At 61.2% G+C, this 57,121-nt stretch carries 51 protein-coding genes (1 of these 51 cut by a window edge); 27 read left to right on the forward strand and 24 right to left on the reverse strand.

The features are described 5' to 3' along the window. The 6 genes from BUE15_RS10330 to BUE15_RS10355 all read left to right on the forward strand — a co-directional run. On the forward strand, positions 1–521 hold a 521-nt coding region (locus BUE15_RS10330), incomplete at its 5' end, for an IS982 family transposase (RefSeq protein WP_139252216.1). A 184-nt stretch (positions 522–705) separates the two neighbouring features. Then, positions 706–2,793: a BatA domain-containing protein gene (locus BUE15_RS10335; RefSeq protein WP_073284205.1), complete on the forward strand. Its 2,088-nt coding sequence runs from the start codon at positions 706–708 to the stop codon at positions 2,791–2,793. A gap of 45 nt (positions 2,794–2,838) precedes the next feature. Beyond that, positions 2,839–3,363 (forward strand): DUF4199 domain-containing protein, encoded by a 525-nt coding sequence (locus BUE15_RS10340; RefSeq protein ID WP_170865235.1) that lies wholly within the window; start codon positions 2,839–2,841, stop codon positions 3,361–3,363. 48 nt (positions 3,364–3,411) lie between these two features. Continuing rightward, positions 3,412–3,936, forward strand: a complete 525-nt coding sequence (locus tag BUE15_RS10345) for a DUF4199 domain-containing protein (protein WP_073284212.1) — start codon at positions 3,412–3,414, stop codon at positions 3,934–3,936. After that, positions 3,929–4,909, forward strand: a complete 981-nt coding sequence (locus tag BUE15_RS10350; RefSeq protein WP_244535934.1) for a glycosyltransferase family 2 protein — start codon at positions 3,929–3,931, stop codon at positions 4,907–4,909. Before BUE15_RS10345 ends, BUE15_RS10350 begins: the two co-directional genes overlap by 8 nt. Positions 4,910–4,975: 66 nt before the next feature. After that, the gene (locus BUE15_RS10355; RefSeq protein WP_073284218.1) at positions 4,976–6,106 is read left to right on the forward strand and encodes a glycosyltransferase; all 1,131 of its coding nucleotides are present in this window, start codon (positions 4,976–4,978) and stop codon (positions 6,104–6,106) included. Between the two features lie 84 nt (positions 6,107–6,190). Here BUE15_RS10355 and BUE15_RS10360 read toward each other — a convergent pair whose 3' ends face one another. Then, complete coding sequence (locus BUE15_RS10360; protein WP_073284221.1) at positions 6,191–7,288, reverse strand: glycosyltransferase family 9 protein; 1,098 nt, start codon at positions 7,286–7,288, stop codon at positions 6,191–6,193. A 516-nt stretch (positions 7,289–7,804) separates the two neighbouring features. Further along, the gene (purB, locus tag BUE15_RS10365) at positions 7,805–9,169 is read right to left on the reverse strand and encodes an adenylosuccinate lyase (RefSeq protein WP_073284224.1); all 1,365 of its coding nucleotides are present in this window, start codon (positions 9,167–9,169) and stop codon (positions 7,805–7,807) included. Positions 9,170–9,333: 164 nt separating this feature from the next. On the opposite strand from purB, the gene BUE15_RS10370 reads away from it, so the two are divergent. Next, positions 9,334–11,484 (forward strand): transglycosylase domain-containing protein, encoded by a 2,151-nt coding sequence (locus BUE15_RS10370; protein WP_073284228.1) that lies wholly within the window; start codon positions 9,334–9,336, stop codon positions 11,482–11,484. Between the two features lie 81 nt (positions 11,485–11,565). On the opposite strand, the gene BUE15_RS10375 is transcribed toward BUE15_RS10370, so the two are convergent. The 3 genes from BUE15_RS10375 to hemG all read right to left on the reverse strand — a co-directional run bounded on the left by BUE15_RS10375 (position 11,566) and on the right by hemG (position 14,799). Then, entirely contained in the window at positions 11,566–12,501 is a 936-nt protein-coding gene (locus BUE15_RS10375; protein ID WP_073284581.1) for a TerC family protein, read from the reverse strand. A gap of 60 nt (positions 12,502–12,561) precedes the next feature. Beyond that, complete coding sequence (locus BUE15_RS10380) at positions 12,562–13,350, reverse strand: polyprenol monophosphomannose synthase (protein ID WP_073284231.1); 789 nt, start codon at positions 13,348–13,350, stop codon at positions 12,562–12,564. 117 nt (positions 13,351–13,467) lie between these two features. Further along, positions 13,468–14,799, reverse strand: coding sequence for a protoporphyrinogen oxidase (gene hemG, locus BUE15_RS10385; protein WP_073284234.1), 1,332 nt, complete (start codon positions 14,797–14,799; stop codon positions 13,468–13,470). 134 nt (positions 14,800–14,933) lie between these two features. Between hemG and BUE15_RS10390 the strand changes: the two genes are divergently transcribed. After that, positions 14,934–15,446: a D-glycero-alpha-D-manno-heptose-1,7-bisphosphate 7-phosphatase gene (locus BUE15_RS10390; RefSeq protein ID WP_073284237.1), complete on the forward strand. Its 513-nt coding sequence runs from the start codon at positions 14,934–14,936 to the stop codon at positions 15,444–15,446. Between the two features lie 428 nt (positions 15,447–15,874). Here the strand turns inward: BUE15_RS10390 and BUE15_RS21945 are convergent, their stop codons facing one another. Next, positions 15,875–16,030 (reverse strand): hypothetical protein, encoded by a 156-nt coding sequence (locus BUE15_RS21945; protein ID WP_170865236.1) that lies wholly within the window; start codon positions 16,028–16,030, stop codon positions 15,875–15,877. A 99-nt stretch (positions 16,031–16,129) separates the two neighbouring features. Then, positions 16,130–17,554, reverse strand: a complete 1,425-nt coding sequence (locus BUE15_RS10395; RefSeq protein WP_073284240.1) for a type III PLP-dependent enzyme domain-containing protein — start codon at positions 17,552–17,554, stop codon at positions 16,130–16,132. Between the two features lie 289 nt (positions 17,555–17,843). Here BUE15_RS10395 and rocF point away from each other — a divergent pair, with 289 nt between their 5' ends. The 3 genes from rocF (at position 17,844) to BUE15_RS10410 (ending at position 21,679) form a co-directional block, all read left to right on the forward strand. After that, the gene (rocF, locus tag BUE15_RS10400) at positions 17,844–18,818 is read left to right on the forward strand and encodes an arginase (RefSeq protein WP_073284243.1); all 975 of its coding nucleotides are present in this window, start codon (positions 17,844–17,846) and stop codon (positions 18,816–18,818) included. A 393-nt stretch (positions 18,819–19,211) separates the two neighbouring features. Continuing rightward, positions 19,212–21,005 carry an arginine--tRNA ligase gene (gene argS / locus BUE15_RS10405; RefSeq protein ID WP_073284246.1) on the forward strand — a complete coding sequence of 598 codons (1,794 nt, stop codon included), beginning with the start codon at positions 19,212–19,214 and terminating at the stop codon, positions 21,003–21,005. A gap of 92 nt (positions 21,006–21,097) precedes the next feature. Next, a complete protein-coding gene (locus BUE15_RS10410; protein WP_073284249.1) occupies positions 21,098–21,679 on the forward strand; it encodes an LOG family protein in 582 nt (193 codons plus the stop codon). Positions 21,680–21,757: 78 nt separating this feature from the next. Here BUE15_RS10410 and BUE15_RS10415 read toward each other — a convergent pair whose 3' ends face one another. Next, the gene (locus BUE15_RS10415; protein ID WP_073284252.1) at positions 21,758–22,843 is read right to left on the reverse strand and encodes a 3-oxoacyl-ACP synthase III family protein; all 1,086 of its coding nucleotides are present in this window, start codon (positions 22,841–22,843) and stop codon (positions 21,758–21,760) included. Between the two features lie 219 nt (positions 22,844–23,062). Between BUE15_RS10415 and BUE15_RS10420 the strand changes: the two genes are divergently transcribed. The 4 genes from BUE15_RS10420 (at position 23,063) to BUE15_RS10435 (ending at position 26,012) form a co-directional block, all read left to right on the forward strand. Then, positions 23,063–23,647, forward strand: coding sequence for a glutathione peroxidase (locus BUE15_RS10420; RefSeq protein WP_073284256.1), 585 nt, complete (start codon positions 23,063–23,065; stop codon positions 23,645–23,647). Between the two features lie 126 nt (positions 23,648–23,773). Further along, the gene (locus BUE15_RS10425) at positions 23,774–24,436 is read left to right on the forward strand and encodes an HAD family hydrolase (protein ID WP_073284583.1); all 663 of its coding nucleotides are present in this window, start codon (positions 23,774–23,776) and stop codon (positions 24,434–24,436) included. Positions 24,437–24,508: 72 nt separating this feature from the next. Next, on the forward strand, positions 24,509–25,444 hold the full coding sequence (locus BUE15_RS10430) for a 1,4-dihydroxy-2-naphthoate polyprenyltransferase (protein ID WP_073284259.1): 936 nt from the start codon (positions 24,509–24,511) through the stop codon (positions 25,442–25,444). 10 nt (positions 25,445–25,454) lie between these two features. After that, positions 25,455–26,012: an RNA 2'-phosphotransferase gene (locus BUE15_RS10435; protein WP_073284262.1), complete on the forward strand. Its 558-nt coding sequence runs from the start codon at positions 25,455–25,457 to the stop codon at positions 26,010–26,012. Positions 26,013–26,016: 4 nt separating this feature from the next. Here BUE15_RS10435 and BUE15_RS10440 read toward each other — a convergent pair whose 3' ends face one another. From BUE15_RS10440 to BUE15_RS10450, 3 genes are all read right to left on the reverse strand, one after another. Next, entirely contained in the window at positions 26,017–29,613 is a 3,597-nt protein-coding gene (locus BUE15_RS10440; protein ID WP_073284265.1) for a PAS domain S-box protein, read from the reverse strand. Positions 29,614–29,820: 207 nt separating this feature from the next. Beyond that, positions 29,821–31,461, reverse strand: coding sequence for a DEAD/DEAH box helicase (locus tag BUE15_RS10445; protein WP_073284586.1), 1,641 nt, complete (start codon positions 31,459–31,461; stop codon positions 29,821–29,823). Positions 31,462–31,727: 266 nt separating this feature from the next. Continuing rightward, positions 31,728–32,804, reverse strand: coding sequence for a fatty acid desaturase family protein (locus BUE15_RS10450; protein ID WP_073284268.1), 1,077 nt, complete (start codon positions 32,802–32,804; stop codon positions 31,728–31,730). Between the two features lie 374 nt (positions 32,805–33,178). Here BUE15_RS10450 and BUE15_RS10455 point away from each other — a divergent pair, with 374 nt between their 5' ends. Then, complete coding sequence (locus BUE15_RS10455) at positions 33,179–33,430, forward strand: hypothetical protein (protein ID WP_073284271.1); 252 nt, start codon at positions 33,179–33,181, stop codon at positions 33,428–33,430. Positions 33,431–33,494: 64 nt separating this feature from the next. On the opposite strand, the gene BUE15_RS10460 is transcribed toward BUE15_RS10455, so the two are convergent. Then, positions 33,495–34,508 carry a Gfo/Idh/MocA family oxidoreductase gene (locus BUE15_RS10460; protein ID WP_073284274.1) on the reverse strand — a complete coding sequence of 338 codons (1,014 nt, stop codon included), beginning with the start codon at positions 34,506–34,508 and terminating at the stop codon, positions 33,495–33,497. A 133-nt stretch (positions 34,509–34,641) separates the two neighbouring features. Between BUE15_RS10460 and BUE15_RS10465 the strand changes: the two genes are divergently transcribed. The 3 genes from BUE15_RS10465 (at position 34,642) to BUE15_RS10475 (ending at position 37,591) form a co-directional block, all read left to right on the forward strand. After that, positions 34,642–35,376, forward strand: a complete 735-nt coding sequence (locus tag BUE15_RS10465; RefSeq protein WP_073284276.1) for a class I SAM-dependent methyltransferase — start codon at positions 34,642–34,644, stop codon at positions 35,374–35,376. 58 nt (positions 35,377–35,434) lie between these two features. Further along, a complete protein-coding gene (locus BUE15_RS10470) occupies positions 35,435–36,571 on the forward strand; it encodes a CaiB/BaiF CoA transferase family protein (protein ID WP_073284279.1) in 1,137 nt (378 codons plus the stop codon). 165 nt (positions 36,572–36,736) lie between these two features. Next, the gene (locus BUE15_RS10475; protein WP_073284282.1) at positions 36,737–37,591 is read left to right on the forward strand and encodes a hypothetical protein; all 855 of its coding nucleotides are present in this window, start codon (positions 36,737–36,739) and stop codon (positions 37,589–37,591) included. 120 nt (positions 37,592–37,711) lie between these two features. On the opposite strand, the gene trpS is transcribed toward BUE15_RS10475, so the two are convergent. The 5 genes from trpS to BUE15_RS10500 all read right to left on the reverse strand — a co-directional run bounded on the left by trpS (position 37,712) and on the right by BUE15_RS10500 (position 41,896). Next, entirely contained in the window at positions 37,712–38,689 is a 978-nt protein-coding gene (gene trpS / locus BUE15_RS10480; protein WP_073284286.1) for a tryptophan--tRNA ligase, read from the reverse strand. Positions 38,690–38,779: 90 nt separating this feature from the next. Beyond that, complete coding sequence (locus tag BUE15_RS10485) at positions 38,780–39,517, reverse strand: queuosine precursor transporter (RefSeq protein WP_073284589.1); 738 nt, start codon at positions 39,515–39,517, stop codon at positions 38,780–38,782. Positions 39,518–39,528: 11 nt separating this feature from the next. Then, complete coding sequence (locus BUE15_RS10490) at positions 39,529–40,440, reverse strand: ribonuclease Z (protein WP_073284289.1); 912 nt, start codon at positions 40,438–40,440, stop codon at positions 39,529–39,531. 134 nt (positions 40,441–40,574) lie between these two features. Beyond that, positions 40,575–40,949 carry an STAS domain-containing protein gene (locus BUE15_RS10495; RefSeq protein ID WP_044002696.1) on the reverse strand — a complete coding sequence of 125 codons (375 nt, stop codon included), beginning with the start codon at positions 40,947–40,949 and terminating at the stop codon, positions 40,575–40,577. Positions 40,950–41,050: 101 nt separating this feature from the next. Continuing rightward, complete coding sequence (locus tag BUE15_RS10500; protein ID WP_073284291.1) at positions 41,051–41,896, reverse strand: DUF4198 domain-containing protein; 846 nt, start codon at positions 41,894–41,896, stop codon at positions 41,051–41,053. Positions 41,897–42,064: 168 nt separating this feature from the next. Between BUE15_RS10500 and BUE15_RS10505 the strand changes: the two genes are divergently transcribed. Next, positions 42,065–43,063 (forward strand): fasciclin domain-containing protein, encoded by a 999-nt coding sequence (locus BUE15_RS10505; RefSeq protein WP_244535935.1) that lies wholly within the window; start codon positions 42,065–42,067, stop codon positions 43,061–43,063. 98 nt (positions 43,064–43,161) lie between these two features. Here the strand turns inward: BUE15_RS10505 and BUE15_RS10510 are convergent, their stop codons facing one another. Beyond that, positions 43,162–45,000: a glycosyltransferase gene (locus tag BUE15_RS10510; protein WP_073284297.1), complete on the reverse strand. Its 1,839-nt coding sequence runs from the start codon at positions 44,998–45,000 to the stop codon at positions 43,162–43,164. Positions 45,001–45,145: 145 nt separating this feature from the next. Next, entirely contained in the window at positions 45,146–46,969 is a 1,824-nt protein-coding gene (locus BUE15_RS10515) for an alpha-amylase family glycosyl hydrolase (protein ID WP_073284300.1), read from the reverse strand. A 187-nt stretch (positions 46,970–47,156) separates the two neighbouring features. On the opposite strand from BUE15_RS10515, the gene BUE15_RS10520 reads away from it, so the two are divergent. Further along, entirely contained in the window at positions 47,157–47,558 is a 402-nt protein-coding gene (locus BUE15_RS10520) for a DUF6960 family protein (protein ID WP_139252219.1), read from the forward strand. A 136-nt stretch (positions 47,559–47,694) separates the two neighbouring features. Here BUE15_RS10520 and BUE15_RS10525 read toward each other — a convergent pair whose 3' ends face one another. Beyond that, a complete protein-coding gene (locus BUE15_RS10525) occupies positions 47,695–49,044 on the reverse strand; it encodes a YfcC family protein (protein WP_073284306.1) in 1,350 nt (449 codons plus the stop codon). A gap of 226 nt (positions 49,045–49,270) precedes the next feature. Between BUE15_RS10525 and BUE15_RS10530 the strand changes: the two genes are divergently transcribed. Then, positions 49,271–49,531 (forward strand): hypothetical protein, encoded by a 261-nt coding sequence (locus BUE15_RS10530; RefSeq protein ID WP_139252220.1) that lies wholly within the window; start codon positions 49,271–49,273, stop codon positions 49,529–49,531. Positions 49,532–49,588: 57 nt separating this feature from the next. Then, on the forward strand, positions 49,589–51,133 hold the full coding sequence (locus BUE15_RS10535; RefSeq protein ID WP_073284312.1) for a glycosyltransferase family 39 protein: 1,545 nt from the start codon (positions 49,589–49,591) through the stop codon (positions 51,131–51,133). A gap of 61 nt (positions 51,134–51,194) precedes the next feature. Here BUE15_RS10535 and BUE15_RS10540 read toward each other — a convergent pair whose 3' ends face one another. From BUE15_RS10540 to BUE15_RS10550, 3 genes are all read right to left on the reverse strand, one after another. Beyond that, entirely contained in the window at positions 51,195–51,551 is a 357-nt protein-coding gene (locus tag BUE15_RS10540; RefSeq protein ID WP_073284315.1) for a hypothetical protein, read from the reverse strand. Positions 51,552–51,595: 44 nt separating this feature from the next. Beyond that, on the reverse strand, positions 51,596–52,897 hold the full coding sequence (locus BUE15_RS10545) for a PAS domain-containing protein (protein ID WP_073284318.1): 1,302 nt from the start codon (positions 52,895–52,897) through the stop codon (positions 51,596–51,598). 271 nt (positions 52,898–53,168) lie between these two features. Beyond that, on the reverse strand, positions 53,169–53,618 hold the full coding sequence (locus BUE15_RS10550; protein ID WP_073284320.1) for a GNAT family N-acetyltransferase: 450 nt from the start codon (positions 53,616–53,618) through the stop codon (positions 53,169–53,171). Between the two features lie 142 nt (positions 53,619–53,760). Here BUE15_RS10550 and BUE15_RS10555 point away from each other — a divergent pair, with 142 nt between their 5' ends. Then, a complete protein-coding gene (locus BUE15_RS10555) occupies positions 53,761–54,741 on the forward strand; it encodes an aldo/keto reductase (protein WP_073284323.1) in 981 nt (326 codons plus the stop codon). A gap of 12 nt (positions 54,742–54,753) precedes the next feature. Here BUE15_RS10555 and BUE15_RS10560 read toward each other — a convergent pair whose 3' ends face one another. Beyond that, positions 54,754–55,617: an EamA family transporter gene (locus tag BUE15_RS10560; RefSeq protein ID WP_073284326.1), complete on the reverse strand. Its 864-nt coding sequence runs from the start codon at positions 55,615–55,617 to the stop codon at positions 54,754–54,756. A gap of 200 nt (positions 55,618–55,817) precedes the next feature. On the opposite strand from BUE15_RS10560, the gene BUE15_RS10565 reads away from it, so the two are divergent. From BUE15_RS10565 to BUE15_RS10575, 3 genes are all read left to right on the forward strand, one after another. Continuing rightward, positions 55,818–56,255: a DUF4136 domain-containing protein gene (locus BUE15_RS10565; RefSeq protein WP_073284329.1), complete on the forward strand. Its 438-nt coding sequence runs from the start codon at positions 55,818–55,820 to the stop codon at positions 56,253–56,255. A gap of 216 nt (positions 56,256–56,471) precedes the next feature. After that, positions 56,472–56,735, forward strand: coding sequence for a hypothetical protein (locus tag BUE15_RS10570; protein ID WP_073284332.1), 264 nt, complete (start codon positions 56,472–56,474; stop codon positions 56,733–56,735). A 229-nt stretch (positions 56,736–56,964) separates the two neighbouring features. Next, positions 56,965–57,121 carry the start of a glycoside hydrolase family 43 protein gene (locus BUE15_RS10575; RefSeq protein WP_244535936.1) on the forward strand. Its footprint extends 971 nt past the window's final position, so only the first 157 of its 1,128 coding nucleotides appear in the window; its start codon is at positions 56,965–56,967; the stop codon falls past the right edge of the window.

A 57,121-nucleotide genomic window follows, 5' to 3' on the forward strand; every position in this document is an offset into this window, starting at 1 on the left:
ACGTGCTCGACTCGTTTCCGGTGGCCGTGTGCCACAACACGCGCATTCCGCGCTGCAAGCTCTTGACGGGCAAGGCCTACCACGGCCGCTGCGCCAGCAAGCGCGGTTGGTTTTACGGCCTGAAAGTGCAGGTGGTGGCTACCAGCGACGGCATTCCCGTCGAGTTCCACATCCACGCCGGGGCCGAGTCGGAGCAAACCGGCCAGCGCGGGCTGCCGTTGGACCTGCCCATCGGTAGCGTCCTGTACACCCATGCCGGCTACACGGACTACGTGGCCGAGGACCTCTTCCACGAGGCCAGCGGCAGCCAGCAGGTCACGGCTCGCCGCACCAACAGCACACGCCCGCTGCACCCGGCGCAAACCTTTCTGCTCCAGTATTTCCGCAAAGGCATCGAAACCTGTTTCAGCCAACTCACGGCCCGCTTTCCCAAGCAGATTCATGCCGTGACAGCCGCCGGATTTGCCCTCAAAATTGCCCTCTTCGTTTTCGCCCACACCCTCCACCAAGCCGGCCTATAGCCCGCAACTTGGGTTTGCTAATTAAGATTATATATAAGTGTTGTTACCTAATTTACGTCATGCATATTCTATGCTTTTGAATCTATAGTAACGAAGTAAGGCCTATCTATTAATCAGGAGTCCTGAATATGAGCTGTAGTTGAGAAGATACGATTGATGGGGAGCGTCCTTATTCGGGCTGCTTATGTCTATCTTCATGCTTCAATGCTTCCTCATGTCCTTAACTCACCCTTGGTTTCTACTTGGTCTGCTTGCGTTAGCTATTCCTATAGCTATCCATCTATTTGAACTGCGGCGGCCTAAGCGCGTGGTCTTTACTAATGTTGAGTTTATCAAGGAAGTCAGGCTAGTTACTGCTCGCCAGCGTAAACTCAAGCATCTGTGGATTTTGCTGGCCCGACTAAGCTTCGTTTTGTTTCTGGTCATGATGTTTGTGCAGCCTTATATAGCTGCTCCAATACAGGATAGTAAGCAACGTGTAGTGGGTGTGGTGGTCGATTCTTCCCCTAGCATGCAGGCTGGCGCGAGTGAAGCAGACAACTATTTCGATCAAGCAGTAGAGCAAGCCAGGAATCTGCCGAATGCTTATTCAGCAGGTGGGCAGTTCATGTTTGCTCAAGATCAACTTCAGCCATTGAACTCGGCAGCTTATCGGGAGTCGTTGGATAAGCTGCGGGTTTCCGGGCAGAGCGCTAGCCTTACTAACTTGATCAACCGTGCCGGAGCTAGTGTGGGGGCTCAGAAGGCAGGGGAGATATTTGTCTTTTCGGACTTTCAGAGAAATGCGTTTACCGTTCAGAGCTTGGAAAAGCTGGACTCAACGCAACAAGTGTTTCTAGTCCCGGTAGGTGGAGCAAATTCGCGCAATGCTTTTGTGGATAGTGTCTGGCTTGATGACGCATTTGTGCGCAGCAACACCGATATAACGGTTCATGTGCGTCTACGCAATGGCGGAAAAGAGCCAGTAGAAAATTGCCAGGTGAAACTGTTCGTTGGCCAGCAGCAAGCTACGGCCTTCACGGTGACGGTGCCGGCGAAAGAGCCAATTGCTGTGACTGCGCGCGTGCGCATAACCTCAGCTGCCCCTGCCTACTGTAGAGTGGAGTTGGAGGACTATCCGGTTACGTTCGACAACGCTTATTATTTCTCGCTGCAGCCCTCTCCCAAAGTGCGCGTACTGGATATAGCCGGGCCGCAAGTGCCGCCGACGCAGCAACTATACTCCAACGAACCACTGTTCAGCTACAGCCGCACAACTGCCGGTAGCCTGAGCTATCAGTCAATTGAGGGAGCCAGCCTGGTACTGGTGCAAGGGCAGAGTCAACTAACTGCCAGCCTGCGCGAGAGTCTGCAACGAGTGGTGCAGCGTGGTGGTTCGGTCGCAATTGTGCCTACCAGTAATGTGCAGGGGCGCGCTTCCTACGATTTGCTTTTCCGAGAGCTTGGCGTTGGGCCAGTGCAATGGGAGGATGCGGCCAGCGCGCCGGTGTTACGCTCCGTGGCCACACCTGAGCGGCGCAACCCCTTCTTTCGGGATGTATTTAGTGCGCAAAGCCGCCAGCCGGTGATGCCTAAGGCGGCGCCGGTGTTGCGCTGGTCACGGTCGGGTAGCGAAATTCTGCGGCTGCAGGACGGTGACGGGTTTCTGGGGGCATTTACCAGCGGCAACGGAACAGTCTACTTGTTTTCGACTCCGTTTGATGAGGCGCGTACCGATTTTATGCAGCACGCTTTGTTTGTGCCGGTGATGTACCGGCTGGCAATGCAGAGCTTCCAGCGTGAGCAGCAGCCGGCGTATCGGCTCAACCAAGGAACCGTTGTGGTACCGGTAGATGCCGTTCCGGGCCAGGGTGAGCAGGTATTCAAGCTCATTAAAGACAGCCTGACCTACATTCCCAGTCAGCGGCTACAGGCCGGTACGCTCCGCTTTGAAGTGCCGGCTGCCATGCGCGAGCCGGGCTTCTACACATTGGTGCGTGGCAGCCAGCCGGTGGCTACGTTGGCGTTCAATATTGACAAAAAAGAGTCGGAGCTGGCGGCTTACTCCGCGGAGGAATTGCGGCAGCTCATCGGGCCTACCCGCAAGAACGTGCAGGTGTATGACGCCAGTACGGGTGAGTCGGTGGCGGCGCGCTACAAGGCGGAGCGGGTAGGCACCCCGCTGTGGCAGTATTGCCTGTGGGCCGCGCTGGCTTCCCTGCTGGCCGAAGTGCTGTTGCTGCGCTTCATGAACCGTACTAAAACCGCCGAGCCGGTGGCCATGGCCGCCTAGAATGGAAGCAGGCGTCGTATCTTGCCGCTCTCATCTGATTTGCTCTTGGAAACTACTGCTCCTACTTCCAGCCCGGTTTTGCGCACTGCTTTGTTGTGCGGCACGGTAGCTGGCCTGCTCTGCATTGGTTGGGTCCTCTTTCTGTACCTGACCGACAACAACCCATACGGTCCTAAACGGACACTGTCGGATTTCTTCCCTCCGATTGCCGCTGTTGTCAGCCAGATTCTGTTGCGGAGGTATTATGCCGAAGGGCCTGGGTTGGGGAAGGCAGTAGGCGTGGGAGTATTGGTGACGGTGCTGACTGCGCTGCTGGCCGCTACCGGGCTCTACCTGTTCGCCCGCACTGCCGATGCCAGCCTCATCGAGCAGCATCTGGTGGAGGCCCGGCAGCTGCTGGAAAATGCCAAGTCGTTGTATATGGCCCAGACCAACGGGCGGCAGCAATTTGAGGCTACACTGCGCAATCTGGCGCATACTCCGGCGGCTTTTGCACAGGACGAATTTCTGAAGAAGATGCTGCTGGGCATCTTAATCAGTATTCCAGGCGGGATATTCCTGAGGAAATAGAATATTGCACCCTGCAAATTCTTTCTTCCACTTTCCAACACCTTTCCCATGGAAAACACAACTACTCCTGTTACGACCAGCGCCGTAGCCATCCGCTATGGCCTGCTGACCGGGCTGGTATCCATCATTTTCTCGTTTCTGCAACTCAGCCTCATCGACGATCCGGAAACACCGCTGCGCTGGCTGAGTCTGGTGATTCTTGCGGTAGGCATCTGGCTGGCCCATAAACAGTTTAAGCAGCTTAATAATGGGTTTATGAGCTACGGCCAGGGTGTGAGCCTTGGCACCATCCTGGCAACAGTTTCGGGAGTGATTGGAGGGGTGTTCAGCTACATATACTTCACGTTCATCGACCCTACCTATATGCAGCGCGTTATGGACCTGACCCGCTCACGCATGGAGGAAAAAGGCATGGACGACGCCCAAGTCGACCAGGCTATGGCTATGGCGGAAAAGTTTTCCGGGCCAATAGCTACCACGATATTCGCGGTTCTGGGAGCCTTGCTTATTGGCCTCATCATTTCACTGGTGATATCTGCCATCACCAAACATGCCCGCCCCGAGTTTGAGTAAACGTCCTTCTTTTCCGGTTGAGCTATCCATCGTCGTTCCGTTGCTCAACGAAGCCGAGTCGCTGCCGGAGCTGACCCGCTGGATACACCGCGTGCTAACCCAGCATGGGCTTACCTACGAGGTGATTCTGGTAGACGACGGCTCCACCGACACTTCCTGGGAAGTAATTGAGGAGCTGGCCGAAACCGATACGCACCTGCGCGGCATCCGCTTCAACCGCAACTACGGCAAGTCGGCGGCCCTGAACGTGGGCTTCAAGGAAACGAGCGGGCGGGTGGTGTGCACCATGGACGCCGACCTGCAGGACTCGCCGGAAGAGCTGCCCGAACTGTACCGCATGATTACGGAGCAGGGCTACGACCTGGTGAGCGGCTGGAAAAAGAAGCGCTTCGACCCCTTGTCGAAAACCATTCCGACCAAGCTGTTCAACGGCGTCACGCGTTGGATTTCGGGCATCCAGCTGCACGATTTCAACTGCGGCCTCAAAGCCTACGACCACCGCGTGGTACGCAGCATCGAGGTGTATGGCGAAATGCACCGCTATATCCCCGTTATTGCCAAATGGGCAGGTTTCCGCAAGATTGGCGAGAAGGTGGTGCAGCACCAGGAGCGTAAGTACGGCACCACCAAGTTCGGGCTGGAGCGGTTCGTGTACGGCTTCCTCGATTTGATGAGCATCACGTTCGTGAGCCGATTCCGGCGGCGCCCCATGCACTTTTTCGGCACGATGGGCATGATTTCGTTTGTGCTCGGGATGCTGATTACGCTGTGGCTGGTGAGCGAAAAGGTGTATCTGTCCTTCCACAACCTGGAGGCCCGCAACGTAACAGACCAGCCGCTGTTTTTCCTGGCCCTGACGGCCGTGATGATTGGGGCTATGCTGTTCCTGACGGGCTTCCTGGCTGAGCTGATCCAGCTGAACGGCGCCAACCGCAACGACTACCTGGTGCGGGACAAGGTAAACCTTACGTAAGACAACACGAGCTGAAACGTCATGCGAAGCCGCAGCTTTGCATGACGTTCTTTTTTGCAGAAGCCTATGAAAGTGGTCATCATCGGGCCGGCGTATCCGCTCAGGGGCGGGCTGGCCACCTACAACGAACGACTGGCCCGCGCCTTCCGCGAAGTCGGCGACGAGGTGCGGCTGGTGACATTTTCGCTGCAATACCCCGATTTCCTGTTTCCGGGCCAGACGCAGTTCAGCACCGAGCCCGGCCCCGCCGACCTCGATATCGAAGTCAGCATCAACTCCGTGAACCCCTGGACGTGGTGGCGCGTGGGCAATAAGCTACGCCGCGAAAAGCCGGATCTGGTGATTTTTCGGTTCTGGCTGCCGTTTATGGGGCCGGCGCTGGGCACGATTGCGCGAGTAATTCGCCGCAACCGCCACACCCGCCTCGTCGCCATCACCGATAATGTAATTCCGCACGAGAAGCGCCCCGGCGACCGGCCACTCACGCAGTATTTCCTTGCAGCCTGCCACGGTTTCGTGACCATGAGCCGGGCGGTGCTGGCCGATTTGCGCCGCCTGCATTTCCGGCAGCCGGCCCTCTACAAGCCGCATCCGCTCTACGACAATTTCGGCCCGCTCAGGCCCAAAGCAGAGGCCCGGCAAGCCCTAGGCCTCGACCCGGCGTTCGGTTACCTGCTGTTCTTTGGCTTTATCCGGGCCTACAAGGGGCTCGATATTCTGCTGGAAGCGTTTGCCGACCCCCGCCTGGCCGCATTGCCCGTGAAACTCATTGTAGCGGGCGAATACTACGAGGACGCCGCGCCCTACGAAGCCCTGATCCGGCAGCACAACCTGGAAAGCCGCCTGATTCGCGCCACCGACTTCATTCCGAATGAGCGGGTGGTAGACTATTTCTGCGCCGCCGATATGGTAGTGCAGCCCTACAAAAACGCCACGCAGAGCGGCGTTTCGCAGATTGCCTATCATTTCGAGCGGCCCATGCTGGTGACAGACGTAGGCGGCCTGGCTGAGCTGATACCGGATGGCGAAGTCGGCTACGTAGTACCGCCGAAGCCCCAGGCTATTGCCGATGCGCTGGTGGATTTCTACGAACACCAGCGCGAAGCGGAGTTTACGGCCGGCGTATGGGCGCGCAAAAAGGAATTCTCGTGGAGCGAGATGGTGACGGCCTTGAAGGAAGTCGCCAGCCCCAGTTGAGCAGCGCTTGTATTTTGAGCCGTAGCATAAAAAGAGCCTCCCGCACTGCAGTCGGGAGGCTCTTTGCTTACTGTGTAGCTGGCATTATACCGGTACGCTTGCCTGCACAGCGGCGAATACCTTTTCAGCCGGCAAATCCTCCATGCAACTGGTACCGAGCTGGCAGGTGCCGCGGTAGAAACACACGCACTGCTTGTCCGGCCCCACCAGCTGGCCGCGGCCGTAGAGGTCGAATTCGTAAGGGTTGAAGATGTTGTTCATCAGGATGGTGGGCTTGCCCAGCGCAATGCTGATGTGCATGCCCATGGTCACCTGCGTCACGATGCCGTCCATTTGGTGCATGAGGTTGATGAACTGCTGCAGCGGAAACGTGCCCAGATACGTGGCGCCGGTGGCAGCCTGCAGCACCTGGTTGCGGGCGTTTTCTGCTTCGCCGCCCAGGAGCACGGGCGCGTAGCCGGCGGCCTGCAGCTGTGTAATCAGGGCAATCCATTTCTCGTCCGACCACAGGCGCGTCGTCCACCGGTCGCCGCAGCCGGTGTTGAGGCCGATGCGCGGCCGGCCCTCCGGGAGGGCTTCCCAGCGGTAGCCCTTGTCCTCGTGCGTGTCGAACACGTATTCTTCGCCCCGGAAATCGAAGCCGCACAGCTCGAATATCTCCTGCACGTAGGGCTTCTGGTTCTGCAGGCTGAGCTGGTCGAAAACGCCGGTCAGGAATTTATGGTGAGCCTGCTCGTTCTGGGGCCACGCTACCCCGTCGTACTCGCGCAGCGTGTAGCCGAACTTAGCCGGCGCCTCTACTTTGAGCAGCAGCGCGCAGGCTTCCTTTTCCTTGTCGAGGTTGATGGCTACATCGAAGTGCCGGGCCATAAGCTGCAGAGAGCTGGCGAAATCGAACTTCAGAATCTCGTCTACCTCCCCCTGGGGCAGAATGGCGGGCGTGAGCGTGAGCCACGTAATATAGCAGCCCGGGTACTCCTGGCGCAGCCGGCGCAGCAGCGGCGTGGTCCGAATTACGTCGCCGATGGCACCCAGCTTGATGAGCAGAATGCGTTTCTGAACCGGCGCGTACACCGGACAGCTCTGGCAGATGTAGCCGTGCTCCTTGTTAGGGCGGCAGGGCAGGTCGCCGCGGAAATAGCGGCAGTCGGCATGAACAGTGACGCCGGAAAGGTCGGACATAAGGGGCACGGTTAGGAACCGCGAAGATAGCCAGCCAGTCCGATGTTGGGTATAGCCTTTAACGGGGAAGTAGCTGCGGAATACGCGGCGCCTCCGGATTATGGCTCCCTGGCGCGTCAGATTCGGCGGGCCTGGAGGCGGGCCGCACCGAGTACCAGTTTGGCAAGTCGGTGCATTGGGCGGCAGGAGGCATCAGCTTGTCGCGGGTGCTGGCCGGCAGCTCACCAGAAGCGCTGCCTGAAGCGAAAGAAGTGAAGTCTGACATGCAAATCGGCGATTGGTACAAGGGCGAGTTTGTACCAAAGTTTCACCAATTCCTTCTACTTGGCAATACCTAGTTTTCGGTATTTTAACCAGAATCACCTAGTGTTAAGCTAATGGGAACATGTATCCACGGCACTACGAGGCAAGAGCGGAGACGGACACAAGCAGTTGCCGGAAGACTCTCCAGCACATAGCAAAGCCCGGCCGGTACAACTGCCAACCGGGCTTTGCACAACACGTCAATCGGACTTCCTAGATACCCACGTAGCTCTGCGGCGTGATGGCGCGCAGCTCAGCTTTCACACTTTCCTCTACGTTCAGGCCATCCACAAAAGCGGCAATGGTAGTAGCCGAAATGGCCTCGCCGGTACGGGTCAGGGCCTTGAGGGCGTTGTAGGGGTCGGGGTAGTTTTCGCGGCGGAGCACCGTCTGGAGGGCTTCGGCTACTACCGCCCAGTTAGCTTCCAGGTCGCGGTGCAGGGCGGCTTCGTCGAGGGCCAGCTTGTTGAGGCCGCGTTGCAATGCCGTGAGGGCAATGAGCGTGTGGCCCAGCGGCACGCCCAGGTTGCGCAGCACCGTGGAGTCGGTCAGGTCGCGCTGCAGGCGGCTGATGGGCAGCTTGGCCGCCAAGTGTTCCAGCACGGCGTTGGCCAGGCCCAGGTTGCCCTCGGCGTTTTCGAAGTCAATGGGGTTCACCTTGTGCGGCATGGCCGACGAGCCCACTTCGCCGGCCTTGATGGTCTGGCGGAAATAGCCCATCGAAATGTACTGCCACACGTCACGAGCCAGGTCGATGAGGATGGTGTTGAGCCGTTTCAGGGCGTCGCAGAGCGCGGCCAGGTGGTCGTAGTGCTCAATCTGGGTGGTGGGGTAGGAGCGGTGCAGGCCCAGGCGGTTGTTCACGAATACCTCCGCGAACTGGTGCCAGTCAACCTGCGGGTAGGCTACGTTGTGGGCGTTGAAGTTGCCGGTGGCACCCCCGAATTTCGCCCCGAACGGCACCTGCCCCAGCAGCGCCACCTGCGCATCAAGCCGCGCCACAAACACCTGCACTTCCTTGCCCAGGCGCGTGGGCGAGGCCGGCTGCCCATGAGTGCGGGCCAGCATCGGCACCTCGGCCCACTGCCCGGCCCGCTCGGCCAGGCTGTTGCGCACCTGCGCGTAGGCGGGCAGCAGCGTGTTGATGAGGGCGTGCTGCAAGCTCAGCGGCACGGCCGTATTGTTGATGTCCTGCGACGTCAGGCCGAAGTGAATAAACTCCAGGTACCCGCCCAGCCCCAGCGCCGTAAACTGGTCGCGCAGGAAGTATTCCACGGCTTTTACGTCGTGGTTGGTTACTTTTTCGTGGGCTTTCACGGCTTCAGCATCTGCCGCCGAGAAGTTCTTATAGATGCCGCGGAGCTGCTCAAACACGGTGGCATCTACCGCCTGCAACTGCGGGAGCGGCAATTCGCAGAGCGCAATGAAATATTCAACCTCCACCAGCACGCGGTAGCGAATCAGGGCCAGCTCCGAAAAATAAAGGGCCAACGGGGCCGTGGCAGAGCGGTAGCGGCCATCGAGCGGCGAAACGGCAGTGAGCGAAGTGAGGGCAGCGTAGTCGGCAGCAGCGTTCATGCGTAGAGAGGGTTGGCCAGAAGTAGGCCAAAGGTAGCGAAGGCGCTGCGCGCCGGAAACCGACGAGGGCCTTTTTCGTTACCTTTGTACTCCGAGCGGCGGCGGATTTGGCCTGAATCTGGCCGAGCCGGGCCGCGACTTTCTTCTCTCTCCGAACTGTTCGCGTGACTCCAGCAACCAAGAAAAAAATAGGGATTGGCGTAGGTATCCTGGTGGCCCTGCTGGGCATTGGGCTGGCGGTGTTTCTGGCCAAACGGCAGCAGCTGCTCGATTACGCACTGCAGCAGGTGAAAGTCAAGGCCGAACGCAAGTACCCGGTTACGCTCACGCTGGGCCCGGCCCAGTTCACCGACCTGAATACGGTGCAGGTGGCCGGCATGAGCCTGGTGCCCAATGCCACGCCCTCCGATACGCTGATGCAGGCCCGCCTGATGACGGTTTCGTTGAGCGTAAAGTCGTTGTTTGCGGGGCGTCCGGTGTTCAGCAACCTCGAAATCAGCGACGCCCGCTTTACGGCGCGCAAAACCGCTGCCGGCACCGATAACTACTCGTTTCTCTACAGGAAGAAGGGCAAACAGCCCGCCGTGCCGCGCGACACGACCAAAGGCACCAACTACGGCCTGCTGGCCAACCAGCTGCTCGAAGCCGGCTTCGACAACATGCCCGGCGAAGCCGATTTCCAGAATTTTCTGGTCACCTACGACAGTCCCCGGCACCGCGCCCGCATCGTCATGCCCCGCCTCTCCATCGAAGACGGCGACATTCAGGGCCAGCTGACGGCCGTAATCGACTCGGTGGAAAACCGCGTGGGCGTGCAGGGGCACATCGAGCCCGGCGACTATGCGCTGAACGCCGAAATATTCGGGCTGGACCGCCGGCCCGTTACGCTGCCCTTCGTGCAGCGTCGCTATGGAGCCCGCGTGCAGTTTGATACGTTGCGCTTCAGCGTGGCCGATAAGGAGCTCGACGATGACGAGCTGACGCTGCGCGGCACTGCCTCCGCCGCCAACTTTATTGTCAATCACCCGAAGCTCTCCGACCGGGACGTGCGCTTCCCGCGCGGCGGCATCGACTTTGCGGCGCGCCTGGGGCAGGCATTTGCGGCCCTGGAAAAAGGCACGAAAGTCACGCTCAACCGCATGGAGTTTTATCCGGTGATGAGCATCCGCAAGCTGCCGCTGGAGCAGCGGGTGGTGGGCAAAACGATTAACGGCGTGCGCAACCGCCGCGAGCTGCTGGCCGGCCTGCAGGTGAAAGCCGACATTGAGTCGGCCGAAACGCCGGCCAACACGTTCTTCGCGGCGCTGCCCGAAGGCATGTTCAACACGCTGGAAGGCATGCAGGGCAGCGGCACGCTTCAGTACCGCATGCATCTCAACCTGGATATGAACCGCGTAGACAGCCTTGAATTCAACTCAAGCCTGACGCCGAAGAACTTCCGCATCACGCGCATGGGGGCTGAGGACCTCAACAAGCTCAACACGGAGTTCATCTATACGGCCTACAACGACAAAGGCGACTCCATCAAAGCGTTTGCCGTGGGGCCATCCAACCCGAAGTTTGTGCCCTACGATGACGTGGCCAACTACCTGAAGGCCGCCATCATGACGGCCGAAGACCCGCGCTTTCTCACGCACAAAGGCTTCATGGAAAAGGCTTTCGTGAAGTCGGCCATCCAGAATATCAAAGAGAAACGCTTCGCGCGCGGCGGCAGTACTATCTCCATGCAGCTGGTGAAAAACGTGTTTCTGACGCGGCAGAAAACCGTGACCCGCAAGATTGAGGAGGCCTTGATTGTGTGGCTCATCGAAAATACCAAACTGGTGTCGAAGGAGCGCATGTTTGAGGTGTACCTGAACATTATTGAGTGGGGCCCGAAAATATACGGCGCTACCGAAGCCGCGCAGTTCTACTTCGATAAGCAGCCCGCCAACCTCAACCTGTCCGAGAGCCTGTATATGGCCAGCATCATTCCGCGGCCCAAATACTACCAGAACTCCTTCAACCAGTACGGCGAAATGCGCAGCTCCTCGCGCTACTTCCACCGGCTTATTGCGGATCTGATGCTGCGCAAAGGCCTGATTTCAGAAGACGCCCGCAACACGCTGAGCTATAGCCTGAGTTTCCCCGGCCGCGCCCATGGCTCCATCTTCCGGGCCGTGCGCGACACCGTACGGGCTTTCCAGCCCTCCGATTCTACTCAGTTTGAGCCGCTGAACCTGATTGATTTGCTGGGCGGCATGCCCGACGAAGGCGTGAACACCAACGTGCCCGCCCCGCCCGGCGGCAACCCCAATCCGGCCCCCAAGCCGTAGCTCCCGTTCCGCACAGAAAAGCCCGGCTGATCAACTTCAGCCGGGCTTTTCTGTGAATAAACCTCTGTGCCAGGGCCGCCCTTACGGCTGAATAATTTCTTCCTCTTTCTTGGGCCAGATCAGCGACGCCACAACGGACAGCAGCAGCAGCCCGCCCACTACACCCAGCGACAAGCCCATCGAAACGTGAAACACCTCGGAGAACAGCAGCTTGGCCCCGATGAAAATGAGGATGAGCGAAAGGCCGTAGTGCAGGTAATGAAACAGCCGCATCAGGCCTTCCAGCGCGAAATACAGCGCCCGTAGCCCCAGCAGCGCAAACACGTTGGATGTGTACACAATGAACGTGTCGCGCGAGACGGCCAGGATGGCGGGAATAGAATCGGCGGCAAATACCACGTCGGTAGTTTCTACCATCACCAGCACCACCAGCAGCGGCGTGGCAAACAGGGTGCCGTTCTGGCGCACGAAGAACTTGCCACCGTGCAGCTGGTTGGTGATGGGCAGGTGCCGGCTCAGAAACTTAACGACGGGGTTGGAGTCGGGGTCAATATCGGGCTGGCCGCCGCTGGTAGCCATCTTGACGCCGGTATACACCAGAAAAGCGCCGAGCACATACAGCAGGAAGTGAAACTTGGCCAGCAGCGCGGCCCCGGCCAGAATAAAGACGGCCCGCAACACCAGCGCCCCGATAATGCCCCAGAACAGAATCTTGTGCTGATACTGCGCCGGAACCTTGAAGTAGCTGAAAATGAGCAGAAAGACAAACAGGTTGTCGACGCTCAGCGACTTCTCAATCAGGTAGCCCGTCAGGAACTCCATGCCCGCCTGCGGGCCCATCCAGTGGTAGACGAGGTAGTTGAACGACAGGGACAAAGCAATCCAGAAGGTGCTCCAGCCCAGCGCTTCGCGCATCTTCACGACGTGTGCCTTGCGGTTGAGCACCAGCAGATCGAGCAGAAGCATGGCCAGCACAAAGGCATTGAAGCCAACCCAGAACAGGGGAGTTATTTCCATGAGCAGAAGCAGGGTGAACCCAAAGAACGGTAACAACAGCCACAATAGCTGCCGCTACGCTTACCGGGTTTCGGAAGCGGAGGTTACGGACACCAGCGGCGCCGCGCTGCCGGGCCTTACCTGCTCGAAACGGCGGAACCAGCTGCTGACCTTCATCTTGATAACGCCCAGAAAAGCTTCCTGCACAATGCCCTTGCTCATCTTGGAGGTGCCGCGGGTGCGGTCGGTGAAAATAATGGGCACTTCCTTGATGCGGAAGCCATATTTATACGCCAGCCACTTCATTTCAATCTGGAAGGCGTAGCCCACAAACCGAATCCGGTCGAGCGGAATGGTGCGCAGCACGCGGGCTGTGTAGCACTTAAAGCCCGCCGTGGAATCCATGATGGGCATGCCCGTGATAAAGCGCACATACGCCGAGGCGAAATACGACATCAGCACCCGGTTCATGGGCCAGTTCACCACGTTTACGCCCTGAATGTAGCGCGAGCCGATAGCCAGGTCGTAGCCCTGGTGGGCGCAGGCGTCGTAGAGCTTCACCAGGTCGTCGGGGTTGTGCGAGAAGTCGGCGTCCATCTCAAACACATACTGATAGCCCCGATCCAGCGCCCACCGGAACCCGTGGATATAAGCGGTGCCCAGGCCCAGCTTGCCCTGGCGCTCTTCCAGAAACAGGCGTTCCGGAAACTCTGCCATCAGGTCCCGGATGATGGCCGCCGTACCGTCCGGCGAGCCGTCGTCGATGATAAGTACATCGAACGGCTTGGGCAACGAGAATACCTTACGGACGATGAGTTCCGCATTTTCACGCTCATTATAGGTGGGTATCAGGACGAGCCCATCATTCATTGGTCAAAGATAGAAGTTAGGCAGAGAGTGAAAAGCGGAAACAGGAATTTGTAAAACAGCGAATCAGCCGGTTTGATAGCACAGTGGGCCAGATAATTTCTGGCTGTTGGCAGCTTATTATTTCGTCAGCTCGGCGGCCACCTGCAGCGCATGCCGGATGCAGTCTGGCACGCCCACGCCGCCGCGCCAGTTGGCCACGCTCCAGATGCCCTGCGCCTGCAGCGCATCGGCTGCCGCATGTGCCGGCCCAATACGCTGGTCGAATTGCGGAATAGCCCGGGGCCAAAAGTACCGGAATTGCCACAGAGGTTGCGCGCCTTCCCGCACGTTGTACAGGCGGCTCAACTCCGCGTGCACCGCAGCTTTCTGGGCAGCTTCCGGCTGGCGGGCCTGCTCTTCGTACTGCGCGCCGCCCACAAATGTGGTGAAGAGCACCTGCCCGGCGGGCGCGCGGCCGGGAAAAATAGAACTGGTCCAGATGCTGCCGGCGGCATAAGGCTGCTCGATTTTGGGATTGAGCGCCCCGAATCCGTTCAGCGCGTGGCCCACATCAGCGCGCTGGTAGGCGGTGTAGATGGCGGCCATAGGCGGGTAGTACACGGCGGCCAGCGCGGCGGCGGCTTCCGGAAACAGCGACTGCAGGAGCGGGGCTGCCGCATAGGCCGGCAGCGCCAGAACCACGGCATCGTAGGCGAAGCCCCCGTTCAGGCCGGCCGCAGTCTGCACCTGGTAGCGCCCGTTGCTGGTGCGGAAAATAGCCTGCGCGGCCTGCCCGGTGTGGCGGTGCGTAAGTCGGGCAGCCAGCGCATCGGTCAGTGTCTGGATGCCTTTGCGCAGCGTGATGATGCGCCGACGACCGGCCCCGCCGCCCGCTTTGGCCAGGCCCCGCAGCACCGAGCCGTGCTGCTGCTCCAGGGCCGCTACTTTGCTGAAGGTTTTGTGCACCAGCAGCTGCTCCGGGTCGCCGGCATAGATGCCCGAAATGAACGGATTGACGGCATAGTCCACAATTTCCGGCCCGAAGCGCCGCCGGAAGAAGCTGGCTACCGTTTCCTGCGGATTAACGGGTAGTGCCGGCCGCAGAAACTCGCGCAGAATATTGAGCTTGCCCTTCAGGCTGAAGAAACCATTGGTGAGCAGCGTGGGCGGCGAGCCGGGCAATTCCTGGTAGCGGCCCTCGCGTAGCACGTAGCGGTGCTTGCTCACGGCGGCAGCATCCTCAATCTCCTCGTTCAGGCCCAGTTCCGTCAGCAGCGCCAGTAGCTCGTCGCTGAGCTGCAGCGAGTTGGGGCCGGTTTCAATGAGGTAGCCGGCCGGGTGCTGCACTGAGCGCAGGCAGCCGCCGGGCGTGTCGTCGGCCTCAAACAGGTCGTAGGCCACGCCGGCCTTTTGCAGTTGCCAGGCCAGCGTAAGGCCCGAAATACCGCCGCCGAGGATAGCTACAGTCATAGAAGTCAGGAAAAGAAGGTCACGGGAAAGAGCACCAGCGCCTACAAAGGTAAGACGGGGCCGCACTGGCCCGCTGGTGCCTGGCATTACTTCTACCTTTGCGGCCCGCCATCTATCCAACCAAATCAACTGCCATGAAAAATAAAGCCGTGTTTCTCGACCGGGACGGTGTACTCAACAATGAAATCGGCGACTATGTGTGGGAGCCCGACAAGCTGGTGGTTTCCGACGAGGTGCCCCAGAGCCTGGCCCGCCTCAAGCAGGCCGGCTACTACCTCATCGTCGTCACGAACCAGGCCGGCATTGCCAAAAAGCTTTACACGGCCACCGAGGTGCACGCCTGCCACGACAAGCTGCAGCAGGCCTGCAGCGGCATAATCGACGCCTTCTACTACGCGCCGGGGCACCCCAGCGTGTCGGAGTCGCTGCTGCGCAAGCCCGATTCGCTGATGCTGGAAAAGGCTATTGCGCGCTTTCACCTGGACCCGGCGCAGTGCTGGATGATAGGCGACCGGCTGCGCGATATGCAGGCTGGGGCCAAAGCCGGGGTGCAGGGCATTCTGGTGGGCGAGGACGAAGGCTACGGCTACCAGCCGCACGTAGCGCACCTGGCCGCCGCCACCGACCTTATTCTGGCCAGCCACTAGGCGGGTTTTCGGTAGGTATTTCCACCGCAACGCCGATTTCCGCTTGAGGAAATCGGCGTTGCGGTGGGGGCAGGGGGCTACTGCCGGTTAGCGGCTTCCGCGTGGCTGGCAGTCATGGCGGGTGCTGCCAGCTGAGTGTCAGGCTTTACGCTGCTGTACGCCGGGCATTTGGTGCGGCACGAGCTCAGAACCATGAGTGCCATAACTATGCAAAGCAGTGCATTATTCATCTTTAAATGCAAAAAGGGTGGAAATTGATACTAAGGCAATGGGCTAAAGATTAGATCATTCCATCTGATAACGAAATGAACTTCTATAAATTATACAGATTGTGAGTTAAGTTAAGTGTTGGGCAAGCAGAAAAGCCAGCCGCTGCGCAAGGCAAGGGCTGGCTTTACAAAAGCAGGAAGCTGGCTTCCGGCGGTAGCTTACAGGCGCGTAGCTTCCGGGGTAGCAGCAGACGCCGTAATCGGCGACGAGACACGGTTGGCGGCTTTGGTGCTGGTATAAGCCGGGCACTTCTGCTTGTTGCATGCGCTCAGACCCAGAACGGCCACAGAGGCCAGCAGGAGTAGCTTTTTCATTAATTGAAAATGTGAAACAGGTTAAGAAAGAGGAGTTAAGTCCAAAAATACGGTTTCCGGGCGCCCCGTCCAACCGCGCCGCCCGGAAATCCTGATATTCTAAGCCTGATAGCCCAGAATCCGCATCATGGAGTCGCTGGTCTGCTTTTCGCCGAATACGTAGTCGGTGATGTTGCCCTGCTCGTCGCGGTCCAGAATGACGTGCTTGGGTGCCGGAATCAGGCAGTGCTTGATGCCGCCGTAGCCCGAGAGGCTTTCCTGGTAGGCACCGGTATGGAAGAAGCCCACATACAGCGGCTCAGTGTCCTTGGCGGGCTTGGCTGACGCCGACCGTTGGTTGCGCTCCGGCAAAAACACCTGGTAGATGTGCTTCTCGGCATTGTAGTAGTCCTGCGAGTCGCAGGTGAGGCCGCCGAGCTGGATTTTCTTGTACTGCTTGTTCCAGCCGTTGAGCGCCAGCATGATAAAGCGCTGGTTTAGCGCCCAGGTGTCGGGCAGATTCGTGATGAACGAGCCGTCAATCATGTACCACAGCTCCTTGTCGTTCTGCAGCTTCTCATCCAGAATGCTGTAGATGGTAGCGCCCGACTCGCCCACCGTGAAAATGCCGAACTCGGTGAAAATGTCCGGCTCCGGCACGCCTTCCTCGGCGCAGATACGCTGGATAGTGCGCAGTACTTCCTCAATCATGTACGGGTAGTCGTACTCTTTCTGGATGCTGGTCTGGATGGGCAGGCCGCCCCCGATGTCGATGGTGGTCAGCGTGTCGCAGACTTTGCGCAGCTCGCAGTACTTATGCACAAAGCGGCTCAGCTCCGACCAGTAGTAGGACGTATCCTTGATGCCCGTGTTGATAAAGTAGTGCAGCATCGTCAGCTCGAAGCGCGGGTCGTTCTTGATTTTCTGCTCGTAGAGCGGAATAGCATCGGCGTAGCGGATGCCGAGGCGCGAGGTGTAGAACTGGAAGCGCGGCTCCTCATCAGAAGCCAGGCGCATGCCCACATTGCACTTCTCGCGTACGTTTTCGTGGTAGTACTCCACTTCGTTCGGCGAGTCGAGGATGGGCATGCAGTTCACAAACCCGTCGTTGATGAGGCTGGTGATTTCGCGCTTGTATTCTTCCGGCTTGAAGCCGTTGCAGATGATGTAGGTGTCTTTGCTGACCTTGCCCTTCTCGTGCATGGCCCGGATGATGCTGGTATCAAACCACGACGAGGTTTCGATGTGCACGCCGTTTTTGAGGGCTTCTTCCACCACGAAGCTGAAGTGCGAGGCCTTGGTGCAGTAGGCGTAGGAATACTTGCCCTGATACCCGATTTTCTCGATGCCCGCCCGGAACCACTCCTTGGCCCGCTGAATCTGGGAACTGATTTTGGGCAGATACGTGAGGCGCAGCGGTGTGCCGTGCTTTTTCACCAGCGCCATCAGGTCAATGTCGTGGAAGCGCAGCTCATTTTGCTCTACCTGAAACTCATCGGTAGGAAAGTCAAACGTCTGGGAAATCAGGTCGTGGTAGGTATCCATTGAAAGAAACGTGTGGAGAGGGGGCTATAAGGAAGAAACGGCTGTTCTGCTGCGCTGGTGCAGAAGTTCAGCCGTAAAAAGGGCAGCTTCAGAGTTCAGCTTTACTATTTCTTAACGCGGCGGTTTTTGCTGAACTTGCGGTGCAAAGATACCCCCTCGCGGGGGTTTTGGTTGTGCTTTGTTCGTTGGTTGCGCCGGAGGGTCCGCGCGCGTCAAGCCTGAGAGGAATTCCCACCCGCTCAATCGGCAAGCATCAGAACCACCCTAACCCTTTTCCTGCCAATGTAATATGCGACGCATTAAGCTTCTGGAAGTCCGCTCCGAGCTGGGAGCCGGGACCCGTGGTGCCAGTATGGGCGTAGATGCCCTGAAAGTGGCCTGCCTCAACAAAGGGTCCGACTACTTCCGTCGGTTCAACTCGGTGAATGTGCCGGACCTGAACCACGTGCTCTTCGAGAAAAACCATTTTCCGAAGGCCAAGCACATCGATTCTGTCTATACAGTGCAGAAAAATATTGCCAGCACCGTGGAGCAGACGCTCCGCTTCGGCGAGTTTCCGCTGGTGCTGGCCGGCGACCATAGCAACGCCTCCGGCACTATTGCGGGCATCAAGGCGGCCTATCCGCACAAAACGCTGGGCGTAGTCTGGATAGACGCCCACGCCGATATTCACTCGCCCTACACCACGCCCTCGGGCAACATGCACGGCATGCCGCTGTCCATCAGCCTCGGCGACGACAACCGCGAGTGCCAGCGCAACCAGCCGGAACCCGAAACCGAGTTTTTCTGGCAGAAGCTGAAAAACCTCGGCGAGCCGGGCCCCAAAATCGCGCCCGAGCACCTCGTGTACGTTGTCGTGCGCGATACGGAGGCTGAGGAAGACGCCGTAATAGAGCGGCTGGGCATCAAAAATTACAAGCTCGACGAAGTGAAGGCCAAGGGTACCCGCCAGGTGGCCCGCGAGATTTATGAGCGGCTGCGCTTCTGCGACATGGTCTACATCAGCTTCGATGTGGACTCGCTGGACTCGCGCTTCTCGAAAGGCACCGGCACGCCCGTGGTAGACGGCCTGAACGTGGAAGAAGCCATCAGCCTGTGCCGCGCCCTGCTCGACAACGACCGGGTGGTGTGCTTCGAGATGGTGGAAATCAACCCCACGCTCGACAATATGAACACCATGGCGACCAACGCCTTCGATATTCTGGAAGCCGCCACCGACGCCATTCAGAACCGGCTGCGTATGGAGGAAGTAGTGAGCCGCTGATGACATAGTGATGTCACCACCGTGACATAGTTATGTCACAGGTGTGACATAACTATGTCACAGAAAAGCGCCGGTAGGTCTGGCCGGTGACCTGGCGGGGCTGCTCTTGCGGGCGGCAACTTTTTCCGGTGGCTTCCGGCCGGGCTTTCTACCTTTGTAGCCGCAGCGGCCCGGCGTGGCTGCAGCGCTAAGTGCTTATGAAACCGGTTTTTTGGCAGCTTCTTTGGCGACGAATGTAGCGTAGGCTTCGGCTGGCGCAGGTGAGCCGGTACGCTTCCACGCGAGGCGCGCTGCTACCGGCCCGGCAGATGCTTACGCCCTTCCGCTGCTTCCGCCTGAAATCGACTTATTCCGAAGCCTGCAGCCGGCTTCATCCTCCGCATTCTGCTTTCCGTGCAACAACTCGAACAAACCCTCAAAGCGGCCCTTGGGGCAGCTATTACGCATGTATTCGGCACCGAGGTGCCCGCCGCTCAACTTACGCTGCAGCCCACCCGCAAGGAATTTGCGGGGCAGTTTACACTCGTCACGTTCCCGTTCACCAAGGCGCTGGGCAAAGGCCCCGAGCAGATTGGGCAGGCCGTGGGCGAGTGGCTGGTAGCCAACGAGCCGCTGGTATCGGGCTACAACGTGGTAAAAGGCTTCCTCAACCTCGAAATTGCCGATGCTGAGTGGGTGAACGTCTTCAATGCGCTCCGCCAGGCGCCGGCCGGCGCGCCCATCCCCACCGGTGGCCCCCAGAACGTGGTGGTAGAGTATTCGTCGCCGAATACCAACAAGCCGCTGCACCTGGGCCACTTGCGCAACAACTTCCTCGGCTACTCGGTGGCCGAGATTCTGAAAGCTACCGGCGCCACCGTCACGAAAGCCAACCTCGTCAATGACCGGGGCATTCACATCTGCAAATCCATGCTGGCTTACCAGCAGTACGGCCACGGCGAAACCCCGCAGAGCGCCGGCATCAAGGGCGACCATCTGGCCGGCAAATACTACGTGCTGTTTGAGAAGCACTACCGCGAGCAGGTGCGCCAGTTGGAAGCCGAAGGCGTGCTGCCCGACGTGGCCAAGCGCCAGGCCCCGATGATGCTGGAAGCCCAGGACATGCTGCGCGCCTGGGAGGCCGGCGACGAGGAAGTGGTAAGCCTCTGGCGCCAGATGAACGGCTGGGTGTACGAGGGCTTCGATGCTACTTACCAGAACATCGGCGTCGATTTCGACAAGTATTACTACGAGTCGGGCACGTACCTGCTGGGCAAGGAGCGGGTAGAGGAAGGCCTGCAGAAAGGCGTGTTCTTCAAGAAAGAAGACGGCTCGGTGTGGGTGGACCTCAAGGAGGAAGGCCTCGACGAGAAGCTCCTGCTCCGCGCCGACGGTACCAGCGTCTACATCACCCAGGACCTGGGCACGGCCGAGCTGAAGTACCAGGATTTCGGCTACGATTTGAGCGTGTACGTCATTGCCGACGAGCAGAACTACCACATGCAGGTGCTGAAGGCGGTGCTTAAGAAGCTGGGCAAGCCCTACGCCGATGCCATCTACCACCTCAGCTACGGCATGGTGGATCTGCCCTCGGGCAAGATGAAAAGCCGCGAAGGCACCGTGGTAGACGCTGACGAGCTGGTGCGCGAAGTGGTGGAAGCCGCCAAAGCCGCCACCCTCGAAAAAGGCAAAACCGAAGGCCTCTCCGACGACGAGCTCGGCCAGCTCTACCACATGCTGGGCCTGGGCGCGCTGAAATACTACCTGCTGAAAGTCGACCCCAGGAAGCGCATGCTCTTCAATCCCGAAGAGTCGGTGAAGCTGGAAGGCGACACGGGGCCGTTCATCCAGTACTCGCACGCCCGGATTGCCGCCATCATGCGCAAAGCCGCCGAAATGGGTATTTCTTCGGACGCTGATCTTAGCACGCTCACCGAGTTGCCGGCTGCGGCGCGGGAGATGGTGCAGGAGCTGGGCCGCTACCAGAGCGTGGTGCAGGAAGCTGCCCGCACGTTCTCGCCGGCTGTGGTGGCGCAGTATGCCTACGAGGTGGCCCGCGCTTACAACCGCTTCTACGCAGAAGTCCGGATTTTCCTGGAACCCAACGAAACTACCCGCGCCTTCTACGTGGCCCTTTCGGCCCAGACCGGCCAGACCATCAAGGCCAGCATGGGCCTGCTCGGCATTCAGGTGCCGGAGCGTATGTAAGCCTGATTCAGGCACAGAATCCCTTTCTTCTCAGCAGCAACGCCATATCGGGCGTTGCTGCTGTTTTTCTTTTGTCAACAACTCAGCGTTATATGAAAAGCGTAGCTGTGTATTGCGGCGCCAGCGCCGGCACCAACGAATTGTACACCCAGCAGGCTCAGGAAATGGGCCGCGTACTGGCCGAGCGGAACATGACGCTCGTGTATGGCGGGGGCCGCGTGGGCCTGATGGGGGCCGTAGCCGACAGCGTGCTGGCGCACGGCGGCCAGGTTATCGGCGTGATTCCCGACTTCCTGGTGGCCAAGGAAGTGGAGCACCGGGGCGTCACGGAACTGCACATCGTGAAGAGCATGCACGAGCGGAAGCTGATGATGGCCGACCTGGCCGAAGGCTTTGTGGCCATGCCCGGCGGCTATGGTACGCTGGAAGAGCTGTTTGAAGTGCTGACCTGGGGCCAGCTGGGCCTGCACAAAAAGCCCATCGGTGTGCTCAACGTGGCCGGCTTCTACGACCACCTGCTCCGCGCCCTCGACCACATGGCCGACGAAAGCCTGCTGCGCCGCGAAAACCGCAACCAGCTGCTCAGCAACCCCAGCCCCAACGGCCTGCTCGACGAAATGCTGGCCTACCAGCCCGTAGCGCTGGAAAAGTGGCTCACACCCCGCACGACGTAGTTCGGTAGCACTATAGCAACCACAAAAAAGCCCGTCCCACTTCTAAAGCGGGACGGGCTTTTTTATGTGCATGCATCCTTATGCCGGCATACGGTATACCACAGCGTTGCAGTTCATGCCGGCTCCCACAGAGGCAAACACGAGGTTGTCGCCGGGCGCAATGCCGTTTTCGGGTAGCTGGTGCTTCAGAATTAGATCCAGCAATGTGGGCAGCGTCGCCACCGACGAGTTGCCGAGCCAGGAAATGGTCATGGGCATTACGCCGGCCGGTGCGGTGGCCTGGTCGTAGAGGCCGTACAGCCGCTTGAGAATGGCCTCGTCCATCTTGCCGTTGGCCTGATGGATAAGCAGCTTGTGCATACTGCCGATGGGCAGCCCGGCTTTGTCCAGCGTGTCCTTGATGGCCTGAGGTACGGTTTTGAGCGCATACTCATAGAGCTTGCGGCCTTCCATTTTCAGGAACAGCTCCTCCCCGGTGTAGGCCGGGTTATACGATTTGTCCATGCGCAGCAAATGAGCTGCCTGGATAGTATCGGAGCGGGAGCCGTGGGCCAGAATCCCGATAGGCGTGTCGCTTTCCCGGGCTTCGAGCAGCACGGCGCCGGCCCCATCCGCGTAAATCATGCTGTCCCGGTCGTGCGGGTCGCAGACGCGGGAAAGGGTTTCGGCCCCGATTACCAGCACGCGCTTCGCATCACCGGAACGCAGGTAATAATCGGCCTGAATGACGCCCTGCAGCCAGCCGGGGCAGCCGAAAGGCAGGTCGTAGGCAACGGTTTTTGGGTTTTCGATGCCCAGCTTGTGCTTGACACGAGCCGCCAGCGAAGGCACGAAATCGGAGCGGCGGTTGTGGCTGGACACGTCGCCGAAGTTGTGCGCCACCAGAATGTAGTCCAGTTGTTCGGGGTCGGCGCCGCAGGAATTGAACAGGTTTTGCGCCGCCAGAAATGCCAGGTCGGAAGTCACCTGGTCGTCTTCAGCGTAGCGGCGTTCCTGGATATCAGTTATCTGAGCAAATCGTTCTACTATCTCGGCACCCGGCTTGGTGAGCGGCTTCCCGTCGGCATCAAAGAAAGACGATGCGGTGAAGTCTGCGTTGCGAATAACGCGGGAAGGAATATGGCTGCCTGTTCCGGTAATGACCGAATAGAGAGTCCTACGCATGGGCAGTGTGTGGTAAAGTGAAGGTCGCCAATGGCCGAAAGTAGGGGCTTTTCGGGGATTGACGTACGAGGTTGTGTAAAATTCCGGCAATTTGCGCACCGGACCGGGGAGTAGCCCCCAACATTCTGCCACTGTTGTGGTTTGACGCAACACCGGACTGCGGTGCCGTGTTTTCTCTTGCCGAAGCCAGTTGGCCGCGGTGTAGTTACTGCTCTTCTTATGAAAGCCTTCGTGATTTTGGGCACACTGCTGGCCGGCAGCCTGTCATTTCCTCATCTCTCCAGTATTTCCACCACTCCCATGGCTACCGAAACAACCGCCCCGGCTACCGGCACCGTCTACGATTTCACCGTCAACGACATCACTGGCAAGCCGGTGAAGCTGAGCCAGTACAAAGGTAAGAAGCTGCTGATTGTAAACACGGCGTCGGAGTGCGGCTACACCCCGCAGTACAAGGAGCTGGAAGAGCTGTACAAGAAACACGGCAGCAAAGTGACGGTGCTGGGCTTCCCGGCCAATAATTTCGGCGGGCAGGAGCCGGGCACCAACGAGCAGATTTCCAGCTTCTGCGAGAAGAATTTCGGCGTGACGTTCCCGCTCTTCAGCAAAGTGTCGGTGAAGGGCGACGACACCGCACCGCTTTATAAGTTCCTGGCCGATAAGTCGCGAAACGGCGCGGTGGGAGAGGCCCCGAGCTGGAATTTCTGCAAGTACCTGGTGGACGAGCAGGGCCGCGTGGTAGCGTTTTACCCGTCGAAGGTGAAACCCATGAGCGAGGAGCTGGTGGCGGCCATCCTGAAATAAGACTTTCCTGATGTTGCGGCGGCCTGTTTCGGTTGTGCTGGCAGCAGCGCGCCGGGGCAGGCCGTGGCGTTTACCATCAGCAAGCGGCGAGGTTCTACCTTCGCCGCCAAATTCTACCCCGCCCTTATGATACGCACCGTTATTTTCGACATGGACGGCGTCATTGTTGATACCGAGCCGGTGCACCGGTACGCGTATTACCGCCATTTCGAGGAGTTGGGCATCGAGGTGTCCGACGACGAATACGCCGGCTTCACGGGCCGCTCCACCAAGAACGTTTACCAGCACCTCAAAGACAAGCACGCCCTGCAACACCCGGTGCAGGAGCTGGTGATGAGCAAGCGGGAGTTTTTCAACCGCGCCTTCGATGAGAAGCCCGACCTAGAGCTGCTGGGCGGCGTGCGCCAGCTGATTGAGGAGTTGCACCAGCACGGCATACAGCTGGTGCTGGCTTCCTCCGCCTCCCGCGCTACCATCGACCGGGTGATGCAGCGCTTCGCGCTGAATCCGTACTTCTCCCACCTCGTCAGCGGGGAGGATTTTCCGCGCTCCAAGCCCGATCCGGCCATATTTGAGCACGCCGCGGCCTTGTCGGGCGTGCCCCGGCGGCAGTGCGTCGTGATTGAGGATTCGACCAACGGCGTGGCGGCGGCCAAAGCGGCGGGCATCTACTGCATCGGGTACCAGAGCGAGCATTCGTTGCTGCAGGACCTGCGCCACGCCGACCTGGTAGTGGGGCATTTCTCGGAGCTGACGGCGGCGCGGATTGCGGCCATCGAGCCGGCCTAGTCCGTACCTTTGCCTCACTGTCAGGCCGCCCGGTGAGGCTGTGCTTTCCCGGCTGTTTCTTCCTTTTTTTCTATGGCGTCGTCTTCTGCCACCCCCGCTGCTCCCGTATTTTCCGCTAAAGCCTGGCTTTCCGCGTTTCGGCCGCGCACGTTGCCGCTGGCCCTGGCCAGCATTATGGCAGGTGGGTTTCTGGCCGCCAGCTACGGGCAGTTTCGGGGCGAAGTAGTGGCCCTGGCCGCGCTTACAACCATTCTGCTCCAGATCCTGAGCAACCTCGCCAACGACTACGGCGACTCGCAGAACGGCGCCGACAGTGTGCACCGCGAAGGGCCGCAACGTGCCGTGCAGAGTGGCGCCATCACGCCGCAGCAGATGAAAAAAGGCATGGGCGTGTTCGGGGCGCTTTCGTTGCTGAGCGGGCTGGCTTTGCTGTGGGTGGCGCTGGGCACGGGCGGCGTCTGGATTTTTGCCACGTTTTTCGTGCTGGGGCTTTCCGCCATCTGGGCAGCCGTAAACTACACGGCCGGCGCTAAGCCCTATGGCTATGCCGGCCTCGGCGACGTGTCAGTATTCGTTTTCTTTGGGATGGTGGGCGTGTGCGGCACGTATTTCCTGCAGGCCCGCGCCTTGCCGCTGCCGGTGCTGCTGCCCGCGGCTGCGCTGGGCTGCTTTGCCACGGCTGTGCTCAACGTCAACAATATCCGCGACATTCGTTCCGACGAGCTGGCCGGTAAAATTACCATCCCGGTGCGGCTGGGGCCGGTGCGGGCGCGCCGCTACCACTGGCTGCTGCTGCTGCTGGGCTTTGGGTGCGCCGTGGTGTATGTGGCCCTCACGTATCATTCGCCGTGGCAGTGGCTGTTTGTGCTTTCGGCGCCGCTGCTGCTGCGCAATGCTCGCGCCGTGTGGCAGCGCCAGGACTCCATGCAACTCGACCCGCTCCTCAAGCAAATGGCCCTCACCACGCTGGTGTTTACGCTGCTGTTCGGAGTAGGGCAGGTGCTGTAGCAACGACGCTATGCTCTCCGACAAAGAAACTACCCGCCTCAGCAAGCTGCTGAGTCTGGTGCTACGCCACAATCCGGCCCACCTCGGCCTGACGCTGGACGAGCACGGCTGGGTGGAAGTGGACACACTCCTGCGTCAGGCGCAGGCGCACCAGGTGCCACTTACCCGCGAAGCCCTGGTGCACATCGTGGAAACCAACGCCAAGCAGCGCTTCCGCTTCTCCGATGACCAGCAACGCATCCGGGCCAGCCAGGGGCATTCCGTGCAGGTAGCGCTGGGCTACGAGCCGGTGGTGCCGCCGGCCGTGCTCTACCACGGCACCACTACCCGCCACCACGAGCAGATTATGCGCGAAGGCCTACGGAAGATGAGCCGCCAGCAGGTGCATCTGAGCGCCGACGTAGCCACGGCCCGGCAGGTAGGGAGCCGCCACGGCCACCCCGTGATTCTGACCATAGACGCCGCCCAAATGCACTCCGGCGGCCACGCTTTCTACCGCGCCGACAATGGTGTGTGGCTGACCGATGAAGTGCCGGCTTCCTATCTGCATCTGGCAGAAGGGCAGTAGCAGGCTACTGGTTTGCGCTACTGCCGCCTTCAGCTGCGCCATAATCCTGGCGCATCTGCTGCAGCACCTGGCCCAGGCGCCGCTCTATCTCCTCCACCAACGCCGCCAGCGCGGGCCGGTGCAAGTCGTTCGGCCAGTTTTCCAGCTGCGTGAATAGGGGCAGCAGAGTCTGAACCTGCAGATGGGCCAGGCTGGGCCTGATTTCGTGGGCAGCTTCTTTCAGCGCGTTCAGGTCGTGGTGCGCCAGGCCAGCGCGCAGGTTAGCTAAGGTCTTGGCGCCGCTTTTCAGGAAAGTGCTGACCATGAAGGCCACAAACTGCTCATCCTGGCCAGCCATTTCCCGCAATCCGCTGAGCTGATAAAGCGGCGACGTTGGGCCCGTTGGGGTGGGCAGCCACTCGTGCAGGATGGTCAGCAGCTGGATTTCCAGAAAGGGCTTCGACAGGTAGTCGTTCATGCCTGCGGCCAGGCACTTTTCGTTGTCGCCTTTGATGGCATTGGCCGTCAGGCCGATAATGGGCGTAAGGATGCCTTGTTTGCGCAGCTGCCGGGTAGCGTCCAGGCCGTTGAGCACCGGCATCTGCACATCCATCAGCACCACATCAAACGCGTGCTGTTGCAGGGCTGCTACGGCCAGCGCCCCGTTTTCGGCTTCCTGCACCTGCATACCGGCCTGCTCCAGAAACGACTTGGCCAGCAGGCGGTTGTATTCGTTGTCTTCGGCCAGCAGCACACGCCGGCCGCGCAACGCTTCCCGTAGGTCTATGGGGCTGGCCAGCAGCTCGGGGCGGGGCAGGTGGGCGGGCGAGCCTACCGGCAGGCGCAGGGAAAAGATGCTGGTGGTACCGTGCCCCAGCTCACTTTCGAGCCGAATCTGGCCGCCCATCAGCAGCACCAGCTTTCTGGAAATGCTTAGCCCAAGGCCCGTGCCCCCAAACTTGCGCGACACAGAAGCATCCTGCTGGCTGAAGTTTTGAAACAGGCTGGCCTGGTATTCCGGCGAAATGCCGATGCCCGTGTCGCGGATGCGGAACTCCACTTCCAGCTCGGTATCGGTGCGGCTCAGCGCCTCGCAGGAAATCCGGACAGTGCCTTGCTCCGTGAACTTAATGGCGTTGCCGGCCAGGTTCAGCAGCACCTGCGTGATGCGGTGCGGGTCGCCGAGCAGCACTGGCGGAATAGTGGGGCTTACGTGTACCTGCAGACTCAGGCCTTTGTCTTCGGCTTTGTATTGCAGCGTTTTTTCTACCTGCCGGCACACCTGGCGCACATCAAACCCGATGTGCTCAATGGTCATTTTGCCCGCCTCAATCTTGGACTGGTCCAGCACATCGTTGATGATGACGAGCAGGTTGCCGGCCGACGTGGCTATAGCGTGCAAATACTCGTTCTGCTGGCCGGAAAGGGGCGTTTTGGCCAGCAGCTGGCTCATGCCCAGAATGGCATTCATGGGCGTGCGAATCTCGTGGCTCATGTTGGCCAGAAACAGCTCCTTGGCCTGCGCCGACTCCTCGGCCAGCTGTTTGGCCTCGCGCAGCTTGATTTCCAGCTCTTTCTGGTGCGTGATGTCCAGGTGCGCCGCAATCGAGCCGATGTACTGTTTTTCGTCGTTGTAGAGCGGGGCGCCACTCACTATCAGCCATTTGATGTCGCCGGCTTTGGTGTTGATGGGTACTTCGTAGGTATCGGCAACGCCGGCGGCTCGTAGCGCCCACTTTTCCTGCGGCACATGCTGGCTGCCCTCCGCCGGTTTTATTATCGACATGGGCGCGTTCAGCAGCTCGTCGGCGCGGTAGCCCGATATGTCGCAGTAGCTCTGGTTAACAAAAACAATCTGCTTCTCTACGTTTATCTCCAGCAGCCCGAGCCGCAGGTTTTCCAGAATGCTGCGGTATTTCTCTTCGCGCCGCCGGAGCGCAACGGCCTCGGTGGTGCGCTCCGTAATGTCCTCGTACTTCCACAGAAAGCCGATGTACTCGTCCTGCACGTAAATGGGCGTCGCGTCGCGGCTGAACACGCGCCCGTCCTTGAGCGTCAGGGTTTCCTCTTTTACCGTCAGGCGCTGCTCCCGGATAGAATCAACGCGACGCAGAAAGCCCTGCTCGTCGCAGAAAGCCACGTAAGCCTGCTGCGCCAGTTCCCGGCAGTCGGCCCCCACCAGCTGTTCGGGTGGGTGGGGCAGCTGAAACATGCGGCAGAACGCCTCGTTGGCGAGAATGATTTTCATGTTCTCGTCTTCGAGCAGCACCGCTCCCTGCAGGCTGGCAATGGTGCTGGCCAGGCGCAGCGCCGACGCCTCGCGGGCCCGGTTGGCCTTCGTGATTTCCGTGATGTCGGTGTAGGTGCCTGTCAGGATCAGCGGGTGGCCGTGCTCGTCATGCTCCGTAATCAGGCCCCGGGCCAGGATCCGGATGGCTTCTCCCTGCGCATCAGTGAGCTGATAGATAACGGAGTATAAGTCGGTTTCGCCGTTGGCGTATGCCTGGAAAGCCTGCTCGGAAGCCTGCCAGTCTTCCGCCCTGATGTTGGCCAGGTAAGGCAGCACCGCCGACTGCGTGTTGGTGCCGGGAACGTGGCCCAGCAGGTCGCGGTACTTCTGCGAAATCAGGAGTTGCTGGGTGTGCAGGTTATACTCCCAGGTGTGGTTGCCGACGCCTTCCATGGCAGTGCGCCACCGTTGGTTGCTGGCCTGCACCAGCTCCTGCGCCACCACGGCCGCCGTGGTTTCGTGCATAATGCCCCGGTACACCAGCCCGTTGTCATCCTGATCCGACACCAGGGCGTAGGCGCGCCACCAGCGTAGCGGCTGCCCCGGCACCAGCATCCGGGCCTCAAACTCCCAGGGAATCCGCTGCCGGTTGGCTTCCTCCACCGACCGCCGCCACTGCTCGCGGTCATCGGGGTAGATGTATTCCGGTATCCGGAGCACTTCGTCGGGCGAGATGCCGAACAGCTCCCGGAACTTCGGGCTGGCGTAGGTGGCGTAGTAGGTGCCGTCGTAGTTTTCGCGCCACTCGTAGAGCGCACCCGGGGCTTTCTCAATCAGCTTGCGGAAGCGTTGCTCATTTTCGAACAGCGCCTGCCGGGCTACGTGCTGCTCGGTGGCGTCCTCAACCATACTGATGTAGAGAAGGGCCTGGCCTTGCGCGTTCAGCAGCGGCTGGGCTTTCACGCGCATCCAGCGTACAGGGCTTTTCTGGTTCGGGTTGGGGCCTTCAAACTCATACGGCAGGCTCTGGGCCCGGCACTGCTCGACATACGCGGCCGTGGGCTCATCGGGCCAGTAGTGGGGCAGGGCATCTTTGATGAGCCGCCCGGCTATGTCATCCAGCGTGCAGCCACAGAGCCGCATAAAGCCTTGGTTCAGCCACAGAATATGGCTTTGCGGATCGGTCAGCAGCACCGATGAAAACACGTTTTCCAGCAGCCGAACCAGCGGGGCCAGATACTCCAGCCCGGGCCGGGCCGATAAGGCAGCAGGCAGCGGCGGAAGCGGCCGGGTGCGCAGCAGGTCCAGCTCGGCCTGCTGGCGTGCAATGGTTTCCTGCAGACGGGCATTTTCGGCTTTCAGCGCCTCAAAGTTCTCCTCTTCTCGTTCCATTAACTCCGCGTTACGATACTGCTACTGCTGATAGAACCGAATAAAAAAGGCCTGTATATCGCTGCTGCGGGCAACCCGCACAAGATAAATATAAGTTCCAATGCCCGTTAGCGCACTACCTGGCACAAAGTAGCTGCGGCAGGCGTCCCGGCAGGACGGTACATAAAAAAGCCCCCACTGATGAGCGGAGGCTTTTTGGGGCTGTGCTTACTCAGCGCTAGGTGAGGCCGGGGCGGCGGCTGCAGGCGCCGGGACGCTGCCTTCCGGCCGGGGCCCACGCCCGCCCCGGTTGCGGCCGCCACGCTTGCGGCGGCGCTGGCCATCCGGCTGCTCGCCTTCGGCCCGTGGGGCGGCGCCTTCCGGCTGTTCCCCTTCGGCGCGGGGTGGGCGCGGAGCACGCGGCTCACGCGGGGGGCGGGCTTCTCCTTCGGGGCGTGGAGCGCGGGGCTCGCGCCGGGTCCGGGATTCGCTGCCTTCCGGGCGGTCTTCGCGGGGTGGGCGCTGGTAGGGCTGGGCGGGCGCTTGGCCGGCATCGAGGGCGGCCAAAGCAGCCTGTGCCTTGGCAATGCGGGCCTGCTGGTCGGCATCGGGCTTGCCATCGGCGCGGGGCGGGCGGCCGCCTTCTCGGCCGCCGGAACGGCCACCACCTTCGGGGCGTGGGCCCCGGTCGCGGCTTCCGCCGCTGCCGCCGGAACGGGCACCCCGCTCTGGCCGGCCGCCAATCTTGCCGCGCAGGCCGCTGAAGCGTTTGGGGTCGAACTCGGGCGCTTCGCCCAGGCCCATGGCCTCCGTGATGCTCTGCTTTTCTACTTCGCGCTCAATCAGCTTCTCAATCTTCAGGACACGGTCCTGGTCCTGGTCGGAAATGAAGGTGATGGCCGTGCCTTTGGTGGCCGCGCGGGCCGTGCGCCCGATGCGGTGCACGTAGTCTTCGGCGGCGCGCGGGATGTCGTAGTTCACCACGTGGCTCAGCGAGTCGATGTCGATGCCGCGGCTCAGCACATCGGTGGCTACTAGAATCGGGAACTGCTTGTTTTTGAAGGCCCGCATGATTTCCTCGCGCTCCTCCTGCGTCCGGTCCGAGCTGATGCCGCGCGCCTCAATGCCGAGCTTGTTGATGGCCCGCACAATACCGCCTACAGCCGCTTTCTGGCTCGTAAACAGCACCATGCTCTGCACGTCCTGGGTTTTGATGATGTGCTCGAGCAGGTAAATCTTCTGGCGGTCGAAGGCCATGTAGAACTGCTGGTCGATGCCGGCGGCGGGCTTGGATACGGCCAGCCGGATTTCCTCCGGATTCTTGAGCAGCTGCTGCGAAAAGTCGCGGATTTTGCTGGGCATCGTGGCCGAGAACAGCAGCGTCTGGCGCTCTTTGGGCAGCTGCCGCACAATGTTGAGGATGTCATCGGAGAAGCCCATGTCCATCATCTTGTCGGCCTCGTCGAGCACCAGATACTTCAGGTCTTCGAACTTCACGTAGCCCATCTGCATGTGCGCAATCAGGCGGCCGGGCGTGGCAATGATGATGTCGGCGCCGGAAGTGAGGGCGCGCTTCTGCTGCTCCCAGCCTTCGCTCTTGCCGCCGCCATAAATGGCAATGGAGCTGGCTTCCACGAAGTAGCCGAAACCCGTCACCTGCTCGTCAATCTGGGTGGCCAGCTCGCGGGTGGGCACCAGCACCAGCGTGGAAGTGGTGCCGTGCTTGGCGTGGGAAATCTTGTCGAGCAGGGGCAGCAGGTAGGCGGCGGTTTTGCCGGTGCCGGTCTGGGCGCAGGCAATCAGGTCTTTGCCTTCCAGGATTTTGGGAATGGCCTGCTCCTGGATGGGCGTGGCATTCTGGTAGTTCATGGCGTCCACGCCGGCCAGCAGGTCGTCGTGGAGGTTGAATTCGTGAAACGTCAAGGTTCAGCGAGTTAGGATGATGAATGGCTGACCCTGGTTTCCTGGTCAGCTTGCGGCAGTAACTTGTCTTACAACAAAGATAGGAGGATTTCGTGCCGCTATATCGCCGGCCGGGTACGGTGGCCGCCCGGGTTTGGGCACCCGGCCGCCGATAAATGATTCGGGCCGGGCCTGCTGCAGGCTACCAGGCCCGGCCCGGGCAGCTAGTACGCCTACCGGCCCAGCTTACGCAGCATCCGGTAATGGGACTGTAGTGCCCCGGCGAAGGATGGATTTTCCAGGTACGGAAGCCCAAATTCCAGGGCCGTTTGCCGGACGATGCCGGACAGCGCCGGATAATGAATATGGCAGATGCGGGGAAACAGATGATGCTCAATCTGCCGGTTGAGGCCACCGCACAGAAAGGCTACCAGCGCACTGTTGGGCGAGAAGTTGGCGGTGGTCTGCAACTGATGGACAGCCCAGGCCTCCTGCACATCACCTGCTTCGTCGGGCAGGGGGAAGGCGGTGCCCTCCACCACGTGCGCGAGCTGAAACACGAGGCCCAGCACCAGGCCTTCCACGAAGTGCATGCCCAGAAAGCCCAGCGCAACCTGCCACCACGTCACGTCCAGCACGAGCAGCGGCACCACAATGAAGAGCAGGTAATACAGGGCTTTGTAAGCAAACAGGTTGATGTACTCTTTCCGGGGGTGCGCCGGCGTGGGGTGCTGCCCGATACGGTCTTTGAAGAACTTGAGGTAGTCTTTGCGTAGAACCCAAGAGAGCGAAGCCAGGCCGTAGAGCGGAAATGCGTACAGGTGCTGGTAGCGCTGCCAGGGCCGGATGGGCTCTTCGGCGCAGAGCCGGATCAGGCCGGGCGCAACCTCAATATCCTCGTCGTGGCCGGGGATATTGGTGTAGGTGTGGTGCACGATATTGTGGGTGATGGTCCACACGTAAGGATTGGCGCCAATCAGGTTGAACAGCAGGCTGAACACCCGGTTAACCCGCTTATTGGCTGAAAAACCGCCGTGCATGGCATCGTGGCAGATGTTGAAGCCGATAAAGGCACAGCAGGCACCCAGCAGCCCCGCCAGCCCCAGTAGCTCCCACGGGCCGAACGAGCCGAATAGAATCAGGCTATACAGACCTACAAAGCTGAAAAGGAAAAACAGCGTTTTGGCCCACATGGCCCCGTTGGCGTGGCGCGAGAGTTGCCGGCTCTGGAAATAGGCGTCGACCCGCTCCCGCACGGTAGCAAAGAAGGTGGACCGGGCAGCGTTGGTAAACTTGAGCGTGGAGGGCATACACAAAGGAAAACGGGGCGAGCAGTCCGCACCGCCTTCACTACACATCTATAGGAAGGGCTAAACTACGACCTCTTAACCGGAACCAGCAGGAAATAGCTCCACCGTAAGGTTTATAACTGACCGGATAGCGGCTTTCAACCAGGGCAACGCATTGAACTACAGGCTCTGGGTATATTACCTTCAGCGCTTGCAGCAGGACAGTACTTCTGGCTCGGCTGTTATAGGCTCTATGCTGAGCCCGGCTCCATACTGCGCCACGCCAGAGAACAGCACGGGCCTGCCAGAAGGCGCAAAACCGGCAAGACAGCCATCGGCAGGCACCATATCCTGCGGGGCCTGCGTATCAGGGGCTGTACCTTTCCTACATCGTCATGCCTATCGATTCCGCCGCCAACAGCAATCAACTCGTGCGCTACCACCTGCAGCTGCCTGAGTCGCTGGAGGAGCAACAACTGATTGCCATCCGCGACCTGCTCACCGAGCACCACTTCCTGGTAGATCGGCTCGGGCCCGGCGAAGCCGTGGTAGCCTCCACGCAAGGGGCCGACCCGGATTGGGTTCCGATCAAAAAGGCCATGAAGGCCATCGGCTCCCCGATTCAGGCTGTAACCACAGCAGAATAGCTTTTGTGGCCGGCCGGAGTACGCTACTACGCGAAGTACTCCGGCCAGCCACAAAAGCATTCTGCTACTCCAGCGCCTGCAGCTGCCAGCGCAGCTCCTCCGCCCGCACCGGAAACGGCCGGCCGTGGCGAAGTACCTGGTATACTGCCTCGAACAGCGCCGGGTAGTTGCCTTGGGGCGTAGCAAGCTGCGTCACGTTCTTTTCGCCGTTTTCTGCCACCACCGTCAGCACGCCTGCTGAGCCGGCCGGGTCGTGGCCGTAGGTGGCATCGGTAGGAAGCAGGCCCTGGTCGAGCTGGGTTTCCTGCACGTCGGTGCGCGGCTGCTGGAAGCTGCCGAGCGTGCCGTGCAGTACGTAGGCCGGCACCGGCGCGGCTGTGAGCAGGCTGCCGGTTACAAACACGTTCAGGCCGCCGGGGTAGGCGAGGTGCAGGTGAAAATAGTCGTCGACGCGGGAGCCGGGGCGGTGGCTGGCCAGCGTTTTGTGCACCTGTGCCGGCTCCCCGAACAAGCTCAGAGCCTGGTCGAGCACGTGCGGGCCCAGGTCGTAGCTGAGGCCGCTGCCGGGCGTGGCCGGGTCCTCCTTGAAGGCCTTGGCATTGAGGGTCGCCTTGTATCGGTCGAAGCGGAAGTGCACCTCCGTGAGCTGGCCCAGCTGCCCGCTCTCCACCACCTGCCGCACCAGCTGAAAGTCGGAATCCCAGCGCCGGTTCTGGTAGCCGAAAACGTGCAGGTTCCGCTCCCGGGCCAGGGCCAATAGCTCGTCCAGCTCCGCCACGGTCGTCGTCACGGGCTTCTCGATGAGCACGTGCTTGCCGGCCCGCAGCGCCTGCCGGGCCAGCCCGAAGTGCGTGTTATTGGGCGTGTTTACGACCACCAGCTCTATTTCCGGGTCGGCCAGCAGCTCATTCACGCTGCCGTAGCTCAGCACGTCCGGATACCGCTCGGCGGCCTGCTTTCGGCTGCGCTCTACCACGGCCCGCAGCTGAAAATGAGGAGTGGTAGCAATAAAAGGCGCGTGAAAAATGCGCCCCGACATGCCGTAGGCCAGCAGGCCGGTCTGAATAGGAGAAGCCATAAGCGGGTTTTAGTGAGCAATAGGTGGTCTGGGGCGGCAGCTGGCCCGTACAGCCAAGTGAAACGAGTTCCGGCCCGAGTCCGGCCGCCTTTCCAGGGCGAATAACCAAAAACCACCCACCAAAACCCAACCCATGCTCGACCGATTCTCTTCCCAGGCCGACCTCTACGCCCGCTACCGCATCAACTATCCGCCGGAGCTGTATGCCTGGCTGCTGCCCCGCGTGCCGGGCCGGGAGCGGGCCTGGGACTGTGCCACCGGCAACGGCCAGGTGGCTGCCGAGCTGGCCCGGCACTTTGCGCACGTCGAGGCCACCGACATCAGCACGGCGCAGCTGGCGCAGGCTCCGGCGCTGCCCCACGTCACGTACCGGAAGTCAGGCGCCGAGCACACGCCGTTTGCCGCAGCTTCCTTCGACCTTGTTACCGTGGGGCAGGCGCTGCACTGGTTTGATATGGCTGCTTTCAACCAGGAAGTGCGCCGTGTGCTGCGGCCGGACGGCGTGGTGGCCGAGTGGGGCTACGGCTTGGTGCAGCTGCAGCACCCGGCCCTCGATGCGCTGCTGCGCACGTTCTACGCCGACACCATGCGCCCTTACTGGGACGAAAACCGCTGGCACATTGATGATGCCTATGCCCGGCTGCCGTTTCCGTTCGGGAATGTCGCGCAAGCCCGCTTTCCGGTGGCGCGGCAGTGGTCGGCGGCGTGGTTTCTCAACTACCTGCGCACCTGGTCCAGCGTGGTGAAGTACGAAAAGCAGCACGGCCACGACCCGGTACTGCGTCTCACCGATGAGCTGACGCAGCACTGGGGCCCCGGCGAGCGGGAGGTGGTATTTCCGGTTTTCGCGCGCCTGGGCACCGTGTAAGGGCGCCTGCACCTCACCCGTGCCGCTGGTTCGCGGGGTTTCCGTTTCTTGCGGGCCTATGTCCGACCGTATTTCTCCTTCCTCCGATTTGCCGTTTCAGGGCCTGCGCGTGCTGGAGCTGGCCTCGGTGCTGGCTGGCCCGCAGGTAGGGCAGTTTTTTGCCGAGCTGGGGGCCGAAGTCCTCAAGATAGAAGCCCCGGCCGGCGACGTGACGCGCACCTGGCGCACCGCCGCCGAAGCCCCCAACACCCCCGTAACGGCGTATTTCTCCTGTGCCAACTGGGGCAAGCACAGCCGCGTGCTGGACCTGACCACGCCGGCCGGCCGCGCCGAAATCCACCGCCTGGCTCTCACCACCGACATCGTGCTGGCCAGCTACAAGCCCGGCGATGCCGAAAAGCTGGGCGTTGACTACGAAACCCTGGCGGCCCTCAACCCGCGCCTGCTCTACGGCCACATCACGGGCTACGGCCCGCACACCGCCCGCGCCGGCTACGATGCCGTGCTGCAGGCCGAAGCCGGCTTCATGCATCTCAACGCCGCCGGCCCCGAAGCAGCACCCCAGAAAATGCCCGTGGCCCTGATGGACCTGCTCACGGCGCATCAGCTGAAGGCGGGGCTGCTCACGGCGCTCTATCAGCGCGAGCGAACCGGCCGCGGCACGCTGGTGCAGGTCAGTTTGCTGGATAGCGCGCTGGCTTCGCTGGCCAACCAGGCCGCCACCTACCTCGTCACGGGCCACGACCCGCAGCCGCTGGGCTCGGGTCACCCCAGCATTGTGCCCTACGGCACCGTGTACCGCGCCGCCGATGGCGTGCGCCTGCTGCTGGCCGTGGGCGCCGACCGGCAGTTTCAACAGCTCTGCGCCGTATTGAAGCGCCCCGGCTGGGCCGAGGATGCGCGCTTCCGAACGAACCCGGCCCGCGTGGCGCACCGCCCGGAACTGGAAGCCCTGCTGCACGAGCGGATAGCCGAAGTGAGCGGAGCTGCTTTGCTGGCCGAGTTGGAGCGGCGGGCCGTGCCGGCGGGAGCCGTGCGTACCGTGGCGGAAGCACTGGAGCAGGAGTCGGCGCGGGATATGCTGCTGCCGCCGCAGCCGGCGTTTCCGCACCGGGGGCTGCGCACGGTGGCTTTTCGCAGCCCGGCCTGGCCGGTGGCGGCCGAAGTAGCCGCGCCGCCACAGCCAGGCGCATAGCTGCTCTACCGGTGCTGGTTTCCGGGGTAAAGTTTTGGGGAAATCTATGCTACCGAAACTTCGCCGGCGCTATTCTGCGTAGGTAGCAGAAGCATTTTTGCCGTTTCAAGGCCGTTTTTCACTCGGCGCGCCACGTACCGATGCGCCTCCGACCCGCTATATCCGATGGACGATACCCAGCCCGTACCTACTGCTTCCGCCACCGCCACCCAGGCCCAGCCACCGGTGCCCGCGCCTGGCCCGGTCTCGGCTCAACCGGCCGGCAACGGCACGCCCAACACCCATAACACCGCTACCAACGCGCCCGGCACACCCGGGGCCAACCCCACCGACCGCCTCGACCTGATTTTTGAGGGACTCAAGCAGAAGTCGTCGGCCAAACAGGCCATCTACCGCAACACAGCCGCTACCTTCGATCTGCTGCGCACCGTGTCGCAGGAGCTGGTGCTGGAGCTGAGCCGCCGCATCACGTCCGTCGATTCTACGGTGATTATCGAGTACCGGCCCGTAAACGAGATGGAGTTCCACATCCGGTTCTCCGGCGACCTGCTCGTGTTCGTGATGCACTCCAACATCGTCACCTTCCCCGACGACTACGGCCCTATGTCCACCAAATACGTGGAAGAGGACTTCCGGCGGCGCTTTTTCGGTCATATCATGGCCTACAACTTCATGGCCGACAGCATCAAGTACCAGCGCATGAATGACCCCGGCTACCTGGTGGGCCGGTTGCTGATCAACATCGACAGCCACTTTTTCCTGGAGGGCGTGCAGCAGCTGGAACTGCCCGACAACGACATGTCGGACAACATGGTGACGGCCGACGGCCTGCGGCTGTTCGTGGAAAGCGCCATGATTGCCGCCGTTAACAACGACCTGATTGCGCCACCACTAGATGATATCCAGAAAATATCGGTGAAGCAGAAGCTGGAAAATCAGCAAGTAAGCCGCGGCAGCAAGGTGGGGTTCAGCTTCTCCAACGAGCAGCGCCCCGTCAGCATCGATGGGCTGGTGTACTGAGTTACCGACATATAAAACGGCCGTCATCCTGAGCGCAGCGAAGGACCTTATCACGCCAGTGCAGAACACGTGGTAAGGTCCTTCGCTGCACTCAGGATGACGGCCGTTTTGCTTTGTCTGCTACCGCCGCAGGTAGCCTACTTTCTCGCGCACTTTGTTCAGCACTTCAGAACCGTAGGCCTGGGCTTTGCGGGCGCCTTCGGCCAGCTTGCGGTCTACTTCGGGTAGGTTCTGGCTATAGAAGTGGAACTGCTCCCGCTCGGTGGCAAACTTCTCCCGGATCAGCTCGAAGAGGGCTGTTTTGGCGTGGCCGTAGCCGTAGCCGCCGTTCAGGTAGTGCTGGCGCATCTCGGCGGTTTGCGCGGGCGTGGCCAGCAGTGAGAACAGCTTGAAGGTGGTGTCGGTGTCGGGGTTTTTAGGCGCCTCCAGCGGCGTGCTGTCCGACACGATGCTGCGGATGGTTTTGAGCAGGGCCTTATCGTCCTGGAAGATGTCGATGATGTTGCCGTAGCTCTTGCTCATCTTCTGCCCATCGAGGCCCGGAATGGTCATCAGCTGCTCGTCGGCGCGGGCCTGGGGCAGCACGAAGGTTTCGCCGTAGCGGTTGTTGAAGGCCGAGGCAATGTCGCGCGTGATTTCCAGGTGCTGAATCTGGTCTTTGCCTACCGGCACCACATCGGCGTCATACAGCAGAATGTCGGCCGCCATCAGCACCGGATACGTAAACAGGCCCGCATTCACGTCGGAAAGCCGGTCGGACTTGTCCTTGAACGAGTGGGCGTTGGCCAGCATCGGGTAGGGCGTGAAGCAACTCAGGTACCAGGCCAGTTCCGTCACCTGCGGCACATCAGACTGGCGATAGAACAGGTTTTTGTCGGTATCGAAGCCGCAGGCCAGCCACGCGGCCGCTACGGCGTAGGTGTTCTGGCGCAGCGTTTCGGCGTCGCGCACGGTGGTCAGGGAGTGTAAATCGGCAATAAAGTACAGCGATTCATTGGCCGTGTTCTTCGACAGCTCTACGGCCGGGAGGATGGCGCCAAGCAGGTTGCCCAGGTGGGGGCGGCCCGTGCTTTGGATGCCGGTCAGGATGCGGGACATGGATTGAAGTAGTTGTTGATTGTCAGTTGTCAGTTGTTGGCGCCCGATGCTCATACCGGCACCTGCTAACCAACCGCCAACAGCTCAAAATTATACTGCCGCATCGGCGGCGGCTTCCTGCTGCAGCTCCTGCGTAGCCTCGTCGCCCAGATACCGGTCGATGAGGAAGTGGGCCAAGTACAGCACGGGCGTAAGCAGGATGGCGGCCGCGAATTTATACCAGTAATTCGTGTTGGCCACGCTCAGCACCTGATCCAAGGTCCAGTTGCCGAACAGATAGAAGGCTACGAACAGCACCACAAACGAATCGACGAGCTGCGAAACCAGCGTGGAGCCGGTAGCGCGCAGCCACACATAGCGGCCGCCGGTAGCGCGGCGCAGCGCCTGAAACACGGTGGCATCAAGCACCTGCCCAATGCCAAACGCCGTGATGGAGCCCGTGATGATGCCGAGGCCCTGCCGGAAAATGCTCTGGTAGGCAAAGTCGATGTTGAACGGGTGGCCCTGGTCGTCGGTCCTGTTGACGTCGAGCCAGAAGGCGGCTGGCGGCAGCCTGGTGGTGGCATATATCACCACGAAGGCAAACAGGATGAGGGCCACCGTTAGGTAGCTGACGCGCAGCACGCCTTCTTTACCGAAGTACTCGTTGATGATGTCCGTTGTGACGAACACCACGGGCCAGATGAGCACGCCCGCCGTGAGGTTGCCGGGCAGTCCCATCAGCGCCTCCACCGAAAATATCTTGACCCCTATAATCTCCGCCAGCAGCGCATTCACGATGAAAATGCCACTGAGCACGAGGTAGAGCTGCTGTTTCTTGTGCGACATGCTCTGCATAGCTAAACCGAAACCGACAAGCCTTCCACGGCCAGCTCGGTCCATTCGAACACCTCTTTGGCTTCGGCCAGCAGCGGCTGCAGGTCGGGGTAGCGGCTGGAGAAGTGCCCGATGAGCAGGCGCTGCACCTGCGCCCGGCGGGCCAGCAGCCCGGCCTGGCGGGCCGTGGAGTGGTGCGTGGTGGCGGCCCGCTCGCGCATATCGTTCAGGAACGTAGCCTCGTGGTAGAGCAGATCCACGCCGCGCACGAGGTCGGCCAGGCTTTCGGTGTAAAGCGTATCGGAGCAGAAGGCGTAGCTGCGGCTGTGGCGCGGCTCCGCCGTGACGGCGGCGTTGGCGAGCAGCAGCTGGCCGCTTTCGTCCAGGATATCCTCGCCCAGCGTGAGGGCATTTAGCTGCACCGGCGTGAGAGTGGGCGGCAGCTTTTCCTTGATCAGCGGGCGGCGCTTGGGCTTTTCGCGGAACAGGTAGCCGCAGCACGGAATGCGGTGGCGCATGGGCAGCGTGTGCACCGTCAGGTTCTTGTCCTCGAAAATCTGCTGGTGCTGCGTGGTGTCAACGGCCGTGAATTCCAGCTCGAAGCTCAGCTGCGTGTAGGAGTGGCGGAACTGCATGGTCAGCACCTCATCGAGGCCGGGTGGGCCAAACAGCTGTAGCGGCTCGGTGCGGCCGTTCAGGTGCATGGTGCCCAGCAGCCCGAACAGCCCGAAAAAATGGTCGCCGTGAAGGTGCGAGATGAACACCGTGCGAATGCGCTGGTGCCGGATCTTGTGTTCCATCAGGCGGCGCTGGGTGCCCTCGCCGCAGTCTATCAGGTACTGCGTGCCGCTCACCGTCAGGACCTGCGCCGTGTGGTGGCGGTCCAGAAACGGGGTAGCCGATGCGCTACCCAGGATTTTCAGCTCAAACTCCAAGTGTGCTGGTCGTTGACAGTGGGCGGTAGGCGGGCGGAAACAAGCTGCGTTGGTACCGCATAAATGCAAATTGGTTGTCAATTGTCAGCAATTTGCCTCTGACAACTGACAACCAACAACGGACACCTGAAAAGCTACTCTTTGCTCGTAAGGTCGCGCTCAATGGCGTGCAGAAAAATCCGGTCGATGCCTTCTTCCACAGTGGGCAGAATGTGCAGAACCGACTCGAGCTTGCTGATGGTGATAAGCTTCATCACGTGGTCCTGCAGGCCGGTGAGTACCAGCAGGCCGCCGGTGGAGTTGCAGAGCCGGTTGGCAATCAGGATGGAGCTCAACCCCGACGAGTCAGTGTACTTCACGTTGCTGAGGTCAAGGATCAGGTTGTTGATTCCCTCGGCGTTCAGCTTCACGAATTCCGATTTCAAATCAGGAGCCACGGTGGTGTCCAGCTTCTTTTCGTCAATCGTAATTATCGTGTACGTTTCCTTTTTATCAATCGAGTACTTCATGCCGTCGGTGGTTCGGGGTGTAAGGGAGTTGCGAAGGTAACAAAAAAAATGTTCGCCGGAAGTGTATGACGCAAGGAGCGAAATTCCCGGAAAAAGTTGCTCTAAAGGCCCGAAACAGGCCGAAATCCAAAAGTGAGAGTAGCCCAGGTGCTTTGCCAATCGGCCTCGGCGAGGGTGGCCGGGAGCATTTGCACAGCGCTGAGCATATACTCCCCGGGCTCCCGTAAACGAAACAGGACTCGGCCGTTTTGGTTACTGTAGAGCTTGAAAACAGAGGCCGGTCGGCCGGGGCTGCGCTGCCATATCTGCACCAGCTGGCCGGGCTTGGGCTGCCCGCCAACCAGGACGCGCACCGTGAGTGAGGCGCCGGCCCGGAGCGTGTACGGGTTTTGCTCGGGCACGAATTCCAGCGGCTGGCCAGCCGGCCGGCTCCAGGCGCGGGCTGTGTCGGAAGGGGAGGGAGTGCCCGCCTGCAGCAGCGTTTTGGCACAGCGGCGGTACGCTTCGCGGCCGGGCTTACTGATACTGCCGCGCTTCTGGCGTTCCAGCAGAATCTGGTCGAGGCCTGCTGCCTTCAGGTAGGCGTTAAACTGGTCGGCGTCCAGGGTGGTGAACGTGTTGTTCGTGGCTAGGGCCACCATGTGCACGCCCGGCTGCCGTAGCTGCAGCACGGGGTGCAGCGTGTCGGCGGTGGCGGCGCCGGGCAGCAGGTCGGTGGGGCCGTCGGGCGCGTAGTGCGTCAGTTGCGTGACGCGGGCACTCTTGCCGGGCCAGCGCTTTCCCGTAAAGTTTTCGCCCACCAGCACCCGCAGGTTGAGCAGGCTGCCAGGCGCCACAAAAAACCGGGGAGCTGTCAGCCAAAACTCACTGGCCAGCGCGGAGCCGGCCAGCAGGCAGGCGCCGGTGAGCAGGAAAATGCGGGGCCGAAAGTGAAAGGGGCGGGGCATGCGCAAAGATGAAGCTCCGGCACAAGGAATGAGCGAGGGAGGACTTACAAAATTTTGGGGCGACCAAACATCTGATGAGCTGGTCAGTATTGTAACTTTTGTTTAAGTTTTAACCCTAAAAATTTAAACAAAAAGAACGTATTTTCCTTCCCCAAATCCTGGGTTCTGTTGCGCACGTTGCTGCTGGGGCTGTTTGCTGCCTCCAGCTTCACACTGGCCTCCTGCGACGATGACAACGATGATATAACGCCCACTCCCAACCCGTCCCAGAACATTGTGCAGGTAGCGCAGGGCAATGCTTCGTTCAGCACGCTGGTGGCGGCCGTTACGAAAGCCGACCTGGGCACCACGCTCAGCGGCATCGGTCCGTTCACGGTGTTTGCGCCCACCAACGACGCGTTTGCCAAGCTGGCGGCTCCCTTCAACAACGCCGCCAACATCACGGCCATCACTGATCCGGCCCAGATTGCTACGTTGCGGGGCATCCTGCTCTACCACGTGCTCGGCCGCAACGTGAAGGCCGCCGACATTGCCAACGGCAGCAGCACGGCTACTACGGCCCGCCCGGCTTCTACCGTGGGCGGCGCTACCATCAACGATAATACTCTATACCTGCCCAAGAACAGCACGGGCGTCTTCATCAACGGCGGTACCCGCGTGGTAACGGCTGACGTAGCGGCCAGCAACGGGACCATTCACGCCATTGATAATGTGCTGATGCCCCCGAGCCAGACCATTGCCGCCATTGTGGCGGCCAGCGCCAGCCGCACCACCGGCCCCGAATTTACGCTGCTGCTCCAGGCCCTGCAGCGCCCCGCCGCTGCCGCCATCCTGACGGCAGCCGGTAGCTCCAGCGCCAACGTAACGGTATTTGCCCCCACCGATGCCGCCTTCCGCGCGCTGCTGGGCAATGCGCCGCTCAGCTCCGTATCCGATGCCGACCTGACGGCTATTCTGTCGCGCCACGTAATTGGCACCGGCCGCGTATTCTCGTCTGATCTGGCTGCCGGTACGGTTACCACGCTCGGTGGCCCGATAACCGTAGCTGCGGCCGGCAACGGCTTTACGGTGCGGGGCGGCACCGGCACCGCTGCCAACATTGCCTCGGCCAATATTCTGGCTACCAATGGCGTGGTGCACGTCATCGACCAGGTGATTCGTCCCTAAACTCCCGGCTTTCCGGTTTAAGAAAACTCACACTTCAGAAAAGCCCAGCTCTTACTTGAGGGCCGGGCTTTTCTGTTTCGGTGTACAGCATGGGTGGGCTATTGCCGCTCCAGGGCCAGCTGGTAGGCCCGGTCGTAGTAGATGCGCAGGTTTTTCCAGTCGAAGATTTCGGCGTTGCTTTCCACGTTGTTGCGCTGCATGATTCGCTCCCGGCGGTTGAGCAGCACGAAGTTCCAGAGCATTTCCGTCAGCTCTTCCGCCGACTCATCGAAGCTTTTTTCCTGGCGCTGCACCACATAAATGCCCTTGTCTTCGTGCTGGGGCACGTTCTGCATCACGTAGTCGCCGAAGCCGGAGAGGTCGGAGGTGATGGCTGGTACGCCGCGCGCCACGCACTCCAGCGGCGTGTAGCCCCAGGGCTCGTAGTAGCTGGGGAAAATGCCTAAGTGGCAGCCCCGCACAAACTGCCCGTACTCCATACCAAACAGCGGCGAAGTAGGCGACACAAAGTCAGGGTGATACACGATTTTCACCCGGTCGTGGCGGTTGTTCACGAGGTTGGCCCGCCGCACGAAGTTGAGGATGTCGTCGTTGGCATCATCTACCAGGTTGTGGGTGATGACGGGGGGCAGGCTGGTCGTTTTCCAGCTTTGCAGCGTGCGGCGGTAGCGCAGTTTCCAGTAGTCGTCTACCATGCTGCTCAGGTCGGGCAGGCGGTGGTCGGTGCTGGCAGCGGCGGCGTAGAACAGCCGCTCACCTACCTGCTGCTCAATGGCCTCGCAGGTGGCGTGCACCTCATCGAGCACGGCGCGGCTCTGCAGAATCTGCGGGTTGATGCTGTGAAACGGGCGCTTCGTGATGAAAAACATAACTACCTGCCCATCGAGGCCGCTTTGCTGCAGGCGGTAGTTCAGGCGGGCCAGCGCCTCCAGTGTCAGGTCAAAACCCTTGTTGTGGTACTCGTAGCGGCCACTCGTGAACAGGTACAGCGTATTGTCCAGATCAAATGAGTAGCTCTGGAAAAAATGCGCCATCACGAATTCGTGAATCTTGGACTTGTACTGCTGGTGCAGGTTCTGGAACTCGTGCAGCGCCACAAACCGCTCAATATTGAGGCCGTTGGGTAGCACCGCGTCCGGAATCCGGTCGAGCAGGTAGATACACTCGCGCACCGTCAGCTCGCTCACGGTGGTGAAGACGTGGGCGCCGTGCGCTGCGGCCCGCTCAATGCGCACCGCCGTTTCGATGTTGAAATGGCGCGCTTCAGCCTCCCAATCCACCAGCATCAGATGCTCATAGAAGTTGGCGTCGTTCATGGCCAGATAGCGGCCGAGCAGCGTGGCGTGCGTCGTGAACACCAGGTGCAGCGGCACCTGCTCGCGGCGCAGCGCCGGAATGGCCACGCCCGTCATCCACTCGTGGAAGTGGGCCACTACCCGCTGCGGCGGCACTACCTCGGCGGCCAGAATTTTCAGAAACTCCTTGGCTAGCTGCCCGAAGGCTTCCACCTGATGCAGCAGGTCGTCGTGGTCGGGGGTCGGGATGCCGTGGTGGTGCCACAGGTCGGCTTTGATCTGGCCCAGCTGCGGATACGCCTGGTGCGGGCTGATAAGTACGGCCCGGGGGCGGCCCGTCACGAGCCACACGCCCAGGTGTACTTCGTAGCCAAGCTGGCGCATACGGCGCACGGCCCCGGCAAACGGGTCGGAAAGCGTGGAAAGCTGGTAGTCGTCGAAGGGCTCGAACTCGCTCTGGGCCTGCTGCGGAAAGTAGGGCCCCAGCAGGCAGTACCGCTCGTCCCAGGCCTGCACGGTGGCCGGCACCTTGGAGCGGATAACGGTGTAGATGCCGCCCACCTGGTTGCAGACCTCCCAGGCCACTTCCACCAGAAGTGCATCGGGGGCAATAGGGGCGGGGGCAGAGGCGGGAACTTGCATTGCGGAAGAAATAGGGTGGGGCGGCAAGATATGGGAAGCCGGGAGTTTCTGCCGCCCCTGACACTGGAAAAACCGGGAAAAAAAGAGGTTTGCAGCGGGTATCAGCCCGGCCGCAAACCTCGGTTCGGGAGCCGCCGGAGGTAGCTTAGGCGGGCTCCTGCGAAATAATCAGGACTGAATACGGCGCCAGCCCAAACGCGGCGTGGCAGGGCAGGCCGTCGTACTCGCCTTCCTGGCTGTGGGTGTCGGTGCTTTCGAAGTTGCCGAATTCCTGGTCGTAGCCCTGCCAGTCGGAGTTGAACCGTACGCGCCAGTGGCCGCCGCCGGGCACGCCAATGGTGTAGGACTCGTGCGCGGTATCGGCGAAATTGGCCAGCACGATGGTGGTGTCGCCGGGGCCGCCGTCGCCGTCGCTCCAGCGGCGGAACGCCAGGACTTTGTCCTCATCATTGACGTGAAACACCTCGGTATGCTGGCCCAGCAGCCCCCGCGTGTGGCCCTGCAGGTTGCGGCGCAGGCCAATCAGGTCGCGGTAGAGATGCACGAGGCCCTGGTGCTCATCGGCGCGGCCCCAGTCCAGGGGCTGGTCGTCGGAGAAGGAGCCGTCGGCGAGCATGGTCTGGCCCTGAAAGAGCATTGGGATGCCGGGCGCCGTGAATACCAGCGCCGCACCCAGCGTGGAGCGTTTCTTCGGAAACCAGGAGCTGGCGTTGCCGGGCATGATTTCCTCGGTCACGCGGGCCTTGCCGTTGGCCACCTCATCGTGGCTTTCGGTGTAGATGACGCGCTGGAAGGCGTCGCCGTTGTAGACTTTGCTGATGGCTTCGGCCACGGCCGGCATGCTACGGTCGGCGTCGTGGGGCGTCGTCAGGGCATCCCGAATGGGATACACAAACGCCGAGTCCCACTGCGTGGAGAAGCCCTGGCCGCCCTCCTCGGGCGCTTTCGTGATGAACTCGTTGCCGAGCAGATCTTCCGCAATGGTGATTTTCCAGGGCATGTGGCGCCGGATTTCCTCGTTTATCCACTGCATCAGGCTCCAGCCCTCGGGCAGGTCGCGGCTGGGGTCGGAGGAGCCATCGACGTTGCGGATGTGCGAGATGGAGTCGCAGCGCAGGCCGTCCACGCGGTAGTCTTCCAGCCACATCAGGGCATTGTCGCGGATGTAGGCGCGCACGGCGTCGCGGCCGTAGTCGGGGCGGTTGTGGCCCCAGGGCGTTTCGGCGCGCCAGTCGTTGTAGAAGTAGATGCCGCCGCCGTCGTTTTCGCTCCAGCCGTCAAACTGCCACAAATCCAGGTCGCCGGGCCCGAAATGGTTGTAGACCACATCCAGAATCACGGCAATGCCGTGGCGGTGCGCGGCTTTCACCAGCTCTTTGAACGCCAGCGGCCCGCCGTAGTCGGTTTCCAGCGCGAACGGGTGCGCCGGGTTGTAGCCCCAGCTGCGCCCGCCCGGAAACTCAGTCGGCGGCATAATTTCAATGGCATTGACGCCAAGCTCCTGCAGGAACCCCAGCTTCTCGATTACGTCGAGGAAGGTACCGGGCTTGTCGGGGTCGGGCGCGTAGAAAGTGCCTACGTGCAACTCGTAGATGACCAGCTCGTTCCAGGCCGGCATCTGAAACTGGTCGTCTTCCCAGTCAAAATCGTGGGTCGGTACAACGGAATTGCCGGCCGAATGCGTGACCTCACGGGCATAGGGGTCGTTGCGCTGCAGCTCGCCGGCGGGCGTCTGCAGCCAGAACTTGTATTCGGTGCCAGGGCCCAGTCCGGCGAAATCGGCGGCCCAGTAGCCGTCGGCTTCGTGAGCAAGTGGGTGAGCGGTGTGGTTCCAGTCGTTGAAGGGGCCTACTACGGACACGGCTTCAGCCGCCGGCGCCCATACGCGGAACGTGGTGCCCTGGGAATGCGGAATAGCCCCCATGCCGGTTTGCAGCGTGGGCGTAAAAAGGGAAGCGGTTTTGGGCATTTACGTAGAAAGAAGGCAGCACAACAGGTCAACAGTGACAGCCCTCTTACTGTGGTTATAGCGTTCTGGTTGTAAAGCTGCCGAACGGAAACCGGAAGCCACTTACGGTAAAGAATCGGGGAAGGAAGGGAGCTTTTACCTTTGTACGCTGTTTAAGACTTGTTCTTCATTGCTTATCCGCTTCCCTGTGCCCCGTCCGAAACCCGTTGTGTACGGCTTATATGCCTGGACGCCCGACTACGGCTTCCGCTACATTCATCCCGCCAACCGCCGCACCTTCGAGTGGCTGGAACCCGTGGGCAAAGTCTTCGAGAAGATTGACGAAACCGACGACTGGATTCTGCTGCGCTACGACGAGCAGCAGTTCAAGGTCAGCGGGGAGCTGTTCAAGGAGCTCTACCAGAAACCGCCGTTCAGCTTCGGCGACACAGTGGCCGAAGCCCGCCCCGCGCCCGGCGAGCCCGCCCACCAGGGCCTCATTTCGGACGTGTACCTGGACGAAGCCAACGAAACGTTCCGGTTTCAGCTGGTAGAGCGCAAACGCAAGCTCAAGCGCATCTTCGAGGCCGACGAGCTGCGCGAGGCATAGAGTAACTGAGTGCCTGAGCAGCTGAGTACGCTGTTCCGGCATTCATTCGCCTGTTGCTCTGTTGAAAAGGCTGTCCTGTCTACTGGAAAATACTGGGAACCAGAAGCCTGCTCAGCTACTCAGATGCTCAGTTATTCTACAGCCCTACCGCAATACCCACCAGCAGCGCCCCGGCGGCCAGGGCCAGCAGCAGCAGATACAGCGGCAGCACGAATTTCCACCACTCGTCAAACCGCACGCCGCAGGCCGCCACAATGGCCATGAGCGCGCCGTTGGTGGGCGTGATCAGCTCGCAGAGGCCCGCGCCGTACTGGTAGGCCAGCACGGTTACCTGCCGCGAAAGGCCGATGAGGTCGGAGAGGGGCACGAGCAGCGGCATGGTGAGGACGGCCTGGCCGCTGACGCTGGGCACGGGCAGATGCAGGGCCGTGTGCACGCCCATCATGCCCAGGGCCGAAAGCGCCACCGGCAGCCCAGCCAGCGGTGCCGACAGCGTGTTGACGATGGTATCGACAATCTGTCCCTGCTCCAGCACCACGAAAATGGCGCGGGCAAACCCAATAAGCAGCGCCGAAAAGGCAATGTCGCGGAAGCCGGCCAGGAAGCCTTCGGCAGTGCCCGTAAGGCCGAGGCCACCCACCAGGCCCGCCACTACCCCCAGCCCGAAAAACAGCGCCGCCATCTGCTCGAAGTCCCAGCCCAGCGTGAGCACACCGTAGGCAAAGAAGGCGAAGGCCACGAACAGCAGCAGCAGTACGAGGCCGTGGTTGCGGCCCTCAGCCGCTGAGGCCGAGGAGCCGGCCGCTTCGGCGGTTTCCGGCGCTATGCGGTGGCGCTGGGCGTAGCGCACGGTGCCTGCAATCCAGATAGCCAGGGCCAGCGCCAGAAACACCAGCCGGAAGCCGCCCCCCGAAAGCAGGGGCAGCTGGGCCAGCTTCTGCGCAATGCCCACCTGGAACGGGTTGAGCGGACTAAACGCCGCGCCCACCGCCGCTGCCCCAATGCTGACGGCCGCCGCCGTGAGGGCCGGGTAGCCGATGCGCCGCATCAGAATGAGCAGCACGGGTATGAGCGGCACTATTTCCTCCTGCATGTTTTCCAGGGCGCCCATGGTAGCGAAGAGCGCCGAAATAATGGGAATCACCACCGCCTCGCGCCCCCGGAACCGGGTCAGCAGCCAATCGACGCCGCGGCGCAGGGCCCCGGTCTGGTCTACTACCATGAAAGCGCCGCCGGCCAGAAACACCAGAAAAATGACGGAAGCCGCGTCCGCCATGCCCTTGGGAATATCAACCAGCGCCTGCAGCGGGCTGACGGGCGAGGCGGGCACGCGGTGGTAGGAGCCGGCCACTACCACGTCGCGGCCGGTAGCGGCGTCGGGGTGCCGGTCGAATACGCCGGCTGGCAGCACGTAGCTCAGCAGGCAGGCCAGCAGAATAAACCCCACGAGCAACACCAGCGGATGCGGAAAGCGAATCGTCTTCATGCCGTGAAGGTAGGTGGTGGGGTAGTGGGTTGGTGGGTTGGTGGAGTGAGTGAGTGAGTGAGTGAGTGAGTGAGTGAGTGAGTGAATGTCATCCTGAGCTTGCGAAGGACCTTGCCCCGCTTGCACGAGCCGTTCAACCATCCACCACCCCACAAATCCACCACCCCACAAATCCACCACCCCACAAATCCACCACCCCACTAATCCAGCTTTTGTATCTTCGGGTTTGGCTGGCTACTCCATGAACCTGCGCGTCTTCAAAAAGCTCCCGATGGGCCAACAGGCCGACTGCCTGCGCCGCTACGGTCACTTTCTGGCCGAGCGGCGCGAGGACAGCTTCACGCTGCGCCTCTACGCGCTGGGTGACTTCTACGCCGAGGAGTGGCGCGTGCTGGACGAAGACCATATCCTGTTTATTCATCTGTTTCAGCATCCCGGCGGCCTCAACGAGTACCTGCACCGGATCCGGCTGCCGGAAGAGCTGTAGCGGCCCGCCGCCCAAACGGGTCTGCGCGGCTACATCCGGAAGCGGCTATATTGAGGTATGAAACCGTCTCGCCTCCTGCCGCCCCTGTTTGCGCTGCTCAAGTTTGTGTCGGGCTACGTGCTGGCCAGCCGCGCCTACGAACTGCACCGCGACGAGTATCTGTACCTCGACTATGGGCAGCAGCTGGCCTGGGGCTACCTGGAACTGCCGCCCCTCACGGCTCTGCAAAGCTGGCTGACGCTGGCGCTGGGCGGGAGCTGGTTTTGGGTGAAGTTCTGGCCGGGCCTCTGGGGCAGCCTCACGGTGCTGCTGCTGGGGCGGCTGGTGCTCAAGCTGGGCGGCAAAGGCTGGGCCGTGGCGCTGGCCAGCATCGGATACATGGTGGCGGCTTATGCGCGGCTCAACTTCCTGTTTCAGCCCAATTCCTTTGAAGTGCTGGCTTTCACGGCGGGCAGCTACGCGCTGGTGCGCCATTTCCAGACCGGCCGGCCCCGCTACCTCTACGCGCTGGGCGTGGTGCTGGGCCTGAGCCTGCTCAACAAATACACCACATTTTTCTACGGCGCGGCTGTGCTGGCCGGCCTGCTGCTCACGCCGCAGCGCCGCTTGCTGGCCAGCCGCCACCTGTGGGGCGCGGCCGGTCTGGTGCTGCTGCTCTGGCTCCCGAATCTGCTCTGGCAGGTGGCGCACGGTGTTCCGTTTCGGCACCATATGGCCCTGCTCCACGACACCCAGCTGGTGCACGTGTCGGTGGCCGACTTCTGGCAGGACCAGCTGCTGATGTGCCTGCCGGTGGTGTGGGTGTGGGTGCCCGGGCTGCTGGCGCTGCTGTTCTACGGCCCATTCCGGCCCTACCGCGCCGTGGGCTGGCTCTACGTGGCGGGCCTGCTGCTGCTGACGGTGCTGCACGGCAAAAGCTACTACAGCTTGGGCTACTATCCGGTGCTGCTTTCATTTGGGGCGCTGTGGCTGGAGCAGTGGCTGGAGAAGCGGCGGCGGCGCAACGTGCTGCGGCCGGCCCTGCTGGCTTTGCCCGTGCTCATTATGCTGCCGCTGCTGCCGTTTCTGTTCACGCTCTATCCGCCGGCTGCTATGCGGATGCTGGGGCCGCAGTACCGGGGACTGGGCGTGCTGCGCTGGGAAGATGGCGTAGACCACGTGCTGCCCCAGGACTTTGCCGATATGCTGGGCTGGCAGGAGCTGGCCGACAAAGTGTGGCAGGCATATCAGGCGCTGCCTGCTGCCACCCGCGCCCACACCCTCATCAAGTGCGACAACTACGGGCAGGCCGGCGCCATCAACTACTACAACCGGCACCGCCGAATGCCTCGCGCGCACAGCTTCAATGGGTCGTATCTGTTCTGGTTTCCGGTGCGGCCCGTTCAGCCCTTTCACTATCTGCTGCTGGTGGAAGACGACCAGCCCAGCGGGGTGGCCGCGCACAGCCGCAGCCTGCGGCAGGTCGGGGAAGTCCTCAACCCGTTTGCCCGCGAGCGGGGCACGGCCATCTTCGTGGTGGCCGCGCCCGACTCTGTACTGATGAGCCGGATTTACCGGGAGCACCGCGTAGCTCTGAGCCGCTGGGAAGGGGCCGCCCCGTAACCAGCAAAAAGCCCCGACTCCAGGAAAGAGTCGGGGCGGAGTGGTTTTGCTTGGGGCCGAATCAGGCGGCGTTGCTTTGCTCCATTTTTTGCAGCAGCGCAGCAATCTGGTCGGCGTAGGTGTCAATCTGCTCCAGGCCGGTGCGCGATTCTTCCAGCTGGCCGCGCTGGTATTGCTGCACCAGGGAGCGGCCGGTATCGAGCATGCGCTGCAGAATGCGCTCCACTTCGCGCACCTCCGGGTAGGAGCCGTAGCGCGGCTTCACCACCGTGTTCAGCCACTCGCCCAGTGGGTTCTGCTGCATCGAAAACAGGGAGTCGTCGGCTTCGCGCACACCGTAGAGCACGGAGCGCAGCCGCGACTTAAACAGCACCTGCTTGATACGGGCCTGCTGGAAATCCAGGTTGGTTATGTCCATAGCACTAGCTCAGATGGTCGCCTGTGAAAAGAAAGGATGCCATCTTATTGAGCAGAGGAACCGGGGTTCTGGAGTTGCTGGCGCGCTAGCACTAGGTCAGTTACATCGAAAGCAAACACCGTGATACCGGCTTTCTGGCCGCCTTCCATGAACAGTTGGTAGGTGAAGTTGAGGTAGCTGCGTTGCAGGTTGCCGTCACCGGCGTGGTCCAGCATAATCTCAATTTCGTTGCCGATAAACGTTTCGCCCGTTTCGTACACGTTGTTGAGGAGGGTAATGAAGCCTTGCTCCACCACTTCCGGCAGGGCCTCTTCCACCGTTTTTCCTACCAGCGTGCGGTTCGGGAAGAGCTTCTGATACTCAGGGTTGACGAACTCAAAGCGGTGTTCCGGACCGCGCAGAATGCAGATAATGGCCGGCGTCTGCATAAACAGGTTGAAGAACGTTTCGCGCTGCTGCACGGCCAGCTGGTAGGCCTCATAGGCCTGGTCCGACAGCTGGGCCTGCTGCTCGTTGGTTTCCAGCAGCTCCTGCACCATCTGCTTCTGGTCGTGGATATCGGTGCCGCCACCTACCCACATCGTAATAACGCCGTCGTCGTTGCGGCGGGGCAGGCCGCGCATCAGCATCCAGCGGTACTGCCCGTCGGCGCGGCGCAGGCGGTATTCTACCTGATACGGCTGGCCGGTCGCAACCGAGTCGGCCCAGCTTTTCAGCACCCGCTCCCGGTCTTCGGCATGCAGGTTTTCCAGCCAGCCGTTGTGCAGCTCCTGCGTCAGCTCGCGGCCCGTAAACTGGAGCCAGCGCTGGTTGAAATAGTCACGTATGCCGTCGGGCTGCGCAGTCCAGACCAGAATCGGCAACGATTCCAGCACAAAGCGCATCCGCTCCTGGGTTTCGGCGAGGGCCCGCTCGGTTTCAGCGGCCAGCAAGGCGGCCCGGTACTTCTCGGTTACATCCTGCGTGCGCTGCAAAATGAACTGCAGCCGGCCCTGCGCGTCGCACACGGGATAGTGCGTGGCTTCCCAGTACAGCTCTTCCAGGCCGCCGCCCTGCGCCGCCGGCCGCTCCAGGTCGTAGCGGATCAGGGGCATGGTGTGGGCCGTCAGGTGCTGGCGCACATGCTCGTGCGACTCCCGGATAACGGCCGCCGACTCTTCGTCGGTGGAGGGGTAGGCCTCAAAAAAGGGCTTTCCCAAAACGGCTTTCCGGCTTTTCAGCGAAACTACTTCGTGGCTGTCCGTATTATCGACGATGGTCGCATCCGCATCAGGCGCGATAAGCAAAAAGTTTTCGGGCAGAGACCGAAACAGCTGTTGATAGTCGACCGGGAATGCAGAAGTCATACGGAAAGCACAAACAATGAAAAGACCAACCACTCGGATAAGCAGCCTGCGAAGGTAGAGCAATCCGGCCGGCAAAAAAGCGCGCTACCAGCGCAAATACGTTTCTCAGCGCGCCGGCAGCCATGGGTTCTGAAGCACAAGCACAACCATAGCGGCCGACAGAAATTCCCGGGACAAAATAAATATTTAGCAGAGGGCAGGTAGCAGACCGGTACCTGGCGGCAGTGCCCGGGCTGCTGCCCGTAGCGGCTGCCGGGGCTGCGCGGCTTGGCTACGGCCGCACCATATGAATATGCGCAATCCCGTCTTCCAGATACCCTTCGCCGACCTGCCGGAACCCGAAGCTTTCATAAAAGGCCTGGAGGTAGAGCTGGGCGCCAATCTGGATGGGCTGCGCGCCGAATAGCTGCTCCACTGCCCCAATAGCCTGCTGCAGCAGCTCGCGGCCCAGCCCGTAGCGCCGGAATTTCGGGCTGACTACCACGCGCCCGATGCTGGCCTCGGGGTAGCTGATGCCGGCCGGAAACAGCCGGGCATACGCCGCCAGCTCGCCGGCTTCGGTGTGGCCCAGCAGATGATGCGCGGCCTGGTCCTGCCCGTCGATGTCCTGAAACGCGCAGGTTTGCTCTACCACAAACACTTCGGAACGCAGCTGAAGCAGGGCGTAAAGCTCCGGTAAGGTGAGGGCCGAAAAGGGCTGGGTGGTCCAGGTGAGGGTCATGGGGGCGGCAGAAATGAGCAGATACGGCGCAAAGATGGCAGTGCTGCCGCCAAATCCGGTGCCTGGCGGGCAAGCCCGGCCGCAGCGCTTCTGCGGCGGCCTGCGTATAGCTGGTTTCTCTACGGCCACCACCTTCGCAAGTATGGACTATGTTCGGTTAGGGGCCACGGGCCTCAAAGTTTCCAAAATCTGCCTCGGCACCATGACCTACGGCACGCCCACCGAGCGGTGGCCCTGGGCCCTGAAAGAGGAGCAAAGCCGCCCCTTCATCCAGAAAGCGCTGGAGCTGGGCATCAACTTCTTCGACACGGCCGACGTGTATTCCAATGGTGCCAGCGAAGAGGTGGTAGGCCGGGCCCTGCGCGACTTTGCCCGGCGCGACGAAGTAGTGCTGGCTACTAAGGTCTACAACCCCATGGGGCCGGGGCCCAACCAGCGCGGCCTGTCCCGCAAGCACATTTTGAGCGCCATTGATGCCAGCCTCAAGCGCCTCGGCACCGACTACGTAGACCTCTACCAGATTCACCGCTGGGACTACGATACGCCCATTGAGGAAACGCTGGAGGCGCTGCACGACGTGGTGAAGGCCGGCAAAGCCCGCTACATCGGGGCCAGCAGCATGTTTGCCTGGCAGTTTGCGCAGGCCCTGTACCTGGCCGACAAGCACAACTGGACCCGCTTTGTGAGCATGCAGCCGCACTACAACCTGGTGTACCGCGAGGAGGAGCGCGAGATGCTGCCGCTGTGCCAGGACCAGAGCATCGGCGTGATTGCCTGGTCGCCGCTGGCGCGGGGGCTGCTGACGGGCGGCCGCGGCAAGGAGCGCAACGAAACCGAACGGGCCCGCACCGATGCGTTCGGCAAAAGCCTCTACGGCCGCGACGACGATTTTGCGGTGGCCGACCGGGTGACGGAAATAGCCCGGGAGCGAGGCCTGCCCAACGCCCAGATTGCCCTGGCCTGGCTCCTGAGCAAGCCCGCCGTTACGGCTCCGATTGTGGGCGCCAGCAAACCGGGCCACCTGGAAGATGCCGTGGCCGCCGTGTCGGTGCAGCTGACTCCGGACGAAATCCGGCGGCTGGAAGAACCGTATCAGCCCCATCCGGTGCTGGGCTTCTCCTGAGGCCGCGCGGGGCTACTCGCCGCCGACCGGGGGCGCCGTGGTCAGGGTAGCGCCGAAGCTGGCCGCCACGATAAAAGCCACGGCCAGCCATTGGTTGCTGGTCAGCTGCTCGCCCAGCAGCAGCCAGCCCGAAAAGGCGGCGGCCACCGGTTCCAGGCTCATCAAGATGCTGAAGGTGCGGGTGGGCATGGTGCGGAGGGCCTGCATTTCCAGCGAGAAAGGCAGCACACTGGAAAATATGGCCAGCAACACGCCCAGCAGCAGCAAATAAGGGCTCAGCGCCAAGAGGTTGCCGATTGCTGCCCCGAAAGGCAAAATAGTGAGAGCCGCAACCAGCATTCCGACCGTGACGGCCAGTTGCCCGGGCAGCACGGCCCCCGTGCGGCGTCCTAAGATGATGTAAAGCGCCCAGCAGCCCCCGGCGGCCAGCGCAAAGCCTGCTCCCAGCATATCGATGCCCTGGCCCTGCCACGGCGCAATGAGGGCAATGCCGGCCCCGGCCAGCAGCACCCACACCAAATCCAGGGCGCGGCGCGAGCCGGCCAGCGCCACGCCCAGCGGCCCCACAAACTCCAGCGTTACGGCCAGTCCCAGCGGAATGCGGGCCAGGGCGCAGTAGAACAGAAAGTTCATGAGCCCCAGTACCACCCCATACGGCACCACTGCCCGCCACTGCTCCGGCCGCAGCTGCCGCAGCCGGGGCCGCACCACCAGCACCAGCAGCACCGCCGAAAAGCCGATGCGCAGGCTGGCGGTGCCGGCCGGCCCGGCCACCGGAAACAGGCCTTTGGCAATGGCGGCCCCGCCCTGCACGCTCACAATGGAAAGCAGCACGGCCGGCAGCGGCGGCAACGTAAATCGGGAGGGAGAAGCCAACGGGAAGGGGCCTGAATGCGGATGGAAACGACGACGATGAGCGGAAACCTGCGCCTGCTCAGCCGGCGGCAAAGCTACTCTTAAAGTTGCCGGATGCGGCAGAAATTCCTTGTTGTACTGGCTGTGAGCCAGGAGTTTTACGTAATCCAATGCCCAGGGCCTGTGGCTCTGACCTGTTTACTATCACTTTATCCAGTACCATGAAGCCATTCCTGATTCTGCTACCAGCCCTGTCCGTTGCGGCCTGCTCGCCGGTGCGCGTCGAGTCCACGACGCAGGCGCCGGACGTTGATTTTGCCTCCTACAAAACCTACAACTTCCTGGACGTAACGGCCCGCAACGAAGACGCCTTCCGGGGCAGCAGTGCCAACGTGGACGAGCTGAAGCGGGCCGTGGCGCGCGAAATGGAGCTGCGGGGCTACCGCCGGGCCGACACGCCCGAGCTGTGGGTGAACATCGGGGTAGTGACGGAAGAGAAAGTCCAGACCCGCGAAACCAACATCCAGTGGGACGGGCCGCGCTACATCGGGCAGCGCAACTACCACTGGCAGAGCCAGCAGGTGCCCACCGGAACCTACCGCGAAGGCACCGCCACCGTAGACGTGGTAGACGCGGCCCGCAACCAGCAAATCTGGTAGGGCGTGGCGGCCAGCACCCTCTCCAAAGACCCGGAAAAGCTGTCCGCGCGCATTGATGAAGGCATTGCTGCCATGTTTAAGTCCTTTCCGGTAGCGCCCCGCCCGTAGCGGCCCGCCCGAAACCGGCACCCTGGCCGCTCACAATCCGTATCGGGAGAAGGCGGCCCTGTGTGCGGCCTGTCCCCGGAATTTCAGTTGATACGCTTACCCAATCTCATGAAAAAGAAAACCACCACCGCCCTCATCGGCGCTTCGCTGGCCGCGGCTGCCGGGGCCTACATCACCTATACCCGGGGCCAGTGGCCGTTCAGGAGCGTGCCCGCCGGCTCGGCTGCCGATATGGAGAAAAAGCGCAAACCCGCCAACTCTCCGGCTCCGGTAGATGTGGCCCTCACCAACGAAGTAGCTGAAGCCACGATGCACAACCCCAGCAACGCCGCCGATTTTGTGGATGAAGGAGCCACCGGCAACGCCGATTAGTTGCCCCTGAGCCATAGCAGGCCACTTGGAAGCCGGGCAGCCCGCCGGTTGCTATCGGAAACGATTGGATAGTTTATCTGCGGCGGCCGGGCGTTTCTGATAGGCCAGCAAGTAGGGGAGAGGTCTATATTTGGCGGGAGCCGCCGCGCCTTCCGGCTCGTTCGGGGGCGCGGCGGTTCCCGCTCCGCCTTTCTGAAAAGCATTGACCTCACCCTAAAACTTCCCCGCCTTGTTGTCGAAACCCCTGCCCCGACTTCTGCCTTCGCTGGCGCTGCTCCTGCCGCTGGCGCTGGCGCTGGCCACCTCCTGCCAGAGCAATACCCCCGAAACCGACACGGCAGCTTCCGGCTCCCAGCCCGCCGGTGCCGCCCCGGATTCGGCCGGCA

The organism is Hymenobacter psychrotolerans DSM 18569, from assembly GCF_900142395.1.
Classification (GTDB): Bacteria; Bacteroidota; Bacteroidia; order Cytophagales; family Hymenobacteraceae; genus Hymenobacter; species Hymenobacter psychrotolerans.

Bases quoted from the DNA above. Each gene is read 5' to 3' on its own strand.
- BUE15_RS10335 (WP_073284205.1), top strand. From the start codon at position 706: ATGTCTATCTTCATGCTTCAATGCTTCCTCATGTCCTTAACTCACCCT.
- BUE15_RS10345 (WP_073284212.1), top strand. From the start codon at position 3,412: ATGGAAAACACAACTACTCCTGTTACGACCAGCGCCGTAGCCATCCGC.
- BUE15_RS10355 (WP_073284218.1), top strand. From the start codon at position 4,976: ATGAAAGTGGTCATCATCGGGCCGGCGTATCCGCTCAGGGGCGGGCTG.
- BUE15_RS10360 (WP_073284221.1), bottom strand. From the start codon at position 7,288: ATGTCCGACCTTTCCGGCGTCACTGTTCATGCCGACTGCCGCTATTTC.
- purB (WP_073284224.1), bottom strand. From the start codon at position 9,169: ATGAACGCTGCTGCCGACTACGCTGCCCTCACTTCGCTCACTGCCGTT.
- BUE15_RS10375 (WP_073284581.1), bottom strand. From the start codon at position 12,501: ATGGAAATAACTCCCCTGTTCTGGGTTGGCTTCAATGCCTTTGTGCTG.
- BUE15_RS10380 (WP_073284231.1), bottom strand. From the start codon at position 13,350: ATGAATGATGGGCTCGTCCTGATACCCACCTATAATGAGCGTGAAAAT.
- hemG (WP_073284234.1), bottom strand. From the start codon at position 14,799: ATGACTGTAGCTATCCTCGGCGGCGGTATTTCGGGCCTTACGCTGGCC.
- BUE15_RS10390 (WP_073284237.1), top strand. From the start codon at position 14,934: ATGAAAAATAAAGCCGTGTTTCTCGACCGGGACGGTGTACTCAACAAT.
- BUE15_RS21945 (WP_170865236.1), bottom strand. From the start codon at position 16,030: ATGAAAAAGCTACTCCTGCTGGCCTCTGTGGCCGTTCTGGGTCTGAGC.
- BUE15_RS10395 (WP_073284240.1), bottom strand. From the start codon at position 17,554: ATGGATACCTACCACGACCTGATTTCCCAGACGTTTGACTTTCCTACC.
- rocF (WP_073284243.1), top strand. From the start codon at position 17,844: ATGCGACGCATTAAGCTTCTGGAAGTCCGCTCCGAGCTGGGAGCCGGG.
- BUE15_RS10410 (WP_073284249.1), top strand. From the start codon at position 21,098: ATGAAAAGCGTAGCTGTGTATTGCGGCGCCAGCGCCGGCACCAACGAA.
- BUE15_RS10415 (WP_073284252.1), bottom strand. From the start codon at position 22,843: ATGCGTAGGACTCTCTATTCGGTCATTACCGGAACAGGCAGCCATATT.
- BUE15_RS10420 (WP_073284256.1), top strand. From the start codon at position 23,063: ATGAAAGCCTTCGTGATTTTGGGCACACTGCTGGCCGGCAGCCTGTCA.
- BUE15_RS10425 (WP_073284583.1), top strand. From the start codon at position 23,774: ATGATACGCACCGTTATTTTCGACATGGACGGCGTCATTGTTGATACC.
- BUE15_RS10430 (WP_073284259.1), top strand. From the start codon at position 24,509: ATGGCGTCGTCTTCTGCCACCCCCGCTGCTCCCGTATTTTCCGCTAAA.
- BUE15_RS10435 (WP_073284262.1), top strand. From the start codon at position 25,455: ATGCTCTCCGACAAAGAAACTACCCGCCTCAGCAAGCTGCTGAGTCTG.
- BUE15_RS10440 (WP_073284265.1), bottom strand. From the start codon at position 29,613: ATGGAACGAGAAGAGGAGAACTTTGAGGCGCTGAAAGCCGAAAATGCC.
- BUE15_RS10445 (WP_073284586.1), bottom strand. From the start codon at position 31,461: ATGAACTACCAGAATGCCACGCCCATCCAGGAGCAGGCCATTCCCAAA.
- BUE15_RS10450 (WP_073284268.1), bottom strand. From the start codon at position 32,804: ATGCCCTCCACGCTCAAGTTTACCAACGCTGCCCGGTCCACCTTCTTT.
- BUE15_RS10455 (WP_073284271.1), top strand. From the start codon at position 33,179: ATGCCTATCGATTCCGCCGCCAACAGCAATCAACTCGTGCGCTACCAC.
- BUE15_RS10460 (WP_073284274.1), bottom strand. From the start codon at position 34,508: ATGGCTTCTCCTATTCAGACCGGCCTGCTGGCCTACGGCATGTCGGGG.
- BUE15_RS10465 (WP_073284276.1), top strand. From the start codon at position 34,642: ATGCTCGACCGATTCTCTTCCCAGGCCGACCTCTACGCCCGCTACCGC.
- BUE15_RS10470 (WP_073284279.1), top strand. From the start codon at position 35,435: ATGTCCGACCGTATTTCTCCTTCCTCCGATTTGCCGTTTCAGGGCCTG.
- BUE15_RS10475 (WP_073284282.1), top strand. From the start codon at position 36,737: ATGGACGATACCCAGCCCGTACCTACTGCTTCCGCCACCGCCACCCAG.
- trpS (WP_073284286.1), bottom strand. From the start codon at position 38,689: ATGTCCCGCATCCTGACCGGCATCCAAAGCACGGGCCGCCCCCACCTG.
- BUE15_RS10485 (WP_073284589.1), bottom strand. From the start codon at position 39,517: ATGTCGCACAAGAAACAGCAGCTCTACCTCGTGCTCAGTGGCATTTTC.
- BUE15_RS10495 (WP_044002696.1), bottom strand. From the start codon at position 40,949: ATGAAGTACTCGATTGATAAAAAGGAAACGTACACGATAATTACGATT.
- BUE15_RS10500 (WP_073284291.1), bottom strand. From the start codon at position 41,896: ATGCCCCGCCCCTTTCACTTTCGGCCCCGCATTTTCCTGCTCACCGGC.
- BUE15_RS10510 (WP_073284297.1), bottom strand. From the start codon at position 45,000: ATGCAAGTTCCCGCCTCTGCCCCCGCCCCTATTGCCCCCGATGCACTT.
- BUE15_RS10515 (WP_073284300.1), bottom strand. From the start codon at position 46,969: ATGCCCAAAACCGCTTCCCTTTTTACGCCCACGCTGCAAACCGGCATG.
- BUE15_RS10525 (WP_073284306.1), bottom strand. From the start codon at position 49,044: ATGAAGACGATTCGCTTTCCGCATCCGCTGGTGTTGCTCGTGGGGTTT.
- BUE15_RS10535 (WP_073284312.1), top strand. From the start codon at position 49,589: ATGAAACCGTCTCGCCTCCTGCCGCCCCTGTTTGCGCTGCTCAAGTTT.
- BUE15_RS10540 (WP_073284315.1), bottom strand. From the start codon at position 51,551: ATGGACATAACCAACCTGGATTTCCAGCAGGCCCGTATCAAGCAGGTG.
- BUE15_RS10545 (WP_073284318.1), bottom strand. From the start codon at position 52,897: ATGACTTCTGCATTCCCGGTCGACTATCAACAGCTGTTTCGGTCTCTG.
- BUE15_RS10550 (WP_073284320.1), bottom strand. From the start codon at position 53,618: ATGACCCTCACCTGGACCACCCAGCCCTTTTCGGCCCTCACCTTACCG.
- BUE15_RS10555 (WP_073284323.1), top strand. From the start codon at position 53,761: ATGGACTATGTTCGGTTAGGGGCCACGGGCCTCAAAGTTTCCAAAATC.
- BUE15_RS10565 (WP_073284329.1), top strand. From the start codon at position 55,818: ATGAAGCCATTCCTGATTCTGCTACCAGCCCTGTCCGTTGCGGCCTGC.
- BUE15_RS10570 (WP_073284332.1), top strand. From the start codon at position 56,472: ATGAAAAAGAAAACCACCACCGCCCTCATCGGCGCTTCGCTGGCCGCG.